This is a genomic window from Ruegeria sp. AF8, from assembly GCF_056541825.1.
The window spans coordinates 396347-450269 of sequence record NZ_JBQFYW010000001.1 but is presented as its reverse complement, the minus strand read 5'-3'; the positions used below and the strand labels follow the sequence as shown (position 1 = coordinate 450269).

The 53923-nt window shown below is 59.5% G+C and carries 62 protein-coding genes (1 of these 62 only partly in view); 30 read left to right on the top strand and 32 right to left on the bottom strand.

Annotated elements, in window-relative coordinates:
• From ACR0AO_RS02240 to ACR0AO_RS02230, 3 genes are all read left to right on the top strand, one after another.
• On the top strand, window positions 1-348 hold the 3' end of the coding sequence (locus tag ACR0AO_RS02240; RefSeq protein WP_480599392.1) for an SLC13 family permease. The gene continues 1425 nt to the left of window position 1, outside the view; only the last 348 of its 1773 coding nucleotides appear in the window; its start codon lies beyond the left edge, outside the window; it ends in the stop codon at window positions 346-348.
• A gap of 48 nt (window positions 349-396) precedes the next feature.
• Entirely contained in the window at window positions 397-1131 is a 735-nt protein-coding gene (locus tag ACR0AO_RS02235) for a glutamine amidotransferase (RefSeq protein ID WP_480599389.1), read from the top strand.
• A 71-nt stretch (window positions 1132-1202) separates the two neighbouring features.
• Window positions 1203-2864 (top strand): FAD-binding dehydrogenase, encoded by a 1662-nt coding sequence (locus tag ACR0AO_RS02230; protein WP_480599386.1) that lies wholly within the window; start codon window positions 1203-1205, stop codon window positions 2862-2864.
• A gap of 83 nt (window positions 2865-2947) precedes the next feature.
• Here ACR0AO_RS02230 and ACR0AO_RS02225 read toward each other — a convergent pair whose 3' ends face one another.
• From ACR0AO_RS02225 to ACR0AO_RS02215, 3 genes are all read right to left on the bottom strand, one after another.
• Window positions 2948-3694, bottom strand: coding sequence for a YbaY family lipoprotein (locus tag ACR0AO_RS02225; protein WP_480599383.1), 747 nt, complete (start codon window positions 3692-3694; stop codon window positions 2948-2950).
• A gap of 103 nt (window positions 3695-3797) precedes the next feature.
• The gene (locus tag ACR0AO_RS02220) at window positions 3798-5576 is read right to left on the bottom strand and encodes an SLC13 family permease (protein WP_480599380.1); all 1779 of its coding nucleotides are present in this window, start codon (window positions 5574-5576) and stop codon (window positions 3798-3800) included.
• Between the two features lie 101 nt (window positions 5577-5677).
• Entirely contained in the window at window positions 5678-6490 is an 813-nt protein-coding gene (locus tag ACR0AO_RS02215) for a TIGR00282 family metallophosphoesterase (protein WP_480599377.1), read from the bottom strand.
• Window positions 6491-6648: 158 nt separating this feature from the next.
• Between ACR0AO_RS02215 and ACR0AO_RS02210 the strand changes: the two genes are divergently transcribed.
• Window positions 6649-6879 (top strand): putative hemolysin, encoded by a 231-nt coding sequence (locus ACR0AO_RS02210; protein WP_480599373.1) that lies wholly within the window; start codon window positions 6649-6651, stop codon window positions 6877-6879.
• 3 nt (window positions 6880-6882) lie between these two features.
• Here ACR0AO_RS02210 and ACR0AO_RS02205 read toward each other — a convergent pair whose 3' ends face one another.
• Window positions 6883-7449, bottom strand: a complete 567-nt coding sequence (locus ACR0AO_RS02205) for a 5-formyltetrahydrofolate cyclo-ligase (protein ID WP_480599370.1) — start codon at window positions 7447-7449, stop codon at window positions 6883-6885.
• Window positions 7446-8840, bottom strand: a complete 1395-nt coding sequence (mgtE, locus tag ACR0AO_RS02200) for a magnesium transporter (protein WP_480599366.1) — start codon at window positions 8838-8840, stop codon at window positions 7446-7448. The genes ACR0AO_RS02205 and mgtE overlap by 4 nt, the downstream gene beginning before the upstream one ends.
• Before the next feature lie 140 nt (window positions 8841-8980).
• Between mgtE and guaD the strand changes: the two genes are divergently transcribed.
• Window positions 8981-10270, top strand: a complete 1290-nt coding sequence (gene guaD / locus ACR0AO_RS02195; RefSeq protein WP_480599364.1) for a guanine deaminase — start codon at window positions 8981-8983, stop codon at window positions 10268-10270.
• Window positions 10271-10309: 39 nt separating this feature from the next.
• Here the strand turns inward: guaD and ACR0AO_RS02190 are convergent, their stop codons facing one another.
• The 3 genes from ACR0AO_RS02190 to ACR0AO_RS02180 form a co-directional block, all read right to left on the bottom strand.
• Window positions 10310-11644 carry an 8-oxoguanine deaminase gene (locus ACR0AO_RS02190; RefSeq protein ID WP_480599361.1) on the bottom strand — a complete coding sequence of 445 codons (1335 nt, stop codon included), beginning with the start codon at window positions 11642-11644 and terminating at the stop codon, window positions 10310-10312.
• A gap of 116 nt (window positions 11645-11760) precedes the next feature.
• A complete protein-coding gene (gene hisN, locus ACR0AO_RS02185; protein ID WP_480599358.1) occupies window positions 11761-12552 on the bottom strand; it encodes a histidinol-phosphatase in 792 nt (263 codons plus the stop codon).
• Window positions 12553-12597: 45 nt separating this feature from the next.
• Window positions 12598-12969, bottom strand: coding sequence for a helix-turn-helix domain-containing protein (locus ACR0AO_RS02180; protein ID WP_480599354.1), 372 nt, complete (start codon window positions 12967-12969; stop codon window positions 12598-12600).
• A gap of 346 nt (window positions 12970-13315) precedes the next feature.
• Here ACR0AO_RS02180 and ACR0AO_RS02175 point away from each other — a divergent pair, with 346 nt between their 5' ends.
• Entirely contained in the window at window positions 13316-14281 is a 966-nt protein-coding gene (locus tag ACR0AO_RS02175) for an NADPH:quinone oxidoreductase family protein (RefSeq protein WP_480599351.1), read from the top strand.
• Here ACR0AO_RS02175 and ACR0AO_RS02170 read toward each other — a convergent pair.
• Entirely contained in the window at window positions 14262-15143 is an 882-nt protein-coding gene (locus tag ACR0AO_RS02170) for a LysR family transcriptional regulator (protein WP_480599348.1), read from the bottom strand. The two genes, ACR0AO_RS02175 and ACR0AO_RS02170, sit on opposite strands and share 20 nt — an antisense overlap.
• 125 nt (window positions 15144-15268) lie before the next feature.
• On the opposite strand from ACR0AO_RS02170, the gene ACR0AO_RS02165 reads away from it, so the two are divergent.
• Together ACR0AO_RS02165 and ACR0AO_RS02160 are read left to right on the top strand one after the other, a co-directional pair.
• On the top strand, window positions 15269-15478 hold the full coding sequence (locus ACR0AO_RS02165; protein ID WP_480599345.1) for a DUF1127 domain-containing protein: 210 nt from the start codon (window positions 15269-15271) through the stop codon (window positions 15476-15478).
• A gap of 158 nt (window positions 15479-15636) precedes the next feature.
• The gene (locus tag ACR0AO_RS02160; protein ID WP_480599342.1) at window positions 15637-16413 is read left to right on the top strand and encodes a Bax inhibitor-1/YccA family protein; all 777 of its coding nucleotides are present in this window, start codon (window positions 15637-15639) and stop codon (window positions 16411-16413) included.
• A 151-nt stretch (window positions 16414-16564) separates the two neighbouring features.
• Here ACR0AO_RS02160 and ACR0AO_RS02155 read toward each other — a convergent pair whose 3' ends face one another.
• Window positions 16565-16834, bottom strand: a complete 270-nt coding sequence (locus ACR0AO_RS02155) for a DUF2312 domain-containing protein (protein WP_480599339.1) — start codon at window positions 16832-16834, stop codon at window positions 16565-16567.
• A gap of 157 nt (window positions 16835-16991) precedes the next feature.
• Here ACR0AO_RS02155 and ACR0AO_RS02150 point away from each other — a divergent pair, with 157 nt between their 5' ends.
• Window positions 16992-17210 carry a hypothetical protein gene (locus ACR0AO_RS02150; protein ID WP_480599337.1) on the top strand — a complete coding sequence of 73 codons (219 nt, stop codon included), beginning with the start codon at window positions 16992-16994 and terminating at the stop codon, window positions 17208-17210.
• A 7-nt stretch (window positions 17211-17217) separates the two neighbouring features.
• Here the strand turns inward: ACR0AO_RS02150 and ACR0AO_RS02145 are convergent, their stop codons facing one another.
• Window positions 17218-17433, bottom strand: a complete 216-nt coding sequence (locus ACR0AO_RS02145; protein WP_480599334.1) for a hypothetical protein — start codon at window positions 17431-17433, stop codon at window positions 17218-17220.
• A 265-nt stretch (window positions 17434-17698) separates the two neighbouring features.
• On the opposite strand from ACR0AO_RS02145, the gene ACR0AO_RS02140 reads away from it, so the two are divergent.
• Genes ACR0AO_RS02140 through ACR0AO_RS02125 form a run of 4 tightly spaced genes read left to right on the top strand, consistent with a single transcriptional unit; the run spans window position 17699 to window position 19906 of the window.
• Window positions 17699-18562: an MBL fold metallo-hydrolase gene (locus ACR0AO_RS02140; RefSeq protein WP_480599332.1), complete on the top strand. Its 864-nt coding sequence runs from the start codon at window positions 17699-17701 to the stop codon at window positions 18560-18562.
• A 34-nt stretch (window positions 18563-18596) separates the two neighbouring features.
• Window positions 18597-19025 carry a YeeE/YedE family protein gene (locus ACR0AO_RS02135; RefSeq protein ID WP_480599329.1) on the top strand — a complete coding sequence of 143 codons (429 nt, stop codon included), beginning with the start codon at window positions 18597-18599 and terminating at the stop codon, window positions 19023-19025.
• Window positions 19025-19456 (top strand): DUF6691 family protein, encoded by a 432-nt coding sequence (locus ACR0AO_RS02130; protein WP_480599327.1) that lies wholly within the window; start codon window positions 19025-19027, stop codon window positions 19454-19456. The genes ACR0AO_RS02135 and ACR0AO_RS02130 overlap by 1 nt, the downstream gene beginning before the upstream one ends.
• A 9-nt stretch (window positions 19457-19465) precedes the next feature.
• The gene (locus ACR0AO_RS02125; RefSeq protein WP_480599324.1) at window positions 19466-19906 is read left to right on the top strand and encodes a protein tyrosine phosphatase family protein; all 441 of its coding nucleotides are present in this window, start codon (window positions 19466-19468) and stop codon (window positions 19904-19906) included.
• Between the two features lie 13 nt (window positions 19907-19919).
• Here the strand turns inward: ACR0AO_RS02125 and ACR0AO_RS02120 are convergent, their stop codons facing one another.
• From ACR0AO_RS02120 to ACR0AO_RS02100, 5 genes are all read right to left on the bottom strand, one after another.
• Window positions 19920-20966 carry a FliM/FliN family flagellar motor C-terminal domain-containing protein gene (locus tag ACR0AO_RS02120; RefSeq protein ID WP_480599321.1) on the bottom strand — a complete coding sequence of 349 codons (1047 nt, stop codon included), beginning with the start codon at window positions 20964-20966 and terminating at the stop codon, window positions 19920-19922.
• A 79-nt stretch (window positions 20967-21045) separates the two neighbouring features.
• Window positions 21046-23724: an ATP-binding protein gene (locus ACR0AO_RS02115; RefSeq protein WP_480599319.1), complete on the bottom strand. Its 2679-nt coding sequence runs from the start codon at window positions 23722-23724 to the stop codon at window positions 21046-21048.
• Window positions 23724-24032: a hypothetical protein gene (locus tag ACR0AO_RS02110; RefSeq protein WP_480599316.1), complete on the bottom strand. Its 309-nt coding sequence runs from the start codon at window positions 24030-24032 to the stop codon at window positions 23724-23726. The genes ACR0AO_RS02115 and ACR0AO_RS02110 overlap by 1 nt, the downstream gene beginning before the upstream one ends.
• Window positions 24029-24409, bottom strand: coding sequence for a response regulator transcription factor (locus ACR0AO_RS02105; protein WP_480599313.1), 381 nt, complete (start codon window positions 24407-24409; stop codon window positions 24029-24031). Before ACR0AO_RS02105 ends, ACR0AO_RS02110 begins: the two co-directional genes overlap by 4 nt.
• An 86-nt stretch (window positions 24410-24495) precedes the next feature.
• Window positions 24496-25794 (bottom strand): helix-turn-helix domain-containing protein, encoded by a 1299-nt coding sequence (locus ACR0AO_RS02100; protein WP_480599310.1) that lies wholly within the window; start codon window positions 25792-25794, stop codon window positions 24496-24498.
• Window positions 25795-26024: 230 nt separating this feature from the next.
• Between ACR0AO_RS02100 and ACR0AO_RS02095 the strand changes: the two genes are divergently transcribed.
• The 9 genes from ACR0AO_RS02095 to aat all read left to right on the top strand — a co-directional run bounded on the left by ACR0AO_RS02095 (window position 26025) and on the right by aat (window position 34736).
• The gene (locus ACR0AO_RS02095; protein ID WP_480599308.1) at window positions 26025-27377 is read left to right on the top strand and encodes a substrate-binding protein; all 1353 of its coding nucleotides are present in this window, start codon (window positions 26025-26027) and stop codon (window positions 27375-27377) included.
• Window positions 27378-27500: 123 nt separating this feature from the next.
• Window positions 27501-28532 carry a branched-chain amino acid ABC transporter permease gene (locus tag ACR0AO_RS02090; RefSeq protein WP_480599306.1) on the top strand — a complete coding sequence of 344 codons (1032 nt, stop codon included), beginning with the start codon at window positions 27501-27503 and terminating at the stop codon, window positions 28530-28532.
• A gap of 3 nt (window positions 28533-28535) precedes the next feature.
• Window positions 28536-29744: a branched-chain amino acid ABC transporter permease gene (locus ACR0AO_RS02085; protein WP_480599302.1), complete on the top strand. Its 1209-nt coding sequence runs from the start codon at window positions 28536-28538 to the stop codon at window positions 29742-29744.
• Between the two features lie 12 nt (window positions 29745-29756).
• Complete coding sequence (locus tag ACR0AO_RS02080; protein WP_480599300.1) at window positions 29757-30512, top strand: ABC transporter ATP-binding protein; 756 nt, start codon at window positions 29757-29759, stop codon at window positions 30510-30512.
• A gap of 12 nt (window positions 30513-30524) precedes the next feature.
• Entirely contained in the window at window positions 30525-31280 is a 756-nt protein-coding gene (locus tag ACR0AO_RS02075; protein ID WP_480599298.1) for an ABC transporter ATP-binding protein, read from the top strand.
• A 234-nt stretch (window positions 31281-31514) separates the two neighbouring features.
• Window positions 31515-32051: a helix-turn-helix transcriptional regulator gene (locus tag ACR0AO_RS02070; protein ID WP_480599296.1), complete on the top strand. Its 537-nt coding sequence runs from the start codon at window positions 31515-31517 to the stop codon at window positions 32049-32051.
• Between the two features lie 150 nt (window positions 32052-32201).
• Window positions 32202-32702, top strand: coding sequence for an acetyl-CoA carboxylase biotin carboxyl carrier protein (gene accB, locus ACR0AO_RS02065; RefSeq protein WP_480599293.1), 501 nt, complete (start codon window positions 32202-32204; stop codon window positions 32700-32702).
• Window positions 32703-32711: 9 nt separating this feature from the next.
• Window positions 32712-34061, top strand: a complete 1350-nt coding sequence (gene accC / locus ACR0AO_RS02060) for an acetyl-CoA carboxylase biotin carboxylase subunit (RefSeq protein WP_480599291.1) — start codon at window positions 32712-32714, stop codon at window positions 34059-34061.
• A 42-nt stretch (window positions 34062-34103) separates the two neighbouring features.
• Window positions 34104-34736 carry a leucyl/phenylalanyl-tRNA--protein transferase gene (aat, locus tag ACR0AO_RS02055; RefSeq protein ID WP_480599288.1) on the top strand — a complete coding sequence of 211 codons (633 nt, stop codon included), beginning with the start codon at window positions 34104-34106 and terminating at the stop codon, window positions 34734-34736.
• On the opposite strand, the gene ACR0AO_RS02050 is transcribed toward aat, so the two are convergent.
• The 6 genes from ACR0AO_RS02050 to ACR0AO_RS02025 all read right to left on the bottom strand — a co-directional run bounded on the left by ACR0AO_RS02050 (window position 34700) and on the right by ACR0AO_RS02025 (window position 38465).
• A complete protein-coding gene (locus tag ACR0AO_RS02050) occupies window positions 34700-35047 on the bottom strand; it encodes a DUF2155 domain-containing protein (protein WP_480600819.1) in 348 nt (115 codons plus the stop codon). The two genes, aat and ACR0AO_RS02050, sit on opposite strands and share 37 nt — an antisense overlap.
• 8 nt (window positions 35048-35055) lie before the next feature.
• Entirely contained in the window at window positions 35056-35514 is a 459-nt protein-coding gene (mlaD, locus tag ACR0AO_RS02045; protein WP_480599286.1) for an outer membrane lipid asymmetry maintenance protein MlaD, read from the bottom strand.
• 12 nt (window positions 35515-35526) lie between these two features.
• Window positions 35527-35910, bottom strand: a complete 384-nt coding sequence (locus tag ACR0AO_RS02040) for an NADH:ubiquinone oxidoreductase subunit NDUFA12 (RefSeq protein ID WP_480599283.1) — start codon at window positions 35908-35910, stop codon at window positions 35527-35529.
• 79 nt (window positions 35911-35989) lie between these two features.
• On the bottom strand, window positions 35990-36349 hold the full coding sequence (locus ACR0AO_RS02035; RefSeq protein ID WP_480599280.1) for a RidA family protein: 360 nt from the start codon (window positions 36347-36349) through the stop codon (window positions 35990-35992).
• A 66-nt stretch (window positions 36350-36415) separates the two neighbouring features.
• Window positions 36416-37684, bottom strand: a complete 1269-nt coding sequence (gene clpX, locus ACR0AO_RS02030; protein WP_480599278.1) for an ATP-dependent Clp protease ATP-binding subunit ClpX — start codon at window positions 37682-37684, stop codon at window positions 36416-36418.
• 148 nt (window positions 37685-37832) lie between these two features.
• Window positions 37833-38465 (bottom strand): ATP-dependent Clp protease proteolytic subunit, encoded by a 633-nt coding sequence (locus ACR0AO_RS02025; protein WP_480599275.1) that lies wholly within the window; start codon window positions 38463-38465, stop codon window positions 37833-37835.
• A gap of 265 nt (window positions 38466-38730) precedes the next feature.
• Between ACR0AO_RS02025 and ACR0AO_RS02020 the strand changes: the two genes are divergently transcribed.
• Window positions 38731-39735 (top strand): GlxA family transcriptional regulator, encoded by a 1005-nt coding sequence (locus tag ACR0AO_RS02020; protein WP_480599273.1) that lies wholly within the window; start codon window positions 38731-38733, stop codon window positions 39733-39735.
• A gap of 80 nt (window positions 39736-39815) precedes the next feature.
• On the opposite strand, the gene ACR0AO_RS02015 is transcribed toward ACR0AO_RS02020, so the two are convergent.
• The 9 genes from ACR0AO_RS02015 to ACR0AO_RS01975 all read right to left on the bottom strand — a co-directional run bounded on the left by ACR0AO_RS02015 (window position 39816) and on the right by ACR0AO_RS01975 (window position 47685).
• On the bottom strand, window positions 39816-40841 hold the full coding sequence (locus ACR0AO_RS02015) for a c-type cytochrome (RefSeq protein WP_480599270.1): 1026 nt from the start codon (window positions 40839-40841) through the stop codon (window positions 39816-39818).
• Window positions 40825-42096: a sulfite dehydrogenase gene (gene soxC, locus ACR0AO_RS02010; protein WP_480599268.1), complete on the bottom strand. Its 1272-nt coding sequence runs from the start codon at window positions 42094-42096 to the stop codon at window positions 40825-40827. The genes ACR0AO_RS02015 and soxC overlap by 17 nt, the downstream gene beginning before the upstream one ends.
• A 67-nt stretch (window positions 42097-42163) precedes the next feature.
• Entirely contained in the window at window positions 42164-43861 is a 1698-nt protein-coding gene (soxB, locus tag ACR0AO_RS02005; protein WP_480599265.1) for a thiosulfohydrolase SoxB, read from the bottom strand.
• 98 nt (window positions 43862-43959) lie between these two features.
• Complete coding sequence (soxA, locus tag ACR0AO_RS02000; RefSeq protein ID WP_480599262.1) at window positions 43960-44811, bottom strand: sulfur oxidation c-type cytochrome SoxA; 852 nt, start codon at window positions 44809-44811, stop codon at window positions 43960-43962.
• Between the two features lie 69 nt (window positions 44812-44880).
• Complete coding sequence (soxZ, locus tag ACR0AO_RS01995; protein ID WP_480599259.1) at window positions 44881-45210, bottom strand: thiosulfate oxidation carrier complex protein SoxZ; 330 nt, start codon at window positions 45208-45210, stop codon at window positions 44881-44883.
• Between the two features lie 34 nt (window positions 45211-45244).
• On the bottom strand, window positions 45245-45661 hold the full coding sequence (gene soxY, locus ACR0AO_RS01990; protein WP_480599257.1) for a thiosulfate oxidation carrier protein SoxY: 417 nt from the start codon (window positions 45659-45661) through the stop codon (window positions 45245-45247).
• A 40-nt stretch (window positions 45662-45701) separates the two neighbouring features.
• Window positions 45702-46175, bottom strand: a complete 474-nt coding sequence (gene soxX / locus ACR0AO_RS01985; RefSeq protein ID WP_480599254.1) for a sulfur oxidation c-type cytochrome SoxX — start codon at window positions 46173-46175, stop codon at window positions 45702-45704.
• Between the two features lie 176 nt (window positions 46176-46351).
• Entirely contained in the window at window positions 46352-46930 is a 579-nt protein-coding gene (locus ACR0AO_RS01980) for a thioredoxin family protein (protein WP_480599251.1), read from the bottom strand.
• Window positions 46931-46947: 17 nt separating this feature from the next.
• A complete protein-coding gene (locus ACR0AO_RS01975) occupies window positions 46948-47685 on the bottom strand; it encodes a cytochrome c biogenesis CcdA family protein (protein WP_480599249.1) in 738 nt (245 codons plus the stop codon).
• Between the two features lie 91 nt (window positions 47686-47776).
• On the opposite strand from ACR0AO_RS01975, the gene ACR0AO_RS01970 reads away from it, so the two are divergent.
• The 3 genes from ACR0AO_RS01970 to ACR0AO_RS01960 all read left to right on the top strand — a co-directional run bounded on the left by ACR0AO_RS01970 (window position 47777) and on the right by ACR0AO_RS01960 (window position 49813).
• A complete protein-coding gene (locus tag ACR0AO_RS01970; protein ID WP_480599245.1) occupies window positions 47777-48154 on the top strand; it encodes a hypothetical protein in 378 nt (125 codons plus the stop codon).
• Between the two features lie 142 nt (window positions 48155-48296).
• The gene (locus ACR0AO_RS01965) at window positions 48297-48635 is read left to right on the top strand and encodes an ArsR/SmtB family transcription factor (protein WP_480599242.1); all 339 of its coding nucleotides are present in this window, start codon (window positions 48297-48299) and stop codon (window positions 48633-48635) included.
• A 122-nt stretch (window positions 48636-48757) separates the two neighbouring features.
• On the top strand, window positions 48758-49813 hold the full coding sequence (locus ACR0AO_RS01960) for a YeeE/YedE family protein (protein WP_480599240.1): 1056 nt from the start codon (window positions 48758-48760) through the stop codon (window positions 49811-49813).
• 7 nt (window positions 49814-49820) lie between these two features.
• On the opposite strand, the gene ACR0AO_RS01955 is transcribed toward ACR0AO_RS01960, so the two are convergent.
• Window positions 49821-50717, bottom strand: coding sequence for a zinc ABC transporter substrate-binding protein (locus ACR0AO_RS01955; protein ID WP_480599237.1), 897 nt, complete (start codon window positions 50715-50717; stop codon window positions 49821-49823).
• Between the two features lie 93 nt (window positions 50718-50810).
• On the opposite strand from ACR0AO_RS01955, the gene ACR0AO_RS01950 reads away from it, so the two are divergent.
• From ACR0AO_RS01950 to ACR0AO_RS01935, 4 genes are all read left to right on the top strand, one after another.
• Window positions 50811-51290, top strand: coding sequence for a Fur family transcriptional regulator (locus tag ACR0AO_RS01950; RefSeq protein ID WP_480599235.1), 480 nt, complete (start codon window positions 50811-50813; stop codon window positions 51288-51290).
• On the top strand, window positions 51287-52030 hold the full coding sequence (locus tag ACR0AO_RS01945; protein WP_480599233.1) for an ATP-binding cassette domain-containing protein: 744 nt from the start codon (window positions 51287-51289) through the stop codon (window positions 52028-52030). The genes ACR0AO_RS01950 and ACR0AO_RS01945 overlap by 4 nt, the downstream gene beginning before the upstream one ends.
• Window positions 52030-52824 (top strand): metal ABC transporter permease, encoded by a 795-nt coding sequence (locus ACR0AO_RS01940; RefSeq protein WP_480599229.1) that lies wholly within the window; start codon window positions 52030-52032, stop codon window positions 52822-52824. The genes ACR0AO_RS01945 and ACR0AO_RS01940 overlap by 1 nt, the downstream gene beginning before the upstream one ends.
• A gap of 75 nt (window positions 52825-52899) precedes the next feature.
• The gene (locus ACR0AO_RS01935; protein ID WP_480599227.1) at window positions 52900-53037 is read left to right on the top strand and encodes an entericidin A/B family lipoprotein; all 138 of its coding nucleotides are present in this window, start codon (window positions 52900-52902) and stop codon (window positions 53035-53037) included.
• The last annotated feature ends 886 nt before the right edge of the window (window positions 53038-53923 follow it).

Sequence of the window (53923 nt, the reverse complement as noted above, 5' to 3'; positions counted from 1 at the left end):
CTGCTGTCGATGACCAGCGGTATGCCCGCGTGGGCCATCCTCACGATTCTGATGGTGGTGACGATGACGCTGTCGGATGTGCTCAACAACACGGCAACGACCATCGTTGCCGCGCCCGTGGGTATTCAGATGGCGCAAACGCTTGGCGTGTCCGCCGACCCGTTCCTGATGACCGTAGCGGTCGCCGCCTCGGCCGCATTCCTGACCCCGATCGGGCACAAGAACAACACACTGATCCTCGGCCCCGGCGGATATCACTTTGGCGACTACTGGCGCATGGGCCTGCCGCTGGAATTGTTGATTGTCGCCGTTTCCGTGCCCGCGATCCTTCTCTTTTGGCCATTGTGACCGGGCGGCATCTTGCCAATCGGCGTCGGACCCGGCTAAGGGCTGGGCATGAAACGCTTTCTGATCCTGCAACTCCGTCCTGAAACGGATGCCGCCGATGCCGAGTTTGCATCGATCCTGAACAAATGCGGCCTGCCGCCAGCGCGCACACACCGCGTCCGGCTCGATTGCGAAGATTTGCCGGACGGGCTGGATATAAGCGACTATGCCGGTGTGATCGTCGGGGGCGGCCCCGGCTGCGTCAGCGACGACCCTGCCAAAAAATCTCCGATGGATGCCCGGATCGAAGCGACCGTCATGGGCCTGATGCCACAGATTCTGGCGGCGGATCACCCGTTCATGGGATGCTGCTACGGGTTGGGCATCCTTGCCGCGCATCTGGGCGGTGAGGTCAGCAAGGCCCGCTATAGCGAGCCGGTCGGCCCATCAACCTGCACCCTGACCGAAGACGCCGCTGCCGACCCACTGACCTCCGGCCTCTCCCCCGTTTTCGAGGCGTTCGTCGGTCACAAGGAGGCGGTGCAGTCCCTGCCTCCCGGCTGTGTGCATCTGGTTGCCTCGGAACCCTGTCCCTTCCAGATGATCCGTTGGGGGCGGAACGTCTATGCCACCCAGTTTCACCCCGAAGCGGACGCGAAGGACTTTGAACAGCGGATCAATATCTACAAGGATCACGGGTATTTCCCGCCAGAGGACGCGGAACGCCTGATCGGGATCTGCCACGCCGCGGAAGTGACTCAGCCCGGCGTGATCCTGCGTCGGTTCGCCGACCGCTACAGCTGACCTTGCGGCAATCCCCATTGCCTGACAAAGCAGAGCAAAGCTAGGCTGTTTTCCGAGAGGGAGGAAACAGCATGGCCACAGACACGGGCGATGCCATCATTGTCGGAGCGGGGCTGGCCGGGCTTGCCGCCGCCGCGGAACTGGGTGACCGGGGCAAACGGGTGATCCTGCTGGATCAGGAACCCGAGCAATTCCTGGGCGGTCAGGCGTTCTGGAGCCTTGGCGGCCTTTTCTTGATCGATACGCCCGAACAACGCCGCATGGGCATCCGCGACAGTCGTGACTTGGCGCTGCGCGACTGGTTGGGCAGTGCGCAGTTCGACCGGCCCGAAGATGACTGGCCCCGGAAATGGGCCGAAGCCTATGTCGATTTCGCGGCAGGTGAGATGCGATCATGGCTGTACGAAATGGGCGCGCGCTGGTTTCCGGTTGTCGGCTGGGCCGAACGGGGCGGATCATATGCCGACGGACATGGCAACTCGGTGCCGCGCTTTCACATCACGTGGGGCACCGGCCCCGGCATTCTGGCACCCTTCATCCGGCGGGTGCGCACGCATGCCGCCGCCGGGCTGATCGAGTTCCGGTTCCGACATCAGGTCAACCGGATCATCGTGGAAAACGGTGTTGCCAGGGGTGTCGCGGGCGCGGTTCTGGCAGATGACACTGCCGCGCGCGGCAAGAAGACCAACCGCGACGAGACCGGCGAATTCGAGGTCTACGCACCGTCGGTCGTCGTAACTTCTGGCGGTATCGGCGGCAATCTCGAAATGGTCCGCAAAGCCTGGCCGCGCCACCGTCTGGGCGATCCCCCCACGGACATGGTTGCCGGAGTACCCTTTCATGTGGATGGCCGCATGATCGCAATCAGCGAACAGGCAGGCGGGCATGTGATCAACGGCGACCGGATGTGGCACTACACCGAAGGCGTCCGCAACTGGGACCCGATCTGGCCCGCCCATGGCATCCGAATTCTGCCCGGCCCCAGTTCCATGTGGTTCGATGCGCGTGGCAATCGCCTGAAACCGCCCTGCATGCCCGGTTTCGATACGCTGACCACCCTGCGCGAAATTCTCAAAACGGGCTACGAATACAGTTGGTTCGTTCTGACCCAGAAGGTCATCAAGAAAGAGTTCGCTTTATCCGGGTCCGAGCAGAACCCGGATTTCACCTCAGGCAGCTGGAAAGAGGTGATCCGCCAGCGCGTCCTGTCCGGGTCCAGGGCAACCGGCCCGGTCGAGGCATTCAAGGAAAAAGGCGAGGATTTCGTCGTTGCCGAAACGCTTTCTGAACTTGTCGCGGGCATGAACACGCTGGGGAATGTGCCGATTGACGAGGCGCATCTGCGAACCCAGATCGAGGCGCGTGACAGTCAGATAGACAACCCCTTTTCCAAGGACGCGCAAATCATGGCTATCCATGCGGCCCGCAACTATCGCGGCGACCGCCTGATCCGAACGGCCAAGCCGCACAAGTTCCTGGACCCTGCCAACGGCCCATTGATCGCGGTAAAGCTGCATGTCCTTACGCGCAAGACACTGGGCGGGCTGCAAACCGATCTCGACAGCCGGATGCTTGGAGCGGATGGAAACCCGGTTCCCGGCCTTTTCGCTGCAGGAGAGGTCGCCGGATTCGGAGGCGGCGGATATCACGGCTACAACGCTTTGGAAGGTACATTTCTGGGCGGTTGCATCTTTTCAGGCCGAAACGCGGGACGCTCAACGGCGATCGCCTGAACCTCGACAAGCAGCTGTCGGCGGCAGGCGAAAACCGGTAAGCGGCATTTGTCATTTGCACAATGCGTTCGAACGGGTCCCTGCTATTGATCGCGCTCAAGCCGCAAGACCGGCACGCCTTGCCCGTCTGTCAGCACAAGCTTGTCGCCACCCACGGTATATCCGTGCACCTGCGGCAGGGTGGTGAAGAATTCCCTTTCCATCGCATCGAGGGGCGGCGGGCAAGCCATCAGCGTGGCCGCCATGTTATCGGGAAAGTTCAGAGCGTCCGCTGTCACATCGGCCCGTCCCGAAAACCTGTTGCACCCGCCGCTGCCACCGAATTGTCCATCCTCGCCGAAAGCGATCTCGGGCCGTTTGTCGCCGTCGATCTCCTCCCCGTTCATTTCAATCACACGCCAGTTGGTGTTTTCCAGCGTCGAACCGCTCCGGCCCTCGACCTTTGTCATGACCAGATCGATATTGTCTCCAGACCCTTGGGTCAAAACCGGGTTGGCCGTATCGGTGGTGAACAACAGCGTTCTTCCCTGATACACCGAAGCGCGCACTACATAGCGCCTTGCCTCGGTGATCAGGGTATCGTCATAGGTCAGTTGAAACGACGCTGGCACGGCATTCAACGCATAGCGCTGCGCAGAAAGAACCTCGGCAGGAATATCGGCCAGAGAAACATCCAGCAAAACGACGTCCAGAACAGCGTCGTCCGGAACCGCGATACGTTCCCTGTAGGTTGCCGTGCCCGTTACCGTCCCGGCCTGGGCGGCGGTATTCAAGGCAAATGCCAGGGCAATTCCCGAAAGCCCGGCAAAGAAAACGGTCCGACTGTGCATGGTCTTCAATCCCTTCGATCAAATCACTTTCAAGATCGGGGTTGGTCGCCGGAAATCAAGCGGCCCTGTTGCGGTCGGCGACAATACGCCTCTTCGCTTCGCGTCAAAGCGGCCAGAGCACCGGAATGAGAAGCGATGCGAGCAGCCCCACCGTCAGGTTCAGTGGAATGCCGACTTTCATGAAATCCGTGAACCTATAACCACCCGGGCCATAGACCATCATGTTCGTCTGATATCCGATAGGCGTTGCAAAAGACGCCGAGGCCGCAACCATCACCGCCACCACCAGAGGGCGCGGTTCAACGCCGACCGCCTGGGCCAGACCGATGGCGATGGGCGTGACCACCACCGCGACGGCGTTGTTCGACACCAGTTCGGTCAGGATCGAAGTCAACAGATAGACCGCCCAGACGATCATGAAAGCAGGTAACATGCTCAGCCCCGGAGCCACCGCGTTCACGATCAGCTCGACCGCGCCAGAGCTTTCCAACGCGGCGCCAATCGCCAGCATGGCAAAGATCAGCGCCAGCAGCCGCCCCTCGACAAAGGAAAACGCCTCATCCGCGTCGATGCACCGGGTGGCAAGAACGACGGCAACCGCGACAATCGACAACAGCAGAATGGGAGCGACGCCGATCGCGGCCAGTATCACGATCCCCAGCAAGGACGACACCGCAATGGGCGCGTGGCTGCGACGATAGGCGCGTTCGGAGGGTTGGGAAACGTCAACCATGTCCATATCGGCCGCCAATCTCTGGATGTCCGCCGGCGCACCCTCCAGCAGCAAGGTGTCGCCCACCCGCACGACCAGATCGTCGAGTTGTCCGCTGATATTCTGATTGCGGCGGTGCACGGCCAGAACATAAACACCATAGCGACGGCGCAGCCGCATCGCACCCAGCGCGCGCGCAACCATGCGGCAACCCGGTGTGATCAGCACCTCGACCGTCCGGGTTTCGACCGCCGAAACCTGATCGACGCGCTTGAGTTCCTTGTTGCTTTGCAAGCTCAGCAATTCGGTCATCTGCGTGCGCAGAACCACCCGGTCGCCGACCTGCAACGTGACGCCCTTGAGGTTACGCCGCAGGGAGGCGTCGCCGCGGATCACGTCGATCAGCCGCACGCCGGGGCGCTTGAACAACTGCACACCGGTCACTTCGCGTCCTATCAGGTTGCTTTCGGGCGGGATGACTGCCTCGGTAAAAAACTTCATCTTCGAGCGGTCGCTCAGCAACGTGGCCATGCTGGTGCGCTCTGGCAGCAGTCTTGGTGCAACAAAGCGCAGGTAGAACATCCCATAAGCTACCAGCACCACCCCCAGCGGCGTGACCTCAAAGATCGAAAAGGCGTGCAGCCCCTGCACCCGCGCCACGCCATCGACCAACAGGTTGGTCGATGTGCCGATCAGGGTCAGCGTACCCCCGAGAATGGCGGCGTAGCTGAGCGGGATCAGCAGTTTTGAGGCGGGCACGTTCAGGGTTCGGGCAATCTGAACGAATACCGGGATCATCACCACCACCACCGGTGTATTCGAAACAACGGCGGATGCCACAACGACAAATCCGATCAGCAAGGCAATCGCGATCCTCGGGTTCACCTGCGCCTGTTTCTGCGCCAGCGACGTGAAGGAATCGAGTGCCCCGGTCCGCACCAGCGCCCCCATGATGAGGAACATTGCCGCTATCGTCCAAGGCGCCGGGTTGGCCAGAACCGGCAAGGCCTTTTCATAGGGCAGGATGCCGGTCACCAGCATCAGCGCGACGCCGATGATCGCCACGACCTCGGTCGGCAGGGTTTCACGCAGAAACAGGGCAAACATGCCCGCGACAATGACCAGCGCCAGAACTGCGCTGGCCGTATCTGAAAGTTGTAGGAAATCCATTCCCGGTCTTCTGCCCGAACCCTCGTCTGCCCGACAGTTTCTCGCATTGCCCGGCCTTGGGCAAGCCTGTCATTTACTCCGACAAAGGAAATGCATGGAAATTATGGGCTTGCCTGCTGCAATCGTCCGCCAGCCCGAACCATGCAAACCGAGGTCGCCGCACCGGTCCGGTCATCCGTTTCAACAAAGAAGCCGGACAAGGTCGCCTCGCCGGTTGCCGGGGTAAAGCGGGTCTTGGACATACCGGTGATGAACCGGCGCATGGGCTCGGCCTTGTCCATGCCGATAATTGAATCATAGTCGCCACACATGCCCGCATCGCTCAGATATCCGGTACCACCCGGAAGGATCTGCGCGTCGGCGGTCGGGACATGGGTGTGCGTGCCGACCACGAAACTCGCGCGGCCGTCGCAATAGTGCCCCATCGCCATCTTTTCCGATGTTGCCTCACAATGCATGTCCACAATCACGGCCTGGGCAAGCCCGCCCCGCGGATGCGACTTCAGCACGGGTTCGATGGCCGAAAACGGATCGTCAAAGGCCCGTTTCATGAACACCTGCCCCAGCACCTGCGCCACCAGCACCTTGCGCCCGCCCGGAGCGTTGAACAGGCGATATCCCCGCCCCGGCGCACCTTTGGCATAGTTGATTGGCCGAATGACGCGGGGTTCGCTTTCGACGAATTGCAGCATGTCCTTTTGATCGAAGGCATGATCGCCCAGCGTTATGCAGTCAGCGCCCGCAGACAGCAGCAGTCTGGCGTGATCCCCGCTCAACCCCATGCCGTTCGAAGCGTTTTCGCCATTGACCACGACGAAATCCAGCCGCCACTCATCGCGCAGGCGCGGCAAATGCTCTTGCACGGCCGCCCGCCCGGAACGGCCCATGACATCACCCAGAAACAAAATCCTCATGGCATTCTCTCCTAGGGCCAGAGGATGGGGAGAACAAGATGCAAGCTGATGACCTTTGGCGATTGTTGTTCTGCCGCCCAAATGTGCTTAGCGTCCACATATCACCGGTGCGTTCCGATGGCATGCATCGGACAGCCCACTCAAACAGGATTAACTTTATGAAATATCTTACTTTCGCAGTCGCGATGGCGCTGGTTTCCGGCGGCGCCGGTGCGCAGACAAAGACGAAAACGACAATGGCCAATCCTGCCGCAACGTTCTGTGTCGAAAATGATGGCACCTTTCAGATCCGAAAAAACGCCGATGGCAGCGAATACGGAATTTGCATCCTGCCAGACGGGCAAGAGGTTGACGCCTGGGATTATCTGCGCAGTCATTTTCAGAACTGACGTTCAGAAGGTCAGGATGCGGTTTTCCGTTACAATCATGTCAAGCGGCTGATCCGTGGGCTCCAGAGGCAGCCATTCAGCCTCTTGCGCGTCGAATGCGAATCCTATGGCCAGCGTCGCGCGCCTGGCCCGCAACCCCTCCAGCGTGCGGTCGTAAAATCCGCCGCCATAGCCCAGCCGGCCACCGCGCGCATCAAATGCCACCAGCGGCACGATCAGGATTTCGGGATCGAAGAAGTCGTCCACCTCGGGCACCCTGGCGCCAAACGGGCCATCCCGCAGAACACCGTCGGGCATCCAGCGCGAAAAGCGCAAGGGCTGTCCGGCGGCCTGTATTACAGGCACACCCACAGGCCCATGGGCGGCCGCCTCAGCCATGGCGGGCAACGGATCGATCTCGGTCCGGATTGGCATATATCCCGACAGCGGAACTCCCCGATACCCGGCCAGAACTTCGGATAAATGCCCGGCCGCGCCCGGCGGACACGCGTCGAATGCCTGCTTTCGGCGGGCAAATGCCGCCTTGCGCGCGGCGGCTTTCACTTCGGTAAGGTCAGTCGTTTCGGTCACAGCAACACCACACTGGCAAGTCCAAGGAAGATAAAGAACCCCATCACGTCCGTCGTGGTCGTCACGAATGTCCCTGACGCCAGCGCCGGGTCTATGCCCAGACGGTCCAGCACTACCGGGACTACCGTACCTGCGAAACCGGCGATGATCATGTTCACGACCAATGCCGTGCCGATCACGACACCCAGCATCGGCGAGCCGAACCACATCATGCCAACCGTCCCCAACACGACCGCGAAACACAGCCCGTTGAGACAGCCTACCATCAGCTCGCGCCGGATGACCCGCCACACGTTCGAGCCGGTGAGGTCCCTCGTGGCCAAGGCGCGCACAGCCACGGTCAGCGACTGTGTGCCCGCGTTACCACCCATCGACGCGACGATAGGCATGAGAATGGCAAGCGATACCAGTTGCGCGATCGTTGCTTCGAATTGAGAAATAACCAGCGAGGCGCAAATCGCGGTGCCCAGATTCACGGTCAGCCATGGCAATCGACGCTTGCTTGTCTCTGCAACGCTGTCAGACAGCGAGCTTTCGTCGCTCACACCGGCAAGGCGCAGCATATCTTCCTCGTATTCCTCGTCCAGAACGACCATCGCGTCATCAATTGTGATCACGCCGACGAGCCGCCCATCCTGATCGACGACCGGCGCCGAAATCAGGTGGTACTGATTGAAGGCATAGGCCACGTCCTCTTCGTCAACATCTAAGGGAAAGACGTGGAAATCTTCCTCGGCTATGTCTTTGAGCTGAATATCCCGCCGGGTTCCCATCAATTTGCCAAGGGTCACATAGGCGACCGGCTTCAACCGCGGGTCGACCAGAATGACGTGATAGAAATCCTCGGGCAGATCCTCGCTTGTGCGCATGTGGTCGATGGCCTGTCCGACAGTCCAGTGTTCCGGCGCCATGACCACCTCGCGCTGCATGAGGCGACCGGCCGAGTTTTCCGGATAGGACAGCGCCTGTTGCGCCGCTACCCTTTCGGCATCTTCCAGCACGCCGAGGATGACTTCCTGCTGTGGTTCTTCCAGATCTTCCAGCAGATCGACCACATCGTCGCTTTCCAGATCGCGTACCGCTTCGGCCAGAACGTCCGGGTGCAGGATTTCGATAATCTCTTCCCGGACCCCTTCTTCGAGTTCCGACAGGATATCGCCATCGAACTCGCGACCGTAAAGCCGGATCAACTGCGCCCGGTCGTCGGCATCGATCTGTTCCAACAAATCCGCGATATCCGCCGCATAGAGCGGTTCCATCAATGCGATCAGCGCGTCACGGTCTCTGGCCTCTACCGCGTCGAGAATGTCCGCGACAACCTTGCGGTCCAACGCATAGGCATCATCGTCCCAGGGCTGGTCGGTATCCGCCTGATCGTTGCCTGTGGTCATGCCCTGCCCCTTCACTTTCGCGATTGACCCCTAATTAGAAGAAGCTGCTACAGGAAAACAATGACAATAGCGCAATTTACCCGCATCTTCGCCGCTCTTATGCTGTTCGTCGGTTCCAACAAGGCGGAGATCGATTGATCATGGCTCAAAAAACCCTCCTGCAAGGCCGTGTGCTTAGCTTTTCAGGTTCTCCTTTCGAGGGAGAGCCAACCGACGCGGTACGGGTCAGCGAGGCCGTGCTAATCTCGGACGGAAGGATCGATGCGGTTGGCTCTTCCCGTTCACTGGCAGACGCCAATCCGGACGCCGAGATCGTGAACCACGGCGACCGGGTTATTCTGGCGGGCTTTGTCGATCCGCATGTCCACTATCCCCAGACCGCGATGATCGCGAGTTGGGGTAAGCGGCTGATCGACTGGCTGAACACCTATACTTTTCCCGAAGAGATGAAATTCGCCGCGCCCGGCTATGCCAATGAAATCGCAGCGCGGTATCTGGACCTGACGGCGGCGCATGGAACCACGACCATGTGCAGCTTTTGCACGATCCATCCCGAAAGTGTCGATGCCTTCTTTTCGCAGGCACAAAAGCGGGGCCAACGGGTGGTTGCAGGAAAGACCTGCATGGATCGCAACGCCCCCGATGCGCTGCGGGATACTGCAAAGACGGCCTATGACCAGTCCAGGGCGCTTTTGCAGAAATGGCATGGGGTCGATCGTATTTCCTATGCCATCACACCACGGTTCTCTCCGACCTCCACACCGGAACAACTGGAAGCGATGGGCGCGCTTTGGGCGGAAAACCCTGATTGCCTGATGCAGACCCATCTGAGCGAGCAGACCGACGAGATCGAATGGGTGATGTCGCTGTTCCCCGATGCCCGCGACTATCTGGACACCTACGAACGTTTCGGTCTGCTTGGAGGGCGGGGCCTTTACGGTCACGTTATTCATCTGGAGCCGCGTGAACGTGATCGCCTGCGTGAAGTGGATGCGGCCCTCATCCACTGTCCGACTTCGAACACTTTTATCGGCTCCGGCCTGTTCAACATGGCCGGGCTGATGCGGGACGGGCACCGGATCGGGTTGGCCACGGATACCGGCGGCGGATCGAGTTTCTCGATGCTGCGCACGATGGCGGCTGCCTATGAGATCGGGCAGTTGCGCGGTGCGCCGCTGCACCCGGCACAACTCTTGTGGCTGGGCACGGTTGGCTCGGCCCGGACATTGCGCATGGACGATCACATCGGCAATGTCGCGCCGGGTATGGAGGCCGATCTGATCGTTCTGGACCTCGCCTCGACCCCGGCCATCGCCCAGCGCGTCGCCGTTGCCGACGACTTGTGGGAGGCGATCTTTCCCACCATCATGATGGGCGACGACCGCGCCATCGCCGAAGTCTGGATCGGCGGACGGCGCGCCGGCACCTGACGCGGGGCGTTCCATTCGGCGCGCGCCCGGTCCTGTCACTCAGCTTTGCAGGGCAAACGCAAGCCGGTTCTGGCGCTCGATCAGCAGCGGCAGATCGAGCGTCGTGACCTGCCCGTCACGCACGATCTGGCGCCCTGAGACAAACAGATGTTTGACCCGGGTCGGCCCGGCCAGCAGCAGTGCCGCCGGGTCCCAACTGCCCGCGCTTTCAATGCCACGCACGTCCCAGACCGCGATATCCGCGCACTTGCCCGGCGCGATACGACCGCAATCCGGGCGATTTAGCACATCTGCCCCGCCCCGTGTCGCGATCTCAAGCGCTTCACGTGCCGACATCGCGTCGGCCCCGCGCGCCACCCGCTGCAAAAGCATGGCCTGACGCGCCTCGGCCACCAGATTGCCGCTGTCATTGGAGGCGGACCCATCCACCCCCAACCCGACCTTGACGTCCCGGTCGCGCATGGTGCGCACCGGGGCGATCCCCGATCCCAAACGGCAGTTGGAGCAAGGGCAATGGGCCACACCCGTCCGGCTGGTCGCAAACAGATCGATTTCCCGCCCGTCAAGTTTGACGCAATGGGCATGCCAGACATCCGGCCCGGTCCAGCCGAGGTCTTCGGCATATTGCCCCGGACGGCACCCGAACTGTGACAGAGAATAGGCGATATCCTCGTCATTTTCGGCCAGATGCGTGTGCAACATGACACCTTTGTCCCGCGCCAGAACCGCCGCATCGCGCATCAGATCGCGGCTGACCGAAAACGGCGAACAGGGGGCAAGGCCAACACGGCACATCGAGCCTTCGGAAGCGTCATGAAAGGCATCGACCACGCGGATCATGTCGTCGAGAATGGCGGCTTCCGGCTCAACCAGACGATCCGGTGGCAGCCCGCCATCGCTTTCGCCGATGCTCATCGCGCCGCGTGTCGGGTGAAACCGCAGACCGATTTCCGCCGCGGCGGTGATCGTGTCATCCAGACGCGCGCCATTCGGATAGAGATAAAGGTGATCGGAACTGAGCGTACAGCCCGACAGTGCCAGCTCTGCCAAACCGATCTGGGCCGACACGAACATTTCTTCCGGGCCGAACCGGGACCAGATCGGATACAGCGCCTTTAGCCAGCCAAACAGCAACGCGTCCTGCCCGCCCGGCACGGCGCGGGTCAATGTCTGGTAAAGATGGTGATGCGTGTTCACGAGGCCCGGCGTCAGAACGCAGCCGGTTGCATCGTGGACCTCACCCTTGGTTTTCAGATCGCGCCCGATTTCTGCGATCTGGTCATCCCGAATCAGAACGTCTGCGTCCGACAACTCGCGCCGATCGTCATCCATAGTCAGGATGGCATCGGCATTTTTTAACAGGATTTCCTTCATGTGTTACACCCCTGCAACTGCCCGTCTCGTGCAAAGAGTGTTGGGACCGGCGGAAAACGGGCTCAAGAACCGGTCGATATCTGAATAAACCGTCCGCAGAATCCGATCAAGACACCTCAGAACCGGTGCAGGATTTCCAGCGCCGCCGCATGTATCTCGGGGTTTGCCGCCGCCAGCGCCCGCCCGCCGTGATGCGCCGGACCGCCCTGCCAGTCGGTGACAAGCCCCCCGGCCGACTGAATGACCGCGATAGGAGCCTGAATGTCATATGCGTTCAGACCCGCCTCGATCACCAGATCTATCTGCCCCGCAGCAAGCAGCGCGTAGGCGTAGCAATCCATACCGAACCGCGTAAGCTTCACCTGTTCGGCCACGGCCCGAAAAGCCGCACCTTCCTGAGGTGTTCCCACCTCGGGAAACGTGGTGAACAGCACCGCATCCTGCAAAGCAACAGGATCTTTGGTTCGCAGCGACGATTTGCCGTGAGGTCCAACAACATACGTCATCTCTTGCGAGCCGATGAAACGCTCTCCGATATAGGGCTGATCGATCAGGCCCAGAAACGGGCCGTCCCCGTCGGACAAGGCGATCAGCACGCCCCAGGTCGGGGTTCCGCTGATGAACCCCCGGGTTCCGTCAATCGGATCCAGAACCCACATCCGGTCATTGCTGCCTGCGACCTTGCCAAACTCCTCTCCCCAAATGCCGTCATTCGGGCGGTATTGCGCCAGGACTTCGCGCATGGCTTGCTCCGCAGCGCGATCCGCCACGGTGACCGGATCGAAACCGGTGCTCAATTTGTTTTGAGTTTCCAATACCGGTTGCCGGAAATATGGCAAAATCGCCGCGCGCGCGGCATCCGCCATCATTTCCGCAACTTTCAGATCGCTGAGCTGGGTATGTACCATGACATACCCGTGCTGCCAGCAAACGAGAGAGTCAAGTCCGGTGGATCACGCCACGTCGCTCAGCACGCGCGCCAGCTCGAAAAGGCGGCGGCGCTGATTTTCCGGAATTGCGTAATACGAGCGCACCAGATCCAATGCTTCCTTGTCGCCCATCAGGTCCGCGGGAACCTTCTGCTTTTGCGGCGAATCTTTTTGCGAATCGTCAAGGCCCTCGAAGAAGAAACTCACAGGTACATCCAATGCTTCGGCGATGTCCCAAAGACGTGACGCGCTGATCCGGTTGGCCCCGGTTTCATATTTCTGGATCTGTTGAAACTTGATTCCAACCTGCTCCGCCAATTGCTGCTGAGTCATTCCGATCAACCAGCGGCGGTGCCGGACACGCTTGCCGACGTGGACATCGACGGGATGGGTCATGGGTTTTCTCCTCTGCTACACTGACAACTGTCCGGGTACTCGTACTTTTAGGCCATAGCCGCACATCTAGCGGGTGGCCGATTAAGAACTCCCTAATTCCACTTATGCGCCCCGAACTGCACTAAGACTATTTATCGCGAATTTTGCGTCCCATTTCAAGAAGGTTGAGTAGCGCTGTCGCAATACAGGTTTGTGGTTGTGAACGGAAAGGAAAGGAAACTCAGGTCCGGAACAGCCAACATTTTCAACGAACCTTATGGAGTTGTTGAGCATTCCGCTATTCGATAAGGATTCTGAAATCGTCGGGCCACTGCCGCCGTTGACGTGGGGGAAAGGACACATATAGATGCTGGCATACAACATGACCACAATGGGAGCCTCGGCCGAGCTTGTGGACATTCCGGAACCCGAACCGGGCCCGGATCAAGTCAGAGTCGCCATTCGCGCCTGTGGCCTGAATTTTGCCGACCTTCTGATGCAGCGGGGAACCTATCAGGATACGCCTACCCTTCCGTTTACGCTTGGCATGGAGATTTCCGGGATTGTCGACAAAGTCGGAACAAACGTCACAAACCTGAAAGTCGGAGATCGAATCGCTGCCTTCTCGGGACAGGGTGGATTGGCGCAATTTGGCGTTTTTGATACCGAACGGGCAATACCGCTGCCGAGTTCCATGAGTTTCGAGGACGCCGCCGCCATCCAAATTGCCTATGGCACCAGTCACATAGCGCTCGATCACCGCGCCCGGCTTCGGCCCGGTGAAACTTTGCTGGTCACCGGCGCAGCCGGAGGTGTGGGGCTGACCGCAGTTGAAATCGGTAAGCTGATGGGCGCCACCGTAATTGCTCAGGCACGCGGAGAGGACAAGCTGGCGGTCGCGAGGATGGCCGGCGCGGACCTTTTGATCGACGCATCAGAAGACCTGCGCGTGCGTGTCAGGGAACTGGGTGGGGCAGACGTCGTTTATGACGCCATCGGCGGCGATGTGTTCAAAGCTGCGTTCCGCGCCACAAATCCCGAAGGACGCCTGTTGCCCATCGGATTTGCCGGAGGCGAGGTGCCGCAGATCCCGGCCAATCACCTGCTGGTCAAGAACCTGACGGTCATCGGCGTCTATTTCGGCGGTTATCTTAAATTCCGGCCGGAAATTGTGCGCACCAGTTTTGAAACCCTGTTTCGCTGGCACGGCGAGGGAAAGATAAAGCCGCATATCAGCCATGTATTGCCATTGGAGCGGGTTGCCGAGGGCATGACGCTTCTGAAAGAGCGCAGATCGACCGGCAAAGTGGTGATCATCCCGCCACAGCCTTGAGCTGCGGCCCGCCGATCATCCGGAAATTCTGACGCACCAATTCAGACAGCGCTTCGACAATGGCGCCCCGGCCGTTTTCGCCCCCATAAAGGTTGATCCTGTGCGCAGGCAGCTCAGGCAGGGCGCCACCGGAATCGATCTGTTCCAGATGCGCCGCCTCGGTGCCATCAAGCATCGCATGTACGGCAAGATCCGCGCTGACGGTCGCTTCGATCGTGCGGTCGTTTTCTGTCTCGACGGCAAGTTCCCAGGGTACGCCCGCCTCATCCAAAGCTGAGATTACCTGCGGGCGGAACATGCACCGCCGTCCCAACGCCAACCGAAGCGGTCGCCTGCGCCAGGCCGAGCCGCCCGGCGCGCCAATCCAGCGCAGCGGCAATTCTGCTACCATCTCGGCCCCTTCGCCATGCGACGCCTCTGTTGTAAGGATCAGATCGCATTCGCCCTTGCGGAACATTTCCTTGAGCTGCAGCGAATAGGACGACACAAGTTGCACCTTTACACGCGGAAAATCCGCGTTGAACCTCTGCAGCAACCTGGGAATCGCCGGATAGACAATGTCGTGCGGAACCCCCAGAACGACCTCGCCCTCGAAAGCCTGGTCAGTCAGTTTCCCGATCAGTTCGTCGTTCAGCGCCACCATCCTGCGGGCATAGGCCAAAAGCTGTTCGCCGGACGCCGTCAACGCAATGGTGCGCCCGCTGCGATCCAAAAGCTCCTGACCCAGCAACTCCTCAAGCCGCTTCAACTGCATGGAGACCGCCGATTGCGTCAAATGCAGAAACCCCGCGGCGCGCGTCACGCCACCATGATCGGCAACAGCCACAAATGACCGCAATGTGGTGATGTCCAGATTTCTCATTATCACGATCCTTGATGCTATTGATCATAAACATTCGTTTTCACAATTGATCATACTACGCCATATAATTCAAGGAAATTGATGGATGGACGCGATTTCATCACCAAACAAGAAAGGACTCTGACATGGCCCTGACAACTGCATCCACTTCTTGCCGCCACGCCCGCGTATCGTACGTTCGTCACCTCGGAAACATGTTTTCCACCTGGCGACAGCGCCGCGCCCTGGAACGGCTGGACGACAATGCGCTTGAGGATATCGGAGTAAGCAAAGCCGAAGCCCGCAAGGAAGCGGCCAGGCCAATCTGGGACGCCCCAGAGACGTGGCGCTGCTGACCTGGGCACTGCGCGTCGAAGATCTTGTCGAATTCAGCTGTCCAAGTTCAAGTTTTCGTCATGAAAAGGCTTGAAATACGGGGCTTCCTTTCCGATATTTGCTGCGAGAACCGCAGGTCGGAACCTGCACGTAAAAGGACTATCTTAGGGAGACCTCTATGGCTGAATTTGACACAATCCGGACGGCGGCTGGCGCGCGCGCTGCCCAGATTGACGAGGGCCTGCGCGCCCATATGAACAAGGTCTACGGCACTATGTCCGTAGGCATGCTGATCACCTTTGTGGCGGCCTGGGCGATTGCCGGGCTGGCGGTGACCACCGATTCCTCGGCGGCCGCTGCCCAGTTGAGCGCCGACAAGTACCTGACGCAATTCGGCTATTCGATCTATGCTTCGCCGCTGAAATGGGTGGTCATGTTCGCGCCGCTGGCCTTTGTCTTTGGCTTTGGCGCGGCCATCAACCGGCTGAGCGCGGCGGGCGCGCAACTGGTGTTCTATACATTCGCCGCCGTGATGGGCCTTTCCATCAGCTCGATCTTTCTGGTTTTCACCGGCCAGTCGATCGTTCAGGTCTTTCTGATCACTGCGATCGCCTTTGCCGGTCTGTCGCTTTACGGCTACACGACTAAAAAAGACCTGTCGGGAATGGGAACCTTCCTGATCATGGGGCTGATCGGTTTGATCGTCGCAATGGTCGTCAACATCTTCTTGGCGTCGTCGGCCATGGCATTTGCGATCTCGGTGATCGGCGTTCTGATTTTCGCGGGCCTGACTGCCTATGACACGCAGAACATCAAGACCACCTATATCCAGATGGCACATTCCGGCGATCAGGAATGGTTGGGTAAAGCTGCCATCATGGGCGCGCTGAGCCTGTATCTGGACTTCATCAACATGTTCATGTTCCTGCTTCAGCTTTTCGGGAGCCGAGAGTAAAAGCCTCGCGCCTTCCCTAAGCAAAAAACCTGCCAAGACGTTGTCTTGGCAGGTTTTTTCTTCTGACGGAACCGAAAATCCGGAACTGCCGCTTTAGACGAATCAACGATCCAATGCGCAACCGCAGGCGCGCATCGAACCCAGAACCGTCTTAGCTCATCCCCAACGCTTCCTTGTACATTTCCAAAACCGCCTCTTCTTCGGCGATGTCGTCCTTGTCCCGTTTTCGCAACGCAATCACCTTGCGCATGACCTTGGTGTCATAGCCGCGCGCCTTGGCTTCGGCCATCACTTCCTTCTGCTGGTCTGCAATGTCCTTTTTCTCCGCCTCCAACCGCTCAAAACGTTCGATGAACTGGCGCAGTTCGCCAGCGGTTACGCGATAGTTGGCTTCGGCCTGTGCTTCGATCGTTTCGTCCATCTGTATCACTTCCTCGTGCTGAAAACGGGCAAAACGCGGGATACATCGGCAGTTTGCGGGCCGCAAGTGATCGTTGCAGGAAATCGACTAGCGCTTGCACGAAACGCGTCGATCCGATAACCGCGACCCGGTTGGGGTACACAGCAACGGACGGGACATGTTCGATATTCTCATCTGGTCGGGCGCCGCCCTGTCCCTTGCCGGTCTGGCAGGGCTGATCTGGTGCATTCTGCGGGTCATGAAAGCACGCAAGGCAGGGCTTTCAGACGATGAACTGCGTGCAGCGGTCCAGGGCGTATTGCCCTGGAACCTTGCTTCGCTGTTTCTGTCCGTCATGGGACTGATGATGGTGATCCTGGGAATATCGCTTGGATAAGCCCGATTCAGACCGGCATATTGTCAAAACGCGCTTCGATTGCATCCTCACACAGCGCAATATCCAGCCTGTGCAACCGCGAGGGAACTCGAACCCCCTGCGCGCGCATCTGCCGGACCATCTGGCTGACTGTTGGCTGCATTTCCAGGCGCTTTTCCATGCACGCGCCCTTGAGCGTTTTCTCCAGCCGTTCAACTTCGCGGTAAAGTTCTTGTGCGGTCATTTGGCTCCTCCCCTATACGTTGAGCCTGACAGAGTTAGGTAACAACCGTAAGAAATTCGTGGATCAAACATGAAGCATCTGCGAATTTCCGCTCGCCCTGCCTGTTTTTTCGGCAAGTAAACGCTATTCTCGGGAGAGCTATCACAGTTTGAAAGATTTGCCTTGATCGATATCAAAGTCGTCAATGTTGCGGGCGAAGATCAGGGGTGGTTGAATCACATTCCAAATAATTTATATGATTGGGACCTGAACCGTGGAGGAACCGATGACACCATTCGTAAAAGCCTTCTTCGACGAAGCCACCTTCACGGTGTCCTATCTGGTTCGCGAACCCGAAGGCCGTTCTTGTGCGATCGTCGACAGCGTGCTGGATTTTGACCACGCGTCCGGTCGGACCAACACGGCATCGGCAGATGCAATCATCGACTTTGTCAAATCCGAAGATCTCAAGGTTGAATGGGTTCTGGAAAGCCATGTGCATGCAGATCATCTGTCCGCCGCCCCATATTTGCAGGAAAAGCTTGGCGGCAAGATCGGGATTGGATCAAACATAACCATCATTCAGGACACTTTTGGCAAAGTGTTCAACGAAGGCACCGAGTTTCAGCGGGACGGCAGCCAATTCGACGCCCTATTCACCGAAGGTGACAGCTTTCACATCGGGCAAATGCGTGGGGATGTCCTGCACACGCCGGGCCACACACCCGCTTGCCTGACATATGTGATCGGCGATGCCGCATTTGTGGGTGACACGCTGTTCATGCCCGATTTCGGGACCGCACGTTGCGATTTTCCCGGCGGCTCGTCTGCGACACTCTACGAATCGATCCAGAAAATCCTGTCGTTACCGGACGAAACGAGGATTTTTGTCGGGCACGACTACAAGGCACCAGGCAGGGATGAATTTGCCTGGGAAACAACCGTGGGCGAGCAAAAGGCGCTCAACGTCCATATCGGTCAGGGCAAGAGCATCGAAGAATTCGTCAAGATGCGGGATGCGCGGGACGCAACCCTTGCAATGCCGCGTCTGATTCTGCCGTCGCTGCAGGTCAATATGCGCGCCGGGCAAATGCCGCCCGCCGATGAGCAAGGCGATGTATTTCTGAAACTGCCGGTCAACAAGATCTGATCGGCAAAAGCGCGAACAAGAGGAATGACAGCTTATGGCAACGGACTGGCTCTGGGGTCTGGTCGGTGGAGTGTTGATTGGCCTGGGCGGGGCCGTCTATCTGCTGGCAAACGGGCGAATCATGGGGGCCAGTGGCATTCTTGGCGGGCTGGTCGATGGCAGCGGGCGCAATTCGGTTTTCGAACGTGTCGCCTTTATTCTGGGTGTGATCGTCGCCCCGTTGGTTTTGTGGCCCTTATATAATGTCGAGATTGGCACCCACCTGACCAAGGAAATCTCCGTCGTGATTGCCGCCGGTTTGCTGGTTGGCATTGGCACGCGCATTGCAAATGGTTGCACCTCGGGTCACGGCGTTTGCGGTATCTCGCGGCTGTCCTTGCGGGGCATCGTTGCCACGGTTTTCTATATTCTTGCCGGCGGTCTGACGCTTGTCGTGTTCCGGCATCTGCTGGGGGTGATCTGATGCGACTGATTTTTGCCCTGATCGCTGGGGCTCTGTTCGGTGCGGGGCTGTTCGTATCCGGCATGACCGACACCACCAAGGTCCAGGGCTGGCTGGATGTGTTCGGGGACTGGGACCCGACCCTGGCCTTTGTGATGGGGGGTGCCATCATCCCGATGGTCATTGCCTGGCGGATCGCGGCACGGCGTAATCCCATCCTCGGGGGGGACTTTCCCACACCGCCGCAACCGGAACTGGATCACCGGCTGGTTATCGGGTCGGTCCTGTTCGGTATGGGATGGGGATTGGCCGGCCTATGTCCCGGACCGGCGCTGGCGTCGATCACCTATGGTGGGTTCGGTGGCGCGATTTTCCTTGCATCGATGATTGCGGGCATGATCGTGGCGCCTAAAGTGGGCGCACAACTGGACAGATTCGCGGCCACCGCATAAGGAAACTGTATGCAGATTCGTCAGATCACTCCCCGTTATTCGGTTTCACCTCAGATTTCGGTCGAGGATGTTCCGGGTATAGCTGCGGCAGGTTTTGCCAAGGTCATCTGCAACCGTCCGAACTCCGAAGTTCCACCCGAGCAGCAGGCCGATACGATCGGTGCGGCGGTACTCCGGGCCGGTATGGAATTCGAAGTGCTCGAACTGACGCATCAGACGATGACCCCTGACAATGTGGCCCACCAGATGCACCTTGCGGAAACTGGAAAAGGACCCGTCCTCGCCTATTGCGCTTCGGGGACACGCTGTTCGGTCGTTTGGGCGCTGGGGCAATGCGGTGAATTGAGTCCGGACGAAATATTGGCGAAAACGCGGCAAGCCGGCTACCAGCTTGACGGCCTGCGCCCGACGCTGGAACAACTGTGCAACGCGGCCAATCCGCATAGCTGACGCAACTGGAGTCTCAGCCCGCCCCCGGTACTTGGGTGCTTTGCACCCGAGCGACATTGGCAGGCAGGTTTTCCGTCCTCGCATCCTCCGGATGCTCGACGACAGGTGCGCCCGTGTGTCGAGTGCCCCCGGTCGCGGACGAAATTTCGTGTGTTTCAAAGGAACGGGCCGGCGAAAGTGATGCGCGGTCTTCTGCCCCGGTTTCGTTCAGGCGTACCGCGCGCATACCGTTGCGTTGACCTAACCTGCAGATTGCGACTTTCTTTTGGTCGATCGTCTGCAACTCGGTCCGGTCAAGGCGCGCTCCGGTCAGGGGCAATACATCCCCCCCCTTCAGGGCAGAAAGCGACGATAGCGGCAAACGCAACTGGCCGATCACGACATTCAGATCGGCAGAGATAACCTCGACCGCGCGATCCAGCTTGGCGTCTGGTTCCACAGTGGCGCGGTCGCCCGGCTCCGAAACCTCGCCCGGGTCTGGCAGAACAAGTTGAATTTTGCCTTGCCGCCGTCCCGCCGCGATATCGACAGTCAAGTCGATGATCCGGTAGTCTTCCCGCTCAAGCGACAATACCAGACCGTGCCGGTCGGGCACGTATGAAAGGTATTCGAACCCCTCAACGCAGGCACGGTCAGCAGGACGCTCCACAAGCCCGGCTGCACGTGACAGCATCCCTTCGATCAGGGGGGCCGACATCGCCGCATCGGTGCCGGTGTAGGGGCGACCTTCGGCATCGCCCTTTGATACCTGCCCCATCGTCTGTTGTTGAATAACCGATGCGACGCATTGCAGGTCAAGACAAGCCGCCGCAAGAAGTTCGTCCTGCGTGGCGAACAGCAGGAATAGCCGACCGTCTTCAACCGTTTGCCCCAGTGTATCCTGCGAACACAGCCGCTGCGTCGCGCCAATGACGGCCAGCGGAAGCTGAATCAGATCATCCGCCGTCCGGGCCAGTGCCAGACGCATGGCGCGCAACAGTGAACGGGGTTTGTCCGCCGCCTGAAAACGGTTGTTCAGTTTGCGCTCCAGCGCCGATCTTGCAATCGTATCCTGCGCCATTTTCCCTGATCTGTTGTAAACGCCACTTCAGATCCTTGGTTTATCCCGGCGACAGTTACGAATGTCTTTATCCGCAGCCTTATTGCGCTGCCTGCTCGTAGGTCAGCGGCAGACTGACCCGAAAGGCGCCTCCGCCCTGCCCGGTAAGATAGCTCACCTCGCCGTTCAGGCGTTGCATGATCTCGCGGCAGATCGCCAGCCCCAGCCCTGCCCCCCCGGCCTTGTCCGATCCCACACGGGCGAATTTCTCAAACACCATGGCCTGTGCCTTGGATGGAATACCGCTGCCATTGTCCACGAAATCGACCACGACCTGTCCTCCGACGTCATGCACCGAGATGGTCAGAACCGGTTCTGCCGCATCGCAGTATTTCTGGGCATTGGCGATCAGGTTGATAAAAACCTGCCCCAAACGGTCTAGATCTGTATGCAGAAAGATGCGCTCGGCGGCACGGTTGCGGCGCACACGAAGATTGCGCTTGGCCCCTGTCAGTGCGGTCGATACGGCCCGGTCCAAAATCTCCTGCAGGCTGCCGTCGTCCATGTTCAGGTTGACCTGCCCGTTTTCCAGAACGCTCAGGTCCAGAAGATCATCCAGCAGCCGGGTCAGCCGCAACGCCTCGTCATGGATGATCGTCGCGTATTTGGTGCGCTCCTGGGCGGTCAGGCCTTCGGTGTCCCGCATAATCTCGGAAAACGCGCGGATTGAGGTCATCGGCGTGCGCAACTCGTGACTGACCTGCCCCAGAAACGCGTCTTTTTGCAGCGAAATCTGCGTCAGCTTTTCATTGGCTTCACGCAGTTTCCGCGCCGTCCTGCTGAGTTCGGAGGATTTCGCTTCGAGTTGGCTGGAATATTCCATCAGTTGAGCGGATTCGTCCGCCACCGCCAACAGATCCTCGACGGACACGGATGAGCCGCCGACGATCTGCCCGATCATGGCATGCGCAGTTGCCGCGCCGACCGAACCGCTCAGTTCGCGCTCCAGCCGTTCGAGAAACGCGGGTGTCGGCTCGGGCAGATATCCTCGCCCCCCCTGCCGTTCGGCTTCCGCGTGGAAAAATTCATGGGCTTCGTCAGCACCCAGAATACGTTGGGTCATGATCATCAGGTCCTCGCTTTGCGCAACCGACCCTGTCCAGCCACGCGGACCGGCGGAATGATCGAAAACGTTGACGAATTGAGCGCCTTGCAGACGTTCCAGTGGAGTGGGAAAGCTGGCGAGAGATGCCGCACAGAAAGCTGCCGTGTTGAGGGCCAGCGACCACATCACCGAATGGACCATCGGGTCGATCCCTTCGATCCCGAACAGTGCGCGCGGCCGAAACCAGCCCAAACCGAACGGCCCCTGAGACAAGAGCTGGTCGGACACGAACCATCCGCCCATATCTGGCAGCAACAGCGTATAGACCCAAAGCGCAAAACCGACGGTCAGCCCGGCCAAAGCCCCGGTTCGCGTCGCTCCACGCCAAAACAGGCCGCCGACCAGCGCGGGCAGGATCTGGGCAATCCCAGCAAAGGCGATCAGGCCGATCGAGGCCAGCGCCGCGCCTCCACCCGACATCTGATGATAGAAGAACCCCAACGCCATGATAACCGCGATCGAGACGCGGCGCGAAAACAGCACAATATCGCGCACATCCCCGGACACCGACGCGCGCGCGCCCTGCGCGCTCAGCCAGATCGGCATGACGATGTGGTTCGACACCATTGTTGACAATGCCATTGCGGCAACGATGACCATGGATGTGGCCGAAGAAAACCCGCCCAGGAAAGACAGCATGGCCAATGCGTCATTTCCGTGCGCCAGCGGGACAGTGAGAACGAAAAGATCCGGATTGGCACCTGCTGGCATCAGATCAAGTCCGACGACCGCAATCGGCACCACGAACAGGCTCATCAGCATCAAGTACAGCGGAAAGGCCCAGGCCGCCACCCGCAGATGACGTTCGTCGTCGTTCTCGACCACCATGACCTGGAACATGCGCGGCAGGCATACAAAGGCGGCGGCAGACAGAAAGGTGATCGCGGCCCAGCGCCCGTGATCGACCTGCCATTGCCCGATTTCTGACGCGTCGATCCGCGCCATGATCGGACCCAGCCCCCCACCGATGCCCCAGACGACAAAGATCCCCACAGCAAGGAGCGCGATCAGTTTGACGACGGCCTCGATGGCGATCGCGGTCACCACCCCGTGATGGCGTTCATTCGCATCCAGATTGCGCGTCCCGAACAGAATGGCAAAGACGGCCAGCCCTGCGGCCACCCAGAACACGCTGGACCCTTCCCTATAAATGCTGGACGGGTCGTTCTCGGCAAATATGCTGAAGGACAGGGTGATCGATTGCAGTTGCAGCGCGATATAAGGGGTAACGCCCAAAACTGCCAGAATGGTCACGCAAATCGCCAGAGTGTTTGACTTGCCGTAGCGCGAGGAAATCAGGTCGGCGATGGATGTCACGCGCTGACTGCGCCCGACCCGGACAAGTTTGCGCAGGCCCCACCACCAGCCGACCATTACGAGTGTTGGCCCCAGATATATGGTGACGAATTCCAGACCCGATCGGGCGGCATAGCCGACCGCCCCGTAAAAGGTCCAGGCCGTGCAGTAGATCGACAGCGACAGCGTATAGATCAACGGAGAGCGCAACCACGTACTTCGGCCCGTGGCGGCCAGCCGGTCGGCGGCAAACGCCACTCCGAACAACAGCACAACATATCCGAGGCAGACAAGTATCAAAAGGTTGAGTGTCGCCATCAGCCCGCGTCCTCATCCTGCACTTCACGCGCAGACAAACGCCTGGCGGCGATGCCGAAGACAAAGCTCATGGCGATCAGCCCGGCCCAGCAAAGAAAAACATAGGCAATCGCCGACGACGTAGATACGGAATCTGTCGCCGAAGGCCCGGAAGGCCAGAGCAGCGGAATGGCAAAAAGCCCCGCGCCCAGGATGGGCAGCAGCCGGGCTGCATCAGACAGCCTGCGCCGCCGATAGCTTTGCCGTTCCAGAAAAACCGGCGGTGGCGCGACCGCCTTGCCGGATTCGGCATCCGGCCCGCCCGTCATGACCGCGACGCCTGGGCGTGCAGGTCGCGCACGGCAGTCACCACTTCTGTATTGGAAAACGGCTTGGTCATGAACCGGCTTACCCCGGCTTTCTCTGCCATTTCCCGATCCCGGCTCTGCCCGCGCGCGGTCAGCATCAGAACCGGAAGATTCTTCATGTCGGCCAGTTCCCGCAGGTCGCGCAGGATGTCCATTCCGCTTTTGCCCGGCAACATTACGTCAAGTATTACCAGATCCGGGTTCGAGGCCTTGATAACCTCCACAGCATCCGAACCTTCGGCATGAGTTTCCACCTGCCAGCCCTCGCGGGTCAGCAAAAAGCGGATCGCCTCGGTAATGTTGGGCTCATCTTCGATCAACAGAACCTTGCGGCTCATCCTCGCCCTTCCTCCCCCCATCTTGCCATTCGGCGGCATTGCCGCCCATTGCGCAGAAACAGATTATCCCCGCGCCTGCAGAACTGTCAAAAGCCTTCGTTCAAAATCGAAGGCTCGCGCCGGGCCAAGCAATCCGGGTGCGGGCATATCCTGCAACTGCTGCCTACCGGCTGCGCCTCGCTGGTCTGTTGGTCAGACCGTTCCAGTGACAGAATCAGCATTACCGAATGATAAACCGGATCCCGGTCAAAGGCCGAGATGTCCTGCGGCCATGCGACGGCAAAACACTCGAACTCAGCTGCCGTCCGGCCTAACTGAGACACCCTGCGGCGCACTGGAACCAATGGCCGGTTCAATGCGATGAACAAGGGCCAGAGCGGACAGGATTCGCCGTGGCGCGGCAGGGCAAATCCGGGCACCGGCTTGCGAAACAGGATACTGCCCGAGGCATCGCAGATCACCAGCCCGGTCGCCCGGGGCAGCACATCCTCGGGCAGGCAGGCCAGCCGCCTGAGAACGGCCGGCAGATCGGCATCGAATTCTCGCGCCAGCGCAAGGGGATCCGGACTGCCTGCATTGAGTACCGGACGCAGGGCGTCAAGCGGCAATGCCCGGGCATCGGCAGCATAGACGTTCAACATATCGCGCCCGATCGCCCGCGCCGCCCCGGTTCCAAGCGCTTCAAGCTCCACTTCGCGGACATTGCCGCCCGCTTCGATCTCGGGAAAATGGTGCCCGTGATCGCTGAAAAATACCTCAACCTGCTCCAGCGGAACGCCCCGGTGATCCTCTGAGGATTCGCTTTCATCCAGATAGGTCACCAAAGCCTTGGAGCTTCCGGCGAGACGTTCGGCGTCCTGGTTGAGGTTCTTGTGAAACCGGTCGCGCCATTCCGGCTCCAACTCGCCCGGCTCAGCAAGGATGGCGGCCGTGGATCGGATTGCGGCTGCGGTGGACAGGACTTCGTGCAATGACGCTGCAAGCTGCGGGTCATGGGTCAACCTGTCCGACAAAGTCTCGACCGTGCGTTCAAGGGATTTGATCCGACGGTGCATCTGCGTCATGACGCCGGCCCAGCCGGGAAACCGTCCGGCAAACTCATCAGCCCTGTCCGTTTCTGCCTTCTGGTGCACCGCATCCGCCGCCGCTTCGCGCAGGGATGCGATCAGTGCGGCTTCGGCACCTTCGGTCAGCATCGACGGCTCCACTCCCAGAACGGAAGCGATGTTGAGCAACAGCTTTCCGCCGATTCTGCGCCGGTTGTGCTCGATCAGGTTGAGATACGATGCCGAAATTCCCACATTGCGGGCCAGTTCGGCCTGCCGCATTCCCGCGATTTGCCGCCGCTCGCGGATGCGGCTGCCAGTCAAGGTATCCCGGGCCATCCTCTGTCATTGTCCTTTCTCGCACATTTTCAACGGCTTTCTGCGCCGCGACATAAAATAGTTTACAATATTTTCTCATCTTCTGTTGATATATTTTCAGAATTATACTGCTTTTAAAAGGGCTTATTGCGGGATTTTCCACAATGCCCCCATAATTGCCATGCACATAGAGTGCCCGCGCCCCGCGGAAGAGGAGCCAAGGGGCGCATTCAGGGAAATGGGAGGAATGAATGTCCAACAAATCCGTTACGCGTCGTGGCGTGCTGAAATCTGGTGCCGTTGCCGGTGCCAGTGTGGCCCTGCCGACGATCTTTACCGGCTCGTCCGCAGCCGCATTCACCAATGAGCCGACCGGCGGCACGGTGACACTTGGATTCAATGTACCGCAGACCGGGCCCTACGCCGATGAGGGCAATGACGAATTGCTGGCCCAGCAGCTCGCGGTCGAACACCTCAATGGTGAAGGAGACGGCGGCTGCCTCAACACCTTTACGTCCAAGGCGCTCAAGGGCAACGGCATCCTTGGCAAGAAAGTCACCTTTGTAACCGGCGACACTCAGACCAAGTCGGACGCCGCACGCGCATCGGCCAAGTCGATGATTGAAAAAGACGGCGCAGTCATGATCAACGGCGGATCGTCCTCTGGCGTGGCCGTTGCGGTTCAGGGCCTGTGCCAGGAAGCCGGGATCGTCTTCATGGCTGGCCTTACGCATGCCAATGACACCACCGGCAAGGACCGTAAGAAAAACGGGTTCCGCCACTTCTTCAACGCCTATATGTCCGGCGCGGCGCTTGCACCGGTGCTGGCGAAGGAAATGGGGGCCGACCGCCGCGCTTATCACCTGACTGCCGACTACAACTGGGGCTGGACACAGGAAGAGTCCATTGTGGCCTCGACCGAAGCGCTAGGCTGGGAAACCGTCAATACAGTCAAGACACCGCTGGCCGCGACAGATTTCTCGTCCTATATCGCGCCGGTCCTGAATTCGGGTGCCGACGTTCTGGTTCTGAACCACTATGGCGGCAACATGGTGAATTCGCTGACCAACGCGATCCAGTTCGGGCTGCTCGACAAGGTTGCCAACGGTAAAGACTTCAAGATCGTCGTGCCGCTATATTCCGAACTGATGGCCGCCGGTGCCGGTGACAACATCAAAGGCGTCCTGGGCTCGATGAACTATAACTGGCAGCTGGACAACGAAGGCTCTCGCGCGTTCGTGAAATCCTTTGGCGAGAAATACGGCAAGCCGCCGTCCAACTCGGCCCAGACCTGCTATGCGCAGGTTCTGCTTTATGCCGATGCGGTGGAACGCGCCGGATCGTTCAACCCCTGTGCGGTGATCGAAGCCCTTGAAGGGTTCGAATTCGATGGTCTTGGCAACGGCAAGACGCTGTACCGGGCGGACGACCACCAGTGTTTCAAGGACGTTCTGGTCGTGCGCGGTGCGCAGAACCCGTCGAACGCCTATGACACGCTGGAAATCGTCGAGATCACTCCGGTGGAACAGGTCACCTATGCGCCCGATCACCCAATGTTCGGTGGCGCCGAGGCGACTCTCGGCGAGTGCAACGAAGGCGCCTGAATGACACCTGCCCGGCCCCGTACACAGGGTCCGGGCACCGCATTTCAAGCAAGCCTGCGCATTGACCGTCTCTCCGTTCCGGCGAGACGGCAGGCTAGACAACCCTAACGACGGTGGGGACCGATGGACGCCATCCTTCTTCAAATCCTGAACGGGCTCGACAAGGGATCGGCCTATGCGCTGATCGCTTTGGGGCTGACTTTGATCTTTGGAACCTTGGGGGTTGTGAACTTTGCCCATGGTGCGCTGTTCATGATCGGCGCGTTTTGCGCCGTCACCTTGCAACGCGTTCTGAACCTCAGCTTCGAAACACTCGACGAGACCCAGAAGGATTTTCTGGGAAACCCGCTCAAAGTCAAAACACCCTATGTCGAAGCGTGGTTCGGCCCCGAAACGGGGGCCGCCATCATCGACTGGTCCGTACCTCTGGCGGTGCTGTTCGCCATTCCGATCATGCTGTTTGTCGGATACGCCATGGAGCGAGGCCTGATCAAGTTCTTCTACAAGCGCCCCCATGCCGATCAGATTCTTGTGACCTTCGGTCTGGCGATCGTTCTACAGGAAGTGATCAAGTACTTCTTCGGTGCCAACCCGATCCAGACGCCACCGCCCGAAGCTTTGCGCGGGTCGTTGGATCTTGGAGTGATGATCGGCTTCGATCCCAACGCCATAATCTATCCGATCTGGCGACTGATCTACTTCTGCTTTGCCGCACTCATCATTGCCGGGGTCTTCTGTTTCCTGCAATTCACCACCTTCGGTATGGTCGTCCGGGCCGGAATGGCGGATCGTGAAACCGTCGGCTTGCTGGGCATCAACATCGACCGCCGCTTTACCATCATGTTCGGCGTCGCCGCCGCCGTCGCGGGGCTTGCTGGCGTGATGTACGGCCCCCTCAACCCGCCGAATTACCACATGGGCATGGATTTTCTGGTGCTCAGTTTCGTGGTTGTCGTCGTCGGCGGCATGGGCTCGCTTCCCGGCGCGGTGCTGGCCGGGTTCCTGCTGGGGGTTCTGGAGAGCTTTGCCTCGACCACCTGGGCGACCACAACGATCCCGGGCATCAACCAGATCATCATCTATCTGGTCGCAATCATCATTCTGCTCACCCGTCCACGGGGTCTGATGGGCCGCAAAGGCGTGATGGAGGACTAAACCATGCTGGGACTGGACAAGAAAGACACAACCCTTCTCATTGTCGTGGCGATCCTCGCCTTGTTCGCGCCGTTGATCCTGAACCCGTTTCCCGCAGGCAGCGCCATGGCGCAGTTCAACGCGGGCTATCCGGATTTGATGCAGCGTTTCGTCATTTTCGGTATCTTCGCCATCGGCTTCAACATCCTGTTCGGGCTGACCGGCTATCTGTCCTTCGGACATGCTGCGTTTCTAGGTGTCGGCTCCTATTCCGCGGTCTGGATGTTCAAGCTGTTCAGCTACAACGTCGTGCCGGCAATCGCATTCAGTGTGATCACCGCCGGCCTGTTCTCGCTGCTGATCGGATTTGTCAGCCTGCGACGCTCGGGTATCTATTTCTCGATCCTGACGCTGGCTTTTGCGCAGATGAGTTTTGCGCTGGCCTATTCGGTCCTGTCGAACCCCAAGTTCAACCTGACCAACGGTGAAACCGGGCTGCAGGTCTATGCCAACGACCTTCAGATGTTCCACCGCGACGGTCTGCCGGACGTGCCCCACTTTTTCGGCATCGCGATGCGCGACAGTTTCTGGGAGCCGAGCATCGGCGGTTGGACCTTTACCTTCAACAACGGCTACTATCTGTGCGCGGTCATCCTGGTCATCGTCTTCTATCTGTCGATCCGCATCTTCCGCTCGCCGTTCGGGATCATGCTGCGGGCGGTGAAGTCGAACCAGCAGCGCATGAACTATACCGGTCTGAACTCGCGCCCCTACACACTGGCAGCCTTCGTGATCTCAGGCATGTATGCCGGTCTGGCCGGCGGCCTGATGGCGGCAATGGACCCGCTGGCGGGTGCCGAACGGATGCAGTGGACCGCAAGCGGCGAAGTGGTTCTGATGACTATCCTCGGCGGTACCGGCACCCTGATCGGACCGGTTCTGGGCGCGGGTTTCATCAAGTATTTCGAGAATATCTTCTCGAAGATCAACGACAACATTCTGCACAGCTGGTTCAGCTTTCTGCCGGACGGAATGGAAGATTTCATGGTCTTCATCGTCCATCCGTTCATCGGCAAGGGCTGGCATCTGACGCTGGGCATCATGTTCATGCTCGTGGTGATTTTCCTGCCAGGTGGCCTCGTCGAAGGCGGTCAACGCCTGTTGAACTGGGTGCGTCGCAAGCGGTCCGGCACCGACGACAAGACTGCCGGCAAAACCGAGCCCGCGGAATAAGGAGACGGAAAGATGGGTATTCTCGAAGTCAAGAACGTGGGCAAACGGTTTGGTGGTCTTCAAGCGCTGAGCGAGGTAAACCTCAGCGTCAGGGAAAACACCGTTCATGCGATCATTGGCCCAAACGGCGCGGGCAAGTCCACGCTGCTCAACTGCCTGGTCGGCAAGCTTATCCCCGATACCGGATCGGTTCTGTTTGACGGCCAGTCGGTGCTGGGGCGCGCGCCGTTCGAAATCAACCAGATGGGTATCAGCCGCGTGTTCCAGACGCCTGAGATATTCGGCGATCTTTCGGTAATGGAAAACATGCTGATCCCGATTTTCGCCATGCGTGACGGGGCGTTCCGGCTGCATGCGTATGAAACCGTCGCCAGCGAACGCGAGGTCATCGAACAGGCCGAACAGATGCTGGAAGAGATGGGCATGGCCGACAAGCGGCATATGCACTCGGCATCGCTGTCTCGGGGCGACAAGCGCCGCCTGGAGATTGCCATGTGCCTCAGCCAGAAACCTCGCCTGCTGCTCTTGGACGAACCCACCGCCGGGATGGCGCGGGCCGATACCAACAACACCATCGACCTGCTGAAACAGATCAAGGACGAGCGCGACATCACCATCGCGATCATCGAACACGACATGCATGTGGTGTTCAGCCTCGCCGACCGGATCACCGTTCTGGCGCAGGGCACACCGCTAGTCGAGGATGACCCGCAGAACATCCGTGGCAACCCCAAGGTACGCGAAGCCTATCTGGGCGAGTCGGCGTAAGGAGGATCAGATATGAACGTCAAACCCGATTTCTCCAGAAACGCCAACGTGGCGCAGACCGCCCCGGCTTTTCTGTCGGTCTGGGACATGCATTCGTACTATGGCGAAAGCTATATCGTGCAAGGCATCAGCTTTAACGTCCACGAAGGTGAAATTCTTGCGCTGCTGGGCCGGAACGGGGCGGGCAAGACCTCGACCCTGCGGTCGATTGCCCGCGTCGGCGACCCCGAAGTGCGGCATGGCGAGATCTGGCTGGACCACAAGCCGCTGCATCGAATGGCCAGCTATGAAGCTGCCGCCGCCGGGTTGGGGCTTGTGCCCGAAGATCGCCGCATCATCCCCGGCCTCACGGTAGAGGAGAATCTGCAACTGGCGCAAATTGCACCGCCGATCGGCTGGTCGCTGGACCGACTGTATGAACTGTTTCCCCGTCTCGGTGAGCGCCGCAAGCAGGAAGGCGTGACGCTGTCGGGCGGCGAACAGCAAATGCTGGCCATCGCCCGCGCCCTGGCCCGTGACATCAAGGTTCTGCTGTTGGACGAACCTTATGAGGGGCTGGCCCCGGTGATCGTCGATGAGATCGAAAAGACTCTGGTCCACATCAAGGAACAGGGCATGACCACGATCATCGTCGAACAGAATGCCGTTCGCGCCCTGGAACTGGCCGACCGCGCCGTCATCCTCGATACCGGCGGCATCGTGTTCGATGGCACTGCGTCGGAAGTGCTGGAAAACGAGGAGTTGCGGGCCGAATACTTGGCGATCTGAACAATTTTCCCCGTCGCACGGCCAGTTCGTCGTGTGGACCAACTTGAGTACCGGCTCTTGGCGGGCCGGTACTTTTTTTATTTGAGATACTCCGTAGTGCGGTTGCCATTCATGCCACCGGCCACGATTCCTTTATTCCGAGTACGTCGGAACCGCCCTTGCGGCGCTTGCGAAAACCCAGACACCCAAACCTTTTTACTTCAATTCTACTGAAATACCCGGCACCATAGGTATATGAGCGACAACGCATTTGAATATGCCCCAATCGGGCTGGTCGAGTTGGAGAACCGGGTGATCCGGCGCTGCAACCTTCAGTTTGCCCGCATGTTCGGCGGCGAAGAAGAAGAGTATCGCAACATGCCGCTGCTGCATCTTTACCCGTCGGTCGCCGATTGGGAACGGATCGGGGCACGTGGCCTGCAGGTGATGAAGGAAACCGGCTATTACACCGACGAACGCGTGATGCGGCGGCGCGATGGCGATCTGTTCTGGTGTCGCGCCCGCGGGCGATCCCTGACCCCGGACGATCCGTTCCGCCACAGCATATGGAGCTTTTCCGACATCTCCGAAGAGCGCCCGCTCGTGGAACTGACTGCCCGCGAACGCGAGGTTGCGATCCTGTCCTGCCGGGGCCTTTCGGCAAAAGAGATTGGCGTTGAACTGGGCCTCAGCTATCGCACCATAGAGGCCCATCGTGCGCGGCTGCTGGAAAAATTCGGTGCACGCAAGCTGCCGGAACTGGTGGCTAAATTGTCGGGCATGCCCCTTTGAGGCCCTCTCCGGCTAGCAATCTTTGATGATCCTCCCCATTTTACGGCCCATACGGCGCTTTTCATGGATGATTTCATGGCCTATAACGCCGGGTAATTTACCAGAGCCCGCAAAAATAGGCGGGCCAAAGGGGAACCGTCGAGGACACTCATGACAGACAACAAACACGAAGCGGACGTGGCGTTCATCAAGGCACTGGCCGAGTTGCTGCGCGAAAACGATCTGACCGAGCTTCAGGTCAAGCGTGAATACGGCGAAGAGGACAGCCTGAATGTTCGCGTCAGCCGCGCTTCCCAAACCGTCGCCGCCCCTGTTCAGATCGCGGCTCCGGCAGCGGCTCCGGCGGCACCCCCCGCTCCGGTGCCCGCCGCGGCACCGGCCGCGGCACCGGCGCCCGCCGAAGACCCGGCCAGCCACCCCGGCGCCGTCACTTCACCCATGGTCGGAACCGTCTATCTGCAACCGGAACCCGGGGCGTCGGCTTTCATATCCGTCGGCGCCAGCGTGTCCGAGGGTGACACCCTGTTGATCGTCGAAGCGATGAAGACCATGAATCACATCCACGCGCCCAAATCGGGAACCGTCAAGCGCATCCTCGTGGGCGACGGCGATGCTGTCGAATTCGGCACACCTCTGGTCATCGTCGAGTAAGGGTGCGGGATGTTTGACAAAATCCTGATTGCCAACCGAGGCGAGATCGCCCTGCGCGTGATCCGCGCCGCGCGGGAAATGGGGATTGCGACAGTCGCAGTGCATTCCACCGCCGACAGCGACGCAATGCATGTGCGCATGGCCGACGAGTCCGTTTGTATTGGCCCGCCGCCCAGCCCGAAAAGCTATCTGTCGGTGCCCGCCATCATCTCGGCCTGCGAAATCACCGGTGCGCAGGCAATCCACCCCGGCTATGGCTTTCTGTCGGAAAATTCCGATTTCGTGCAAATCGTCGAAGACCACGGCATCACTTTTATCGGCCCCACCGCCGAGCACATCCGCGTCATGGGTGACAAGATCACCGCCAAGGACACGATGAAGGCTCTCGGCGTGCCCTGCGTGCCGGGCTCGGATGGCGGCGTTCCCGATCTGGAATCCGCCAGGAGGATCGGCGCAGAGATCGGATATCCCGTCATCATCAAGGCCACGGCAGGCGGTGGCGGTCGCGGCATGAAAGTGGCGCAAAGCGCCGCCGAGATGGAAAGCGCCTTCATGACCGCACGGGCCGAAGGCAAGGCCGCCTTTGGCAATGACGAGGTCTATATCGAAAAATATCTGACCACGCCGCGCCATATCGAGATTCAGGTCTTTGGCGACGGCAAGGGCAACGCGGTGCATCTTGCCGAACGCGACTGTTCGTTGCAGCGTCGCCACCAGAAGGTGTTCGAAGAGGCCCCCGGCCCCTGCATCAGCCCCGAAGAGCGCGCCAAAATCGGCAAGGTCTGTGCGGATGCCGTAGCCAAGATCAACTATATCGGTGCGGGCACCATCGAGTTCCTCTATGAGAATGGTGAGTTCTACTTCATCGAGATGAACACCCGTTTGCAGGTGGAGCATCCCGTTACCGAGGGCATCTTTGGCGTCGATCTGGTACGCGAACAAATCCGCGTCGCGGCGGGTGAGCCGATGTCGTTCGGTCAGAACGATCTGAAAATCAACGGTCACGCCATCGAAGTGCGGATCAACGCCGAGAGGCTGCCGAATTTCTCGCCCTGTCCCGGCAAAATCACGGCTTATCACGCCCCGGGCGGATTGGGCGTGCGAATGGACTCGGCTCTCTACAATGGCTATTCGATCCCGCCATACTATGACTCGCTGATCGGCAAGCTGATTGTGCAGGGGCGCGACCGGGATGAAGCTTTGGCGCGACTTCAGCGGGCTTTGGGAGAGCTGATCGTGGACGGTGTGGACACCACGGTTCCGCTGTTCCACGCTTTGCTGCAAGAGCCGGATATCCACAGTGGTGACTATAACATTCACTGGCTGGAACACTGGCTTGCGGAGAACATGTCCCAGTAACACAATGGGTCGGGCATTTCGTCCGGCCCTGGGACCTCTGTCATGAGCTTGTCACCTGAACTTTTGCTGCATGGCTATTCCATCGGGATTTTTCCGATGGCCGAACATCGCGACGACCCCGAACTGTTCTGGGTCGACCCGCAACATCGCGGTATTTTTCCGCTGGACGGGTTTCACATCTCGCGCTCACTTGCGCGGCGTATGCGCAAGGCTGACTATCGGGTCACGATTGATCAGAATTTTTTGGGTGTGGTCGATGGCTGCGCTGATCGGGCTGAAACCTGGATCAACACCGAGTTGCGGCATCTATATGAGGCGCTATTTCTTCGGGGAAACGCCCACTCGATCGAAGTGTGGAAGGACGGTGAAATCGTTGGTGGCGTCTATGGCGTGGTTCTGGGCGCGGCGTTCTTTGGCGAAAGCATGTTTTCCCGCCGCGAAGACGCTTCAAAGATAGCCCTCGCGTATCTTGTCGACCGGTTGCGGCAGACCGGTTTCAGGCTGTTCGACACCCAGTTTCTGACCGCTCACCTGGCCTCGCTCGGCGCGATAGAGGTTCCACGAGCGCAATATCGCCGGGAACTAGCCGAAGCGATTGAAGAAAATGCTTTTTTTTCCGCCGAGATCAAGCAAACCCCTCAGGGGGTCATACAACGGATCACCCAAACGTCATAGCGCGCATGATCCAGCGCGTTCAGCGCCGGCGAGGTCGCAATCATCCAGCCATCGAACAACTCGTCAGGTTTTCCGCGTTCCCAGATCGTGAGATAGGCGAACGCATCACCTGTCGGGTTGTCGGCCGGATAACGGCAATCGCCCAGCGCGACCTCCAACCCGAAAACCGGTGCAGATTGGCCCGTTGCAACATTCACGTCGACGGTCTGACCGTTGACCTTGTCCAGACCACGCAAAATGGCGCCAGTGCCGGACGCAACCTGTTCCTGTGCCGGCACGGCACTGCCCGCAAAGGCAAGGATCAGGGCCATCGCACGGATCACTCTGAGTTGCCCCCGTCGCCCGCAACGAATTTGACGAGCAGCGAAATCAGGCTGACCGCGCCTTGCGTATCCTCGACCATATCCCCCGGTTCGAAATAAAACGGAGAACCGCCGGGCATGACCTCGACAAAATTGCCGCCCAGCAACCCTTCGGATGAAACCACCACCGCACTGTCGTCGGGGATCTGAATACCGTCGGCGACAGAAAACCGAGTGTCGGCCCGATAGCTTTCCGGGTTTAGCGCCACGTTGGTCACGGTTCCAATCTTGACACCGGCCAGACGCACGTCGGTTCCAACCGTCACGCCTTCGAGCGAGCGGAAAGATGCGCCCAGTTCGTATCCCGCGCGATTCTGCGCCAGGCCCGCCGATTGGCTGGCATAGACACCGAACGCGACCGCAAAGGCCAGTACGACACCGCCGACCACGACTTCGGTCATGTTGTGGGTAGACATTGATCTGCCTCTTTACTCCGGGCTCCACGCCTCGTAATCGCTGCGCTCGATGGGGTGGGGACGGCGCAGCGAACCGGCCGGAGCATACGCCAGGGCCGTACCGGTCAGGTTTTCCTGATGCGGTTTTTCCCAGGCTTTATGCGCTAGCGGTTTGTCGGTCGGCGGTTCGTCCCAGGTCCGGTGCAGCCAGCCGTGCCAGTTCGGATCAACTCGGCTGGCCTCGGCCTCGCCGTTGAAAATGACCCAGCGCTGGCTGTCATCGGCGTTGCGGTAATACACGTTGCCCTGGTCATCCTCGCCAACCTTGACACCCTTGCGCGCTGTATAGATCTGCGTGTTCAAGGTTGCTCCGTTCCACCATGTCACGGCTTTCAGAAGAGTAGTCAGGATTCCCATCGGCTGCCTCCGGCATTACGTCCATGGCAGGTATGGACCAAAGGCGCGCCGAGGTCCAGTGCCACAACGGTCGCAAAATTCATTCCGGCAGAACTGCGGTGACTTCGATTTCGATGCGGTATTTCGGATCGATCAACCCGCATTCGATCATTGTGGCCGCGGGCGGATTCGCACCGAAGGTTTCGGCCAGAATGGGCCAGCAAGGCTCGAACTCGTGACGGTCGGGCAGCAAATAGGTCACGCGCACCACGTTTTCGAACGAGGTGCCTGCTTCGGCCAGTGCCTTTTCAATGATCCCCAACGCAGTGCGGCATTGTTCGACAATCGTTTCACCTTGCCCGACCGTGCCCGCCACATGGACAAAGCCTCGCGCGACGACCGCGCGGCAATAGCCGACTTTCGCTTCAAACTCCCCTCCGGAGAATATGCGCTTAATCACTTCGAAACCCTCAAAAGAAAACGGCGCGAACGGGTTCGCGCCGTTGGAAAACCATGCGGGTGCAAATCAACCGGCCGAGGCCGATTCCTTGCCCGCATCTGCATAAATGACCAGCGGCTGCGCGTCCGAGGTTACTGCCTCTTCGTTCACCACAACCTTGGTCACGTTCTTCATGCCCGGCAGGTCAAACATTGTGTCAAGCAGGATATCTTCGAGGATCGAGCGCAATCCGCGCGCGCCAGTCTTGCGCTGGATGGCCCGCTTGGCGATGGCCTTGAGCGCGTCATCGGTGAAATCCAGCTCGGCGGCTTCCAGTTCGAACAGGCGCTGATATTGCTTGACCAGGGCATTCTTGGGCTGGGTCAGAATGGTGACCAACGCGTCTTCGTCGAGGTCTTCCAGCGTTGCCAGCACCGGCAGACGGCCTACGAATTCCGGGATCAGGCCGAATTTCAGCAGGTCTTCGGGCTCCAGCTCCTTGAAGATCTCACCCACGCCGCGTTCGTCATTGTCGCGCACATCGGCACCAAAGCCCATCGCCGAGCCTTTGCCGCGCTGCGCGATGATCTTGTCGAGACCGGCAAAGGCGCCGCCGCAGATGAACAGGATGTTGGTCGTGTCCACTTGCAGGAATTCCTGCTGCGGATGCTTTCGGCCACCCTGCGGCGGCACGCTGGCCACCGTGCCTTCCATCAGTTTCAGCAGCGCCTGCTGCACCCCCTCGCCCGACACGTCGCGGGTGATCGAGGGATTCTCGGACTTGCGGGTGATCTTGTCGACCTCGTCGATATAGACGATGCCGCGCTGCGCGCGTTCGACATTGTATTCACTGGCCTGCAACAGTTTGAGGATGATGTTCTCGACATCCTCGCCCACATAGCCGGCTTCGGTCAGTGTAGTTGCATCCGCCATGGTGAACGGCACATCCAGAATCCGCGCCAGCGTTTGCGCCAGCAGCGTCTTGCCACAGCCGGTGGGGCCAATCAGCAATATGTTGGATTTCGCCAGTTCGATATCCCCGCCGGCTTTCTGGGCGTGGTTCAGGCGCTTGTAGTGATTGTGAACCGCAACGGACAACACACGCTTGGCGGTGGCTTGTCCGATCACATAGTCGTCCAGAACTTCACAGATGTCCTTGGGCGTCGGCACACCGTCAGAAGATTTCAGACCGCTCGCCTTGGTCTCCTCGCGGATGATATCCATGCAGAGTTCGACACACTCATCACAGATGAACACGGTCGGGCCTGCGATCAGCTTGCGCACCTCGTGCTGGCTCTTGCCGCAGAAGCTGCAGTAAAGCGTGTTTTTGCCGTCACCGCCTGAATTCGTCGCCATGATCTACCTTTCGGGCTCCGTCTTTGCGGCCCCTTCTCAGGGCCGCGCTCTGCTGCGTGTGCGTCCAGCTTAGGCCAGCGCACCGACCGCTACAATCTCAAATTGCCACCCGGCGTGCATGTTGACCGGGACTTGGCGTAATGCCGCGTCAGGCTTCGTCGCCGCCTGTCTTGGCTCGGTTTTCGACGATCTCGTCGATGTGGCCCCATTCTTTGGCCTCTTCCGGACTCATGAAATTGTCACGATCCAGCGCCTTTTCAACCGATTTCTTCGTTTGACCCGTGTGCTTTACGTAGATGTCATAAAGCCGGTCCTTGAGCTTTTGGGTTTCCGCCGCGTGAATCATGATGTCACTGGCCTGGCCCTGATAGCCACCCGAGGGCTGGTGCACCATAATGCGACTGTTGGGCAGCGAGAAACGCATCCCCTTTTCCCCACCGGCCAACAGAACCGACCCCATCGAGGCGGCTTGGCCGATGACCAGGGTTGAACACTTCGGCTTGATATACTGCATTGTGTCGTAAATGGACAAACCACTCGTGACCACGCCCCCGGGGGAATTGATGTAAATCGATATCTCTTTGTTCGGATTTTCCGCCTCAAGATGCAGCAGTTGCGCCACCACCAGATGGCTCATCCCGTCATGGATCGGGCCGTTGATGAAGATGATCCGCTCTTTCAGCAAGCGTGAGAAGATATCATAGGCCCGCTCGCCCCGACTGGTCTGTTCGACGACCATGGGGACGAGTGTATTCATGTAGGTGTCAACTGGATCGAACATAAAAACCTGCCTGCTCTTTGCAATTGGATCGGGACCGTACCCGACGATGGGTTACACGAGTCTTAGTGCCGCCTCTGAGGGGCTGCAAGGCCCGCAAACAGAATTCCTGCGCCCCGGATGCTTCTTACGCTGTCGCAACCCTATTACTTGTCGTCGCAATATTGACGTACTGGCGCTGACCCATCAATCTAGAGTGGCCCAACTAATGAAATGTAAAACGATCACGGCGCAGAGTCTTCTGTTGCCGCTATACGGTATCGCAACCATGTCACGAGACCCCTTTGTCCAGAAAGGAGGCTCCGCCAACCTGAGCCTGGCCTTCGAGGGACCTCCGCAAAAGTTCTGCTTCCTGCTGCTTCCGCGCACCACGATGCTTGCCCTGGCCGCCGCGATCGAACCACTGCGCATCGCAAATCAACTGACAAAGAAACAGCTTTATACCTGGCATACGATGACCGAAACCGGCGAGCCGATTACCTGTTCGAACGGGCTTCGGATCACGCCGGACAAAGCACTTGAGCCTTTGCCCTCGGGCGCGATGGGGTTTGTCTGCGCCGGTGTCGAACCAGAGCGAAGTTTTTCGCCTGCGGTCCTGAACTGGCTGCGCAAGGAGCACCGTTTTGGCCGATCGCTGGGTGGAATATGTACTGGGGCTTTCGCGCTGGCGAAATCGGGATTACTGGAAGGGCGCAGATTCACTCTGCACTGGGAGAACCAGCCCGGATTTGTCGAGACGTTTCCAAGCCTGACACCGACCCCGAACATATTCGAGGTCGACGGACGCATCACCACCTGTGGCGGCGGCAATTCGGCAATCGATATGATGCTGGCCCTGATCGAACAGCGCCACGGGGCGGAACTGGCGATCATGGTCGCGGACATGTGCATTCATATGCGCTCAGGAACCCGTTCGCCGCAACGCTCGGCGCAATCCGTGATCATCGGCAGCCGAAATCCAGCGCTTCTCAAGGCAATTCAGCTGATGGAGGACGAATTGGAAGACCCCTTGTCGAGCCTGGAGCTGAGCGAAAGACTCGGCGTTTCCAGGCGTCAACTGGAACGGCTATTCAAACGGTATCTGCGGCAGGGTCCGATGGCCTATTATCTGGAATTGCGCCTGTCACGGGCGTTCACATTCCTGAACGAAACCAACATGACGGTGGCCGAGATCGCTGCGGCCACCGGATTTGCCAATACCAGTCATCTGTCGCGCCAATTTCGCGCTAAATACGGCGCACCGCCGCATTCATTCCGAAAGGCTTGGTCATAAAACAGCCGATCTGTCGGAACGCGTTCTGCGTTTTGCCCGGATACAAAGGATCGGCTGGTATAACCTTTTTGGCGCGCCGGTCAGTTGTCGAAGCTCTGGATATAGGCAATGACCGCCTCGACATCCTCATCCTTCTTCAGACCGGCAAAGGACATCTTGGTCCCCTTCATGTAGGTCTTGGGCTTGGTCAGAAAGGCCGCAAGCTCTTCCTGAGACCAAACCAACCCGTCTTCGGCGGCCGTTTTCATCGCCTTTGAGTATTTGAACCCATCTGCCCGACCGGCCGCGGCCCCCACAACCCCGTTCAACATCGGTCCCACTTTGTTTTTCGCACCTTCACCGACCTGGTGGCAGGCTTTGCATTTCTTGAACGTCTTTTCGCCATGTTCGAGCAGAGCGGGATCAAGCGCGGCATCCTGAACCGGTTCATCCATAACGGCCTCGGGGGCCGGCGCTTCGGCGGCTTCGCTTTCCTCCTGTGGTGTCACGTCCAGAACCATGGCGCGCATGGTGATTTCGACATTGTCCTTGCAATTGGTCATGCAAGGTTCGGGATTCCAGAAATGCGCCTCGGCCTCTTCCCGGTCGTCGATGATGAACCCATCCGAGTTGGGCATTTCGATCTCAAGAAAGTTCTCGTTCGAAAGAACGAAATCATCCCCCACCAAGTCGTTGGAATAAAGGATATAGGCAACGATGGCATAGGTATCGTCGGCGCTCATCGTCTGTGCATCACCGAAGGGCATGGACCGATGGACATAGTCCCAGGCGGTCGACAGATAGGGCCAATAGGACCCAACGGTTTTGAGCGGATCCTTGTCGGCCAAAGTGCCCTCGCCACCCGCCAGTTTCGGCCAGTTGTCCACGCCTTCGGCGAAATCGCCGTGGCAGATCGCGCAGTTGTCGGCAAAGATCATCTCACCGTCTTCAACCGAGCCCGATCCCGCAGGCAAACCGGTTCCATCCGGCGATACGTCAAGATCCCAGGCGGCGATCTCCTCGGGCAGCGCCGGGCGGCCAAGGCCGAATGTTTCGGCCAAAGCCGGTGCGGCAGCTGCCAGAGCGACAATCACGCCACCGGCCAGCAGATTAGGAAACTTCGACATTCTCGGCCTCTCCATTCGCCTTGATCCACCAGGTCTGGATGCAATTGTTGTGATAGATCGAGTTTTCGCCCCGCACGTCGCGCAGTTGCGCCTTGCTGGGCTGCACGTAACCGGTCGAATCCTTGGCACGGGCCTGCAGCAGCATTTCCGTGCCGTCCCATTCGTGATCAAGATAGAACCGTGTCAACGCCTTGTCGGTGCCCGGAGCGGCCAGGCGCGCAGGCATCCAGTTCTGACCGCCATCGACCGACACGTCGACACCGGTAATCGCACCACGTCCCGACCAGGCCAGGCCAGTGATGACCAGCGGACCCGGCCCATGAGTGATCGGCGCCTGCGGGCTCGGCGAGGTGACGACAGATTTGGCATCCATTACCCACGTCCACTTGCGACTGACCCCATTGGCCAGTGTGTCGGTGTATTTCGAGGTCTCTTCGCGGCTTTCCACCGGGCCTTCCGTCACCTCGACCCTGCGCAGCCACTTGATCCACATGTTGCCTTCCCAACCGGGCACGACGAGGCGAACAGGATAGCCATGTTCCTTGCGCAGCGCCTCGCCATTGGCCTTGAAGGCAACCAGAACGTCGTCCATCGCCTTTTCCAGCGGGATCGAGCGGCCGTTCGAGCTGGCATCGGCGCCCTCGACATAGACCCATTTACCGTCCGTCTGCACTCCGGCTTCTTGCAGCAGGGTGCGCAGGGGCACGCCGGAATATTCCATGTTGTGGATCATGCCATGCGTGAACTGCGCGCCGTTGAGCTGCGCACCGGCCCATTCCATCCCTGTATTGGCGGCGCATTCACAGAAATAGATGCGGTTTTCACGGGGAAAACGTTCGAGATCCGCATAGGTGAATACAAGCGGGGTATCCACGAGGCCGTTGATCATCAGCCGGTAATCTTGCTTGCTCAGTTCGATGGCACCGGAATGGTGACGCTCGAACGCGCATCCCTGCGGGGTGATGGTGCCGTCCAGCGCGTGTATCGGGGTAAAGTTGATCGAGCTGATCGTGTCAGCGGTCAGCCATTCCACATTGCGGCGCACCACGTCCGATTCGAACCGAACCGGCATCCCATAGGGTGTGGCGTCCACCCCCTCGCCCATCGCCCGCGCCCATTCCTGCACTTCCGTGATCAGCGTCTCCGGCTCTGCCGCCCCGGCTGCACCCGCAGCAACCGCCCCTGCGCCGGCGGCGGCAGCGCCGGTCAGGAACTGGCGGCGGGACGGGGCGTTTCTTGGGGAGTTCTCACTCATCTCGATCTTGCCTCCTGAAATTTCATCGCGACCGCCTTTGCGGACGCATTTCTTCATCGGAGGGCGCTCAGGCGCCCACCACGTTGACCGAATTATTGGGGTTGACCGTGACGGCCCCCTGCCTGCGAATGTGATTTTCCACCACGTCCCAGATCATCGGGCCTTCGGTCCCCTCGTTGACGCTGGCCCAGCCGGCCACGACATAGGTTTTGGCCGGATCGATCACTTCGCCGGTTCTAAGCAACGCCATCTCGCTGATGCGCTCGCCTTGCGGCTTGTTGATGTCGATCCGATAGCTCAGACCGCCAATACGCACCATGTCCCCGCCCTGTTGATAATACGGGTCCGGGTTGAAGATGTTGTCGGCTACGTCTTCAAGGATCACCTTGATGAACTCACCTGTCATCTCGGACCGGTAAGCCTGCCCATAGCTCATCGACGTGACGTTCCAGATATCTTCACGGGTGATGTCGTCTCCGGGGACAAGGCTTGGCCCCCAGCGCACACCGGGGGACATGGCGATGTCGGCCTCTCGTTCCGAGATCAGGGCATCGCAGATCAGATCGTCCCAGGTGCCGTTAAAATTGCCACGGCGGTACAACAGCGATTCCGTCCTGCCGATCACTTCGGACAGGTCAGCGGCATAGGGCGCACGCTGTTCGTCAATCAAGGCTGTCATTGCCGGATCGGGCGCAATCACATCCGAGAAGACCGGGATCAGTTTGTGGCGCAACCCCATCAACTGCCCGTCCCGCACATCCAGATCCACCCGGCTGACGAACTTGCCGTTCGATCCGCTGGCGATGATTTGCGTCTTGCCGACCAGAACCGGCTCGGGCAGCGCATCATGGGTATGACCCGAAAGGATGACGTCGATGCCCTGGACCCTGCCCGCCATTTTCTTGTCGACGTCGAAACCGTTGTGAGACAACACGATCACCACGTCCGCCCCCTCGGCGCGAACTTCGTCCACCATGGCCTGCATGTTCTCGTCCCGGATACCGAACGAGTATTCCGGAAACATCCAGCCCGGATTGGCAATTGGCATATAAGGAAAAGCCTGTCCGATTACGGCGACCTTGGCTCCGCCGCGTTCAAAGAACTTGTAGGGTTTGAACAGTTCCGCGGGTTCGTCCCATTCGGCGTCGAAAATATTCTGACCGAGCGCGGCAAAGGGCAGCCCCTGGACAATCTCGTTCACCCGCTCACTGCCCAGAGTGAATTCCCAATGGAAGGTCATCGCGTCCGGCTTGAGGGCGTTCATGACATTGACCATGTCCTGCCCTTCGGTCTGATAGCAGGTGTAGGAGCCGTGCCATGTATCTCCGCCATCAAGCAGCAGCGCGTCGGGCCGGTCCGCCCGAATGGCATTCACGATGGTGGCGACACGGTCCATTCCGCCCACGCGCCCATAAGCTTTCGCAAGTGCGGAAAAGTCGTTGTAACTCAGGGCATAAGCCGATGCACTGCCATCCGCGATCCCGTAGGCTTTGCGAAAATCCGCGCCGGTGATGTGCGGCACTTGCCCCTTGTTCGCACCGACGCCCATGTTGATCTCGGGCTCGCGGAAATAGATTGGCTTGAGTTGGCCATGAATGTCCGTGATATGGATCAGGCTGATGTTTCCAAAGGTTTCGAACTCCAGCAACTGGTCCTGTGTCAGGCTTTGCTGCGCGGCCAGCCGCGCCCAATTGCCAAAACCCGATGCCCCCACCAGGGCTGAGGCCGCCATAGAGACCTGAAGAAAATCACGACGCGAGATCATCTGGATCAGCTTTCCCGTTTGAGCGCGAATTACATTCGCATGTTTGAATTCAATTTAAGGGACAAATCCCGCGCCAAAGGGCGCGGGACTCATCGGATTCAGTTGCGGACAGACGGGCCTTCGACTGACAGACCGTTACCGCGCGAGGCGACATAAAGCTCCAGCGCGACAAACTCATCGCTGCCCGGATTGAAGGTTTCAGCGCGTGTGTCTCGCACACACCCCTTGAACCGCGCGTGGGAGGTGTTGAGCTTGGCGTTCTTCAGGCGGTAGGTCGGAAAGCCGTTGATCTGCCCCTGACTCAGGTGGTCGGCGCGGATCATGTTGCCATAGTTCTGTTCGTGGCAATTGGCACAGCTCAACTCAAGCTGGCCAAAACGCGTATAGTAGATTTCCTTACCCTTTTCCCACGTTTCCTGTGCAGGGCCATTGATTGCCACATTCACCGGCATGCCCCGCGACTGGACCGAAATCAGCGCCTCCATCGCCGCCATATCGCCGCCGGTGTACTTCCATTTCTCGGCGCCCATCTGGTTTTCGCGACAGTCGTTGATCTGCATTGCCAGGGTACGAACCTCGCCCGCGCCTTCGCTCCACTTCGGATAGACGGCGCGAACACCCGCCATGCTGTCCTCGACCGCGTCATGGCAGGATGAACAGGACTTGCCTTCGCTTCCTTCGGCCGTGTCCCAGGCCTCTTGCGCCTGATCCACGAAGACCAGCGCCGGATTGTCGAAATCGTCCATCTGCAACGCCTGGGTTTCGTCCGAGCGGAAATGCCAGCCCGAATAGATTTCATCCATAACATCGGAGAGATGCGCCGGCGCAGCGGTTTTCGTGATCATCTCGATATCGCCATTCACGACGAGGTTGTCCTCATCGGGGCCAGCCACCGCCGTCAACGGCGCGGCGACCAATGCGGCAATCGCAGTCATTGCCCTGATATTCATCCATTATCCTCCCTTGGGTGGTCGGCCCGGCCGGTTCCGTTCGGCCGGGCCGCTATCCTCGCGCCTGCGTCAGGCGATCGCGATCGACTTTTTCTCGTCGTAGACCGAGCCGTCGTCGTCATACCAGATGAAAGCAAACTCTCCCGCTTCCGGCACGGTCGCCTCGAACTGGAAATACGGGTTGGTCGAGATCGCCGGCTCCATCGTGACGTCGATCACAAGTTGTCCGTTGAATTCGCAGGTGAAGCGATTGATGATCGAACGCGGAATGACATTGCCTTCCTTGTCCTTACGCTGACCGCTTTCCATTTTGTGGCTGATCAGCGTCTTGATCGTCACCGCCTCGCCGGCGGCAGCGCTTTTCGGGACCTTCACACGGGGTTTCACACCAGATGCCATTTTGAAATCTCCTGTCTATGCGGATGGGCGGCACTCAGCCGCCGCAGCCCCCGATGGTCACTTTCACGGTTGCGCTCGCCCTGGCGAACGAACCGTCAGCCAGCTTGGCAATCGCCACGACATCCTGCGTTTCCGCCAGACGGATCCGGGTCGACGCGGCCTGAGACGCGGCCAAGGGTCCAAAGTTAAAGGTCGCCACGCCCGGTGTCGGGTTGCCGGCCGCCAGCACGATGATCGCCGATGCGCCCGGGGCCGAGACTTCGATCGGAACGGTATTGCCGTTCTCTGCAATCTCCGGCGCGGTCAGGGTCACTCCGGTGTCGGCCATGTCGGCGCCCCCGGTAAACTCCGCGATCAGATCCTCGGCCGCCGCGTTCGCGCGAAACGGCAGGACAGAGAGGGCCGCTGCGCCCAGGGCCAGGCCCAGGGTGTCACGACGAGTGAATTCCATCGTCTTTCTCCTTTGCATTCTGCAAGACACGGCGCGCGCCTTACTCTTCCTTCAGGGTCGCAAGGAATGCGACCACGTCCTCAATGTCCTGCGCGGCCAGAATCGGCGGCAACGGGCCTTCGGGCGCATTACCGGTATAGGCGTCGCCCGGACGGATGAAGCCATCCGTCTTGTAGAAGGCGGGCATCACCGTGCCGTCGAAGGTCATCTTGGCGTTGGCGACAAGCCCACGGAGTTCAGCTTCGGTCCACCTGTCACCGGCACCATTCAAGGATGGTCCGACTTCGCCCTGAAACGGCACATCCGCCAGAGCGGAAACCTGATGGCAGGCAATGCAGTTGCCCATGGATTTCTCGCCCACGACCAGCGCACCGTTGGCCGCGTCGCCCGGCTGTCCGGTCAGGGACGTCTCGACGGCACCATCTTCGGTGAAAGCAATCTCATTGGGGCTAATTTCGGCAAACGTGGCGCTTGCCGCCAATGTTGCCGCCAGTGTCAGTGATGCTGTTTTCATGTGTCCTCCCCTTGGCTGCCACGCCGCGCGTGGCCAAACTCGCTCGGTATACCGTAGGCCACAGCGACGGCCGAACGCAACATCAAATTCATGTTTGTGAATTTTTTGTTTTATTTCGCGCGCCGCCCTTATTTCCTTTGAATATTTCAGAGACGATGACAGCAGGTCGATCTCACTCAACGGGTGTCGCCATCGTTGCGCTCCCGAATCATCCGGGCATGGTAGCGCTGGAAATCTTCCTCGGACTGATCCAGATAGCGCTCTTCGGCAACCCATGTCAGTAGATCCAGCGTCGTCCCCGCCGAAAACGCGCCCGGCATGATCGCAACCGCCTGCTCTGCCGCCGAACGTTCCGGGTCCAACTCGACCGGCAGAAAGATCATCGTCGGCGTGAACAGCACGCCCCAACGCCGGGTCGCCTGCTTTTCCGACAGGAGCTGCCCATCGGCATCCGCGATTTCAGTATCGCCATGCAGGTTGATCTGCACAGGGAAATATCGCTCTTCCAGCATCGCCTTCACCCGTGGATCGGGGAAAGTTTGTTCATGCATGTCCCGGCAATACAGGCAGCCGCGCTGTTCGACCAGCAGCATCAGACGCTTTCCCTCTGACCGGGCCTCTTCAAAATCCTCGGCCAGATCCTTGAATGTATCCCGCAACCAGTCCGCTTTGTGCAGACCATCGTCCCCCAGTTCCGCGCTCGACACCGGCGCAGCCAGCAGGATGGCGAAAACTCCGGCAAGCAATCTGTTCATACGTTTTTCCTCCCAAATCAGCCAAGGTTGGCGAATCCCGGAACCCATCGGATCATGGCATCCGCTATCAGGTTGACCCCGCCCGTGACGATCAGCACCGCAAACAGGATCAGCATTGCCCCCATGGCCTTTTCCACCCAGGTAAATGCGGCCCTATGGCGCTGCACCCAACCCAGAAACGGCTTGGCGAACAAAGCCGCCAGCACAAAGGGCGCTGTCATGCCCAAGCCATAGGTGAACAACATCAGCGCCCCGCGCCAGATATCCCCCATCCCCGACGCAATCATCAGAATCGATGCCAGCGCCGGCCCCACGCAGGGCGTCCAGCCGAACCCGAAAGCCAGCCCCATCAGGTAGGCGCCGAACACGCTGGAAGCCTCGGCCGAACTCTCCAGTCTGGCTTCACGGTAGAGCAGCGGAATTCGAACCACGCCCAGAAAATGCAATCCGAACACCAGCAGGATCGCCGCCGCCACATAAGAAAGCGCGTCGATATACTGTCCGAACAACCTTCCCAGTGCCGTCGCCCCCATGCCGAGCAGCATGAATATCGTGGTGACGCCAAGGGCGAACATCAGGGCCGAGACCAGCAAACGCTTCTGAGCGCCTCGCGCGATCCGGCCATCCCCGCGCAACTCCGCGATGCTCAGCCCGCCAAGATAGGACAGATAGAAGGGGACCATCGGCAAAATGCAGGGTGTAAAGAAACTGAGCAGACCCGCGGTCAATGCGCCGACCAGAGAAACTTCCAGCATTGAACCACCCAGGGAAAAGACCGGTTGACCGGCAGGTTGCAAAATTCACACATTCAAATTATATTATAGGAAACACCGGGTCAATAACGCCATGCCGATACACCGCTTCCTGCTTTGGTTTTGTTTTGCCACCTTTTGGGCGCTGCCAGCTGCTGCGACCGAACTTGTGATGATCGAACAGCGGGGATGCGGTTGGTGCGCCCGCTGGAACGCAGAAATCGCTCCGATCTATCCGAAGACACCCGAGGGCAGGTTCGCGCCGCTGCGCCGTGTCGATATCAGAGACATACCGGGCGAAGTGTCGCTCGAACGGCCGGTGACTTTCACGCCGACCTTTCTTGTGGTCAGGGACGGGCGTGAATTGGGGCGGCTCGAAGGATATCCGGGCGAAGATTTCTTCTGGCCCCTGCTAGAACGCCTACTTGTCGAGTACACGGAGTTTCGAACAGTGTCGCTGACCGGAGGCTGAGACAGTGCAGTCGCACTTTCGTGATAATCGCAGGCTTGTGGCTGGAAATATCCGGGCAAGCAGTGTAACGCAATTGACCACCGGATCGCGGCGGCCCGGAAACCGCCCCAAGCATCCGCTGGGAAGGTGAGGAACTGAAAGAATGGCACTGCCGAAGTTTTCGACCGATATGGCCGAAGAAGAACTCGACAAAATGGTCGAAAACGCGACCAAGGCGTCGAATTTTCTCAAGGCGATCAGCCACGAAGGCCGGTTGATGATCCTTTGCCATCTGGTCTCGGGTGAAAAATCCGTCACCGAATTGGAGGAACTGCTCGCCGCCCGCCAGGCCGCCGTGTCTCAGCAGCTTTCGCGACTGCGCCTTGAAGGGCTGGTCGTGCCGCGACGCGACGGCAAGGCGATCTATTACCGTCTGGCCGACGACCGCCCCCGGCGCATGCTGGAAGTGGTTTATGATCTGTTCTGCAAGACCGAAAACTGAACCATGCTGCGCCGGCCGACGAAGCGTGTCGGCCCGATCGTCTACCTGACCGCTTGCGGCAGATCGATGAATTCTGCATGCTCCGTGACAATTCCACATGGGTTCAGCAGGGGAGATGATCCGTGTTCGAGTTTCTGACAGATCATCAGATCGTCGCCGCAATCGGTTTCGGCGGCGGCATTCTGCTGGGACTTGCAGCTCGTCTGGGCCGGTTTTGCACGCTGGGCGCGATCGAAGACCTGCTCTATGGCGGTTCAGACCTGCGCCTGCGGATGTGGGTTCTGGCCATTGGCAGCGCTGTTGTGGGAAGCTTTGCGCTGGCCGCTTTCGGCCTGTTTGATCCGGGCGACAGCTACTACCTGTCGATCCGATGGAATCCGCTGGCCTCGATCATAGGCGGGTTGATGTTCGGGTATGGCATGGCCCTGTCCGGAAACTGCGGCTATGGCGCCATCGCCCGGCTGGGGGGCGGCGATCTGCGTGCCTTTGTCATCGTGCTGGTCATGGGCGTCTTTACCTACGTCACTCTCAGCGGCCCGCTGGCCCCGATCCGAAACTTCCTGTTCCCGCAAATCCCGGTGGCCAACGAAATGCCACCCGGCCTTGCACATCACGCGGCTGACCTGACCGGCCTGCCCGCAAGCGCCGTCGGCCTTTTGGCGGGCGTTGCAATCTGCATCGCCGCGCTGTGGGGACCATCGCTGCGGCACAGCCCCAAGTCCATATTGTGGTCGCTGGTCGTCGGACTGGCCATCGTGTCCGGATGGGCCGGCACCTTTTGGGTCGCGCAGCACGGGTTCGAGGCTCTTCCCGTCGTCTCGCACAGTTTCTCGGCCCCGGTCGGGGAAACCATCCTTTTCGCCATGACCGGCAGCCTGCGGCCTCTGTCCTTTGCGGTGGGATCGGTGGCGGGTGTCTGGACCGGGGCCCTGGTGGGCTCGATCATCCGTGGCCATTTCAGATGGGAGGCTTGCGAGGACCCGCGCGAGCTGCGCCGGCAAATTTTTGGCGCCGCGATCATGGGAATCGGCGCAGTGCTGGCGATTGGTTGCACAGTCGGGCAAGGCTTGACCGCGTTCAGCACTCTGGCGCTCAGCGCACCGGTAACCTTCGCCGCGATATTTGCTGGCGCAGCCTTTGGCCTGCGCCAGTTGATCGAAGGCTTCCGGACCGCCTGACTGTTTGCTATTTACCGTCGGCGCAGGCGGCAAAGCCGTCCGCCATTCGGTTCAGGACGGCATCGTACAGTCCCGCGTTCGGCTCGAACTCTGCCCCCAGCGGATCAAGAAGATACACCTGCACCCCACCACCGTCGGCCACGGCATCCACGAGCCGGGTATCGAATTGCGGCTCGGAAAAGATGCAGGTCACGTTTTCGCTGCGCACCAGCTCCCGCATTTCCGCCAGATGCGCGGGGCCGGGCGAGCCGGCATCCCCAAAGGTGATCGACCCGGCACTTTTCAGAGAAAACCGGTGTTCAAAATACCTGTAGGCATCGTGATACGTCACAAATGGGCGATCCTGCATCGGGGCCAAACGCGCGACGAGGTCTGCCTCCAACTGTACCAGCCGGTCCTTCGCGGCCGCGGCATTAGACTGATACGCGCCGGCATTTTCAGGGTCGGCCTCCGCCAAAGCGCTGGCGATGTGGCCCAGCCAGTTCCGTGCATTGCGCGGGTCCAACCAGGCGTGTGGGTCCAACCCTTCGTGATCATGCCCGTGCGCGTCCTCTCCTTCATGCCCGTCGTGGAATTCATGCAGGATGGTTCCGTCCAGTTCCAGCAATTCCAGCTGCACGGCATCAGCCGCCAAAGCCGAGATCGGCTTTTCCATCCAAGGCGTAAGGCTTTCCCCGACCCAGACCACCAGATGCGCAGATTGCAACGCTTTCGCTTCCGAAGGGCGCAGGGCATAATCGTGCGGGGATACGCCGGGACGAATGACAAGCAGCGGCGTCCCTACCCCGTCCATGACCTGCGCCACCAGCGAATGCACAGGTGCGATATCCGTCGCCACAACCGGCACCTCCGCCGCCGATGAACCCGCCCACAGGGACAGGGCCGCAAGAATCGGGAACCGCATCGTGACACCTCTCAATGATATGTTATTACATTCCGGCCGCCTTGATAGTTCAGACGTTATAACATATCAAGACCCGAAACAGCGGAGCATCCCGTGACCACCATCGGATTTCACAAACACGATCACAGCACCTGCATCACAACAGCTATACAGCAGGCGGAATCGAAATGCCGTCGGCACAAGCTGCAGTTGACGCCTGTAAGGCGGCGTGTTCTGGAAATCCTGCTGGAAAAGCACCGGGCGATGGGGGCATATGACATCCTCGACATTCTCGCTGCCGAGGGGATGGGCTCGCAACCGCCGGTCGCCTACAGGGCGTTGGATTTTCTTGTGCAAAACGGTTTCGTCCACCGGATAGAGCGGTTGAACGCCTATACCGCTTGCGCGCACCCCACCCACGAACACGTTCCCGCCTTTCTGATCTGCCGGGAATGCAAGGCCGTGGCCGAAGCAGAAACGGAATTGAAACAGGGCCGGCTTGGGACCGCCGCCGACAAAACCGGCTTTGTTATCGAACGCGTTGTGGTTGAGGCCGAAGGCCTTTGCCCCGCCTGCCGGGGAGGCGCGGAATGAGACAGCCGGTTATTGCCGCCGAAGGGGTCCGGATCGAGCTTGAGGGACGTCCGATCCTCGACGGGATCGATGTCGCGATCTCGGCAGGTGAAATCGTCACTATTGTTGGGCCGAACGGGTCTGGCAAATCCACCTTTCTGCGCGCTCTGATCGGCGCGGTGCCTCTGACGCGGGGCCGGATTGTCCGAGCGCCCGGTTTGCGGATCGGATATGTGCCGCAGAAACTGGCCCTGGATGCAGCCCTGCCAATGACAGTAGAACGGTTCCTCAGCCTGCCCCGGCGTATCGCGTCTCCGACGGCTCTGGGCGCGCTGGAGCGGGCCGGGGTTTCAGACATCCGCCATCGCCAGATGGCCGATCTTTCCGGCGGCCAGTTTCAGCGCGTTCTGCTGGCCCGCGCCTTGCTGGAGAAACCGCAATTGCTGCTTCTGGATGAGGCAACACAGGGCCTTGATCAGCCGGGTTCAGCCGCGTTTTACGAACAGATCGAACAGGTCCGGCATGAGCTGGGCTGCGCCATTCTGATGATCAGCCATGACCTGCACGTCGTCATGGCCGCATCCGACCGCGTCCTGTGCCTGAACGGTCATATCTGCTGTGAAGGCTCGCCGCAAATGGTTGCGGACGCCCCGGAATATCGCGCATTGTTCGGCAGCGGCACCAAAGGGACAATGGCGCTTTACCGTCATCAGCATACCCACTCGCACGATCACGACCACCTGCACGAAGAGACACACTGATGCTGGATGATTTCATGGTCCGTGCGGCCCTGGCCGGGCTGGGTGTCGCCATCGCAACTGCCCCCTTGGGCTGTTTCGTGGTCTGGCGCCGCATGGCCTATTTCGGCGAGGCCACGGCCCATGCCGCGATCCTCGGTGTCGCGCTCGCGCTCAGTTTTTCGTTGCCGCTATTGCCGGCCGTCATCGTGGCGGCGCTTGTCATGGGCCTTGCGATCACCGCTTTTCGCGGGCGCGGATACGCGATGGATACTTTGCTTGGCGTCATGGCCCACACCGCCCTGGCCGCGGGGATGGTGGCGGTGACACTGCTATCGGATGTCCGGCTGGACCTTAGCGCGTTCCTGTTCGGTGACATCCTTGCCGTGACCCGCGCCGATCTTGCCGCGATCTGGGGCGGCGCCGCGCTGATCGTCGGAGGGATCACATGGCGCTGGTCTGCCTTGCTGGTATCGACCCTGAACCCGGATCTCGCCCGCGCTTCGGGAGTGAACCCGAGACAAGAGGAACTATGGCTGACACTCGCCCTCGCCCTGACCGTCGCGGTTGCGATCAAGGTTGTTGGCGTCCTGCTGATCGCCGCCTTGCTGGTGATCCCCGCCGCCGGCGCGCGGCCTCTGGTCAGAACGCCGGAAGGTATGGCAGGCGCAGCCGCGTTCCTTGGTGGCATCGCTGCTCTGAGCGGGCTTGGAGCAGCCTATCTGGCAGATGCCCCCGCCGGGCCGAGCATCGTCTGCGCCGCGGCCTTTCTGTTTCTGGCGATCACAATTTTCGCCCCGTTCATCCGCCGCCGCTAGCAGGGCAACTACGCCACTGGCCTTGCAACGCAAGAGGTGCTACGGGAAGGACAAACAGAAAAAACGGAGAGCAGAATGATCCGCGCAATCTTGGTTGGCCTTGCCCTTTTTTCTCTGGCCGCTTGCGAAACCGCCAAAGGGGCGGGGCGCGATGTTCAAAAGGCCGGAGACGCGATCGAGGGAGTGGCTTCGGACATTCAGAAGAAACTCTGATTGCACGAAGAAAGCGCCTCCGCATGTTGGCCAACCGCATTCATGTGGCGGGACGTTGCCTGGTGCCGGGCACCTCGCCGATCGAAAACAAAATATGGGCACGCTTCCCGCGTTATACGCAATATATGGTTGAATTCCCCAGACAAACCGAGTAGCTACAACATCACAGGTGCATAGACGCGGTAATGCATCAGCAGACGCTGACGACGGGGATCAACTTAAAATGAAGTTGATCCCCGTTTCTTTTCAACGGATTACGAGTGGTGGCCTGTATGATCCCTGACCTGAAAAAGGAAAAGGCGTCAGGTGCTCAGACGCGGTCCTTGCATGCATCCAGACGGACACTCCTGACGCCTTAGTGGCCCGGCTTCCTCCGAAAAGTACCCCTGACCAGTTGCCCCGATCCCGAAGGACCGGCACCGCCGCATGACACCCGGGGGGCCTCACACAGCCCGCACAACCCTTATGAAAAACCGATCCTTCGCCACGAGCCCGAGGGCCCCTCGCGACCGACCTGTTCCCGGTAAGCCATTGCAGTGAAACGTAGATCCTAAGACCCACCTTCCTCCGCGACGACCCCCTTTTGGCCTGTGCGTCCCGCTCCGGCTCCTAGGAACCCTTGCGATGAACTGACCTTGGCACCGGCCTCGCGTTCAGACAAGAAAATAGCACCGCAGCATGAAAATTAGGCGGGGATAACATGTTGATATCCACTTGTACGGCTATGTGGAAAACCCGAAAATCCGCGCCCCCGCACGCGCTTAAAACAGGAAAAATCCACACATCTTTTTCCAGCCCGAAAATCGCATCTTTCTGCACCTGCGAAGGCCGGCGTACGCTTGGGCAGGGCCGAATTTACCGAAATGTCCCAGTCTCGGACCCCCGA

What these genes read in the sequence shown, in the direction of transcription:
- soxA (WP_480599262.1), bottom strand. Translation starts at nt 44,811, where the DNA reads ATGAATATCAGGGCAATGACTGCGATTGCCGCATTGGTCGCCGCGCCG.
- ACR0AO_RS01965 (WP_480599242.1), top strand. Translation starts at nt 48,297, where the DNA reads ATGGCACTGCCGAAGTTTTCGACCGATATGGCCGAAGAAGAACTCGAC.
- ACR0AO_RS02020 (WP_480599273.1), top strand. Translation starts at nt 38,731, where the DNA reads ATGTCACGAGACCCCTTTGTCCAGAAAGGAGGCTCCGCCAACCTGAGC.
- soxC (WP_480599268.1), bottom strand. Translation starts at nt 42,096, where the DNA reads ATGAGTGAGAACTCCCCAAGAAACGCCCCGTCCCGCCGCCAGTTCCTG.
- ACR0AO_RS02015 (WP_480599270.1), bottom strand. Translation starts at nt 40,841, where the DNA reads ATGTCGAAGTTTCCTAATCTGCTGGCCGGTGGCGTGATTGTCGCTCTG.
- ACR0AO_RS02050 (WP_480600819.1), bottom strand. Translation starts at nt 35,047, where the DNA reads ATGGCCCTGATCCTTGCCTTTGCGGGCAGTGCCGTGCCGGCACAGGAA.
- ACR0AO_RS02140 (WP_480599332.1), top strand. Translation starts at nt 17,699, where the DNA reads ATGACACCATTCGTAAAAGCCTTCTTCGACGAAGCCACCTTCACGGTG.
- ACR0AO_RS01975 (WP_480599249.1), bottom strand. Translation starts at nt 47,685, where the DNA reads ATGCTGGAAGTTTCTCTGGTCGGCGCATTGACCGCGGGTCTGCTCAGT.
- ACR0AO_RS01935 (WP_480599227.1), top strand. Translation starts at nt 52,900, where the DNA reads ATGATCCGCGCAATCTTGGTTGGCCTTGCCCTTTTTTCTCTGGCCGCT.
- ACR0AO_RS02220 (WP_480599380.1), bottom strand. Translation starts at nt 5,576, where the DNA reads ATGGATTTCCTACAACTTTCAGATACGGCCAGCGCAGTTCTGGCGCTG.
- ACR0AO_RS02105 (WP_480599313.1), bottom strand. Translation starts at nt 24,409, where the DNA reads ATGAGCCGCAAGGTTCTGTTGATCGAAGATGAGCCCAACATTACCGAG.
- accB (WP_480599293.1), top strand. Translation starts at nt 32,202, where the DNA reads ATGACAGACAACAAACACGAAGCGGACGTGGCGTTCATCAAGGCACTG.
- ACR0AO_RS02155 (WP_480599339.1), bottom strand. Translation starts at nt 16,834, where the DNA reads ATGGACGAAACGATCGAAGCACAGGCCGAAGCCAACTATCGCGTAACC.
- ACR0AO_RS02230 (WP_480599386.1), top strand. Translation starts at nt 1,203, where the DNA reads ATGGCCACAGACACGGGCGATGCCATCATTGTCGGAGCGGGGCTGGCC.
- ACR0AO_RS02100 (WP_480599310.1), bottom strand. Translation starts at nt 25,794, where the DNA reads ATGGCCCGGGATACCTTGACTGGCAGCCGCATCCGCGAGCGGCGGCAA.
- guaD (WP_480599364.1), top strand. Translation starts at nt 8,981, where the DNA reads ATGGCTCAAAAAACCCTCCTGCAAGGCCGTGTGCTTAGCTTTTCAGGT.
- ACR0AO_RS02235 (WP_480599389.1), top strand. Translation starts at nt 397, where the DNA reads ATGAAACGCTTTCTGATCCTGCAACTCCGTCCTGAAACGGATGCCGCC.
- ACR0AO_RS02170 (WP_480599348.1), bottom strand. Translation starts at nt 15,143, where the DNA reads ATGAGAAATCTGGACATCACCACATTGCGGTCATTTGTGGCTGTTGCC.
- ACR0AO_RS01970 (WP_480599245.1), top strand. Translation starts at nt 47,777, where the DNA reads ATGCCGATACACCGCTTCCTGCTTTGGTTTTGTTTTGCCACCTTTTGG.
- ACR0AO_RS02070 (WP_480599296.1), top strand. Translation starts at nt 31,515, where the DNA reads ATGAGCGACAACGCATTTGAATATGCCCCAATCGGGCTGGTCGAGTTG.
- clpX (WP_480599278.1), bottom strand. Translation starts at nt 37,684, where the DNA reads ATGGCGACGAATTCAGGCGGTGACGGCAAAAACACGCTTTACTGCAGC.
- ACR0AO_RS02080 (WP_480599300.1), top strand. Translation starts at nt 29,757, where the DNA reads ATGGGTATTCTCGAAGTCAAGAACGTGGGCAAACGGTTTGGTGGTCTT.
- mlaD (WP_480599286.1), bottom strand. Translation starts at nt 35,514, where the DNA reads ATGTCTACCCACAACATGACCGAAGTCGTGGTCGGCGGTGTCGTACTG.
- ACR0AO_RS02215 (WP_480599377.1), bottom strand. Translation starts at nt 6,490, where the DNA reads ATGAGGATTTTGTTTCTGGGTGATGTCATGGGCCGTTCCGGGCGGGCG.
- ACR0AO_RS01940 (WP_480599229.1), top strand. Translation starts at nt 52,030, where the DNA reads ATGCTGGATGATTTCATGGTCCGTGCGGCCCTGGCCGGGCTGGGTGTC.
- ACR0AO_RS02190 (WP_480599361.1), bottom strand. Translation starts at nt 11,644, where the DNA reads ATGAAGGAAATCCTGTTAAAAAATGCCGATGCCATCCTGACTATGGAT.
- soxB (WP_480599265.1), bottom strand. Translation starts at nt 43,861, where the DNA reads ATGATCTCGCGTCGTGATTTTCTTCAGGTCTCTATGGCGGCCTCAGCC.
- soxY (WP_480599257.1), bottom strand. Translation starts at nt 45,661, where the DNA reads ATGGAATTCACTCGTCGTGACACCCTGGGCCTGGCCCTGGGCGCAGCG.
- ACR0AO_RS02145 (WP_480599334.1), bottom strand. Translation starts at nt 17,433, where the DNA reads ATGACCGCACAAGAACTTTACCGCGAAGTTGAACGGCTGGAGAAAACG.
- ACR0AO_RS02150 (WP_480599337.1), top strand. Translation starts at nt 16,992, where the DNA reads ATGTTCGATATTCTCATCTGGTCGGGCGCCGCCCTGTCCCTTGCCGGT.
- ACR0AO_RS02075 (WP_480599298.1), top strand. Translation starts at nt 30,525, where the DNA reads ATGAACGTCAAACCCGATTTCTCCAGAAACGCCAACGTGGCGCAGACC.
- ACR0AO_RS02095 (WP_480599308.1), top strand. Translation starts at nt 26,025, where the DNA reads ATGTCCAACAAATCCGTTACGCGTCGTGGCGTGCTGAAATCTGGTGCC.
- ACR0AO_RS02175 (WP_480599351.1), top strand. Translation starts at nt 13,316, where the DNA reads ATGCTGGCATACAACATGACCACAATGGGAGCCTCGGCCGAGCTTGTG.
- soxZ (WP_480599259.1), bottom strand. Translation starts at nt 45,210, where the DNA reads ATGGCATCTGGTGTGAAACCCCGTGTGAAGGTCCCGAAAAGCGCTGCC.
- ACR0AO_RS02120 (WP_480599321.1), bottom strand. Translation starts at nt 20,966, where the DNA reads ATGGCGCAGGATACGATTGCAAGATCGGCGCTGGAGCGCAAACTGAAC.
- ACR0AO_RS02160 (WP_480599342.1), top strand. Translation starts at nt 15,637, where the DNA reads ATGGCTGAATTTGACACAATCCGGACGGCGGCTGGCGCGCGCGCTGCC.
- ACR0AO_RS02110 (WP_480599316.1), bottom strand. Translation starts at nt 24,032, where the DNA reads ATGACGGGCGGGCCGGATGCCGAATCCGGCAAGGCGGTCGCGCCACCG.
- ACR0AO_RS01945 (WP_480599233.1), top strand. Translation starts at nt 51,287, where the DNA reads ATGAGACAGCCGGTTATTGCCGCCGAAGGGGTCCGGATCGAGCTTGAG.
- ACR0AO_RS01980 (WP_480599251.1), bottom strand. Translation starts at nt 46,930, where the DNA reads ATGAACAGATTGCTTGCCGGAGTTTTCGCCATCCTGCTGGCTGCGCCG.
- ACR0AO_RS02180 (WP_480599354.1), bottom strand. Translation starts at nt 12,969, where the DNA reads ATGACCCATCCCGTCGATGTCCACGTCGGCAAGCGTGTCCGGCACCGC.
- ACR0AO_RS02225 (WP_480599383.1), bottom strand. Translation starts at nt 3,694, where the DNA reads ATGCACAGTCGGACCGTTTTCTTTGCCGGGCTTTCGGGAATTGCCCTG.
- ACR0AO_RS02165 (WP_480599345.1), top strand. Translation starts at nt 15,269, where the DNA reads ATGGCCCTGACAACTGCATCCACTTCTTGCCGCCACGCCCGCGTATCG.
- ACR0AO_RS02025 (WP_480599275.1), bottom strand. Translation starts at nt 38,465, where the DNA reads ATGTTCGATCCAGTTGACACCTACATGAATACACTCGTCCCCATGGTC.
- ACR0AO_RS02090 (WP_480599306.1), top strand. Translation starts at nt 27,501, where the DNA reads ATGGACGCCATCCTTCTTCAAATCCTGAACGGGCTCGACAAGGGATCG.
- accC (WP_480599291.1), top strand. Translation starts at nt 32,712, where the DNA reads ATGTTTGACAAAATCCTGATTGCCAACCGAGGCGAGATCGCCCTGCGC.
- soxX (WP_480599254.1), bottom strand. Translation starts at nt 46,175, where the DNA reads ATGAAAACAGCATCACTGACACTGGCGGCAACATTGGCGGCAAGCGCC.
- ACR0AO_RS02130 (WP_480599327.1), top strand. Translation starts at nt 19,025, where the DNA reads ATGCGACTGATTTTTGCCCTGATCGCTGGGGCTCTGTTCGGTGCGGGG.
- hisN (WP_480599358.1), bottom strand. Translation starts at nt 12,552, where the DNA reads ATGGTACATACCCAGCTCAGCGATCTGAAAGTTGCGGAAATGATGGCG.
- ACR0AO_RS02135 (WP_480599329.1), top strand. Translation starts at nt 18,597, where the DNA reads ATGGCAACGGACTGGCTCTGGGGTCTGGTCGGTGGAGTGTTGATTGGC.
- ACR0AO_RS02115 (WP_480599319.1), bottom strand. Translation starts at nt 23,724, where the DNA reads ATGGCGACACTCAACCTTTTGATACTTGTCTGCCTCGGATATGTTGTG.
- ACR0AO_RS02210 (WP_480599373.1), top strand. Translation starts at nt 6,649, where the DNA reads ATGAAATATCTTACTTTCGCAGTCGCGATGGCGCTGGTTTCCGGCGGC.
- ACR0AO_RS02085 (WP_480599302.1), top strand. Translation starts at nt 28,536, where the DNA reads ATGCTGGGACTGGACAAGAAAGACACAACCCTTCTCATTGTCGTGGCG.
- mgtE (WP_480599366.1), bottom strand. Translation starts at nt 8,840, where the DNA reads ATGACCACAGGCAACGATCAGGCGGATACCGACCAGCCCTGGGACGAT.
- ACR0AO_RS02125 (WP_480599324.1), top strand. Translation starts at nt 19,466, where the DNA reads ATGCAGATTCGTCAGATCACTCCCCGTTATTCGGTTTCACCTCAGATT.
- ACR0AO_RS02040 (WP_480599283.1), bottom strand. Translation starts at nt 35,910, where the DNA reads ATGGGAATCCTGACTACTCTTCTGAAAGCCGTGACATGGTGGAACGGA.
- ACR0AO_RS01955 (WP_480599237.1), bottom strand. Translation starts at nt 50,717, where the DNA reads ATGCGGTTCCCGATTCTTGCGGCCCTGTCCCTGTGGGCGGGTTCATCG.
- aat (WP_480599288.1), top strand. Translation starts at nt 34,104, where the DNA reads ATGAGCTTGTCACCTGAACTTTTGCTGCATGGCTATTCCATCGGGATT.